Genomic DNA, 57,671 nt, shown 5'->3' with positions numbered 1-57,671 from the left:
AGCCAAACCGCCGTGCCGATGCCACTGCAACCGTTACCGCTAACAACCGCTATAACGCCTTCGTGCTGAAAAGCGGCGTGAAAATCTACGGGCACTTTGCCGGTACCGAAAACCTGCTTTCGCAGCGGGTACTTTCTAACACCGCCAATGCCAGTATACTAAGTGGCGATTTTAGCAGTAACGACTCTGAAACTTCCTTTACAAACCATAGCGAAAACGCCTACCACGTTGTGGTATCGGCAGGGGCGGTAACCACCGCAGAGCTGAACGGCTTTACCATACGCGGTGGTAATGCTAACGGTACTGCCACTACTACCATAAGCGTAAACAGCCAGTCGGTAAGTATTGGGTATGGTGGTGGTGTGTATTGTGTGTCTTCATCGCCCATACTTACTAACCTCAAAGTACTGCGAAACCAGGGTACTTACGGTGGTGGTTTTTTCTTTACATCATCACTGCCTGCACTTACGGCCTCCATCATCATGGGTAATAACGGCTCAAGCCGTGGCGGGGGTATTTATAACGACACCGCAACTGCAAATACATTTACTAACCTGGTAATAGCCGGTAACACCTCAGCTTCTTCAGGTGGTGGCGGTATTTATTGTAACAATGCACCTTTAACCCTATCGCATATAACGCTGAGTGCCAATGTTGCTACCTCAGCACCCGCCATGAGGTTAGTAGGTTCTAATACAACCATACGAAATTCTATCATCTACGGGCACAGCACGGCTACTGTCATAACCGGTTCTATATCTTCATCTACATCAACAGTAACGGTTAACAATTCAATTGTAAGCTGGACACCTACGGCAGGCGACGGAAATACGCAGTCTGACCCTAAGTTTACCACCGCACCGCTCAGCAATACTGCCCCTTTTACCGTGGCAGATTATACACTGCTGTCTACCAGCCCTGCGATTAATATTGGAAATAACACCTATACCACGTCGGGCATTACTACAGACCTGGCCGGTAACCCACGAACCTACAATACCACTACCGATGCGGGTGCCTACGAATACCAGGGCAACCCGTTTATTTCGTTTACGGCAGTGCCGTCGGCAGCGGGTATACTTTATGTAAAAAAGGGTGCTACCGGAAACGGTTCGTCATGGGCCAATGCACTGGGCGAAGCAGCCTACGCATTTAAGGCAGCCAAAGAACTGAGTGCAGGCAGCGTGCAGCAAATATGGGTGGCCGGGGGCACCTACTACCCCATGTTCCGTGCTACAGACATGGCCGGTTCTAATGACCCCAGCAACCCGGACCACGCCTTTGTACTGATAAATAACGTAAAGGTATACGGCGGTTTTGCCGGTACCGAAACTACATTGGCACAAAGGGATTTAACCCTTACGGCAAATAAAAGTACCCTCAGCGGATTTTTTACAAACAACGGCGGCACAGGCAGGGCCTATCACGTGGTGGTGGGCGCCGGTGCAGTGGGCACAGCCTGCCTTAACGGCTTTACCATAACCGGGGGCAACGGCAATACCGGTGTAAGTGTTACCATAAACTCGCAAAGCGTTAACCGCTCTAACGGTGGCGGTATCTGCCTGGTATCGGCAGCGCCCGAAATGGACAAGCTGGAAGTGATAAGTAATAACAGCGCCAATGATGGTGGTGGTATTTATATATCGGGCGTTACCGCTAAAATAACCAACAGTACCCTGAACAGTAACAGGGGTAGTGATGGCGGTGCAGTATTTTGCTCCAGTGCCACCGTAACGTTTGAAAATGTAATAGTACAGGGCAACCAGGCCACCAGCGGTGCGGGTTTTTGTGCCAATACTGCTACCATGAACATTACCAATGCACTTATTACGGGTAACTATGCATCTAATAACGGCGGTGGTATAAGCACAAACAGTAGCAGCACCGGCAGTAATATAACCGTTACGAACGCCACCTTTAGCGGAAACAGGGATATATACGGTGCGGCATTGTTTTACAGCCCTTCCGGTAATGTTATGGCCATCCGCAACAGTATATTCTGGAACAACAGCAGTACTTTTGCGGGCAGCAGCGGATATTCCATTACCTACTGCACGTCAGATTATCCGGGCAGTACAAACAGTAATGGCGACCCGCTTTTTGTAGATGCGCCAAGCTACCTCAGCGCACCGTTTGCAGGAGGAGATTATAACCTGCAAACCGGCAGCCCTGCCATAAATGTGGGTAACAATGCCTTGTACAACACAGGCAGCTCACCCGATATAAGCACCATAACTACAGACCTGGCCGGTAACCCGCGTGTATACAACACTACGGTAGACCGCGGGGCGTATGAGTTCCAGTACGATTGTGCTACCGTGCCTGCAGCCCCTGTGGCCTCGGCACAAAACCGCTACCAGGGCGATACCGTGGCACAGCTTGTAGCTACAGGCTCGTACCTGCAGTGGTATACACAGCCTACAGGCGGCACAGCGCTAAGCAACACTACCCCGGTTACCCCGCAAACCTATTATGTAAGCCAAACGGTAAATGGCTGCGAAAGCCCACGAACAGCTGTAGCGGTAACCGTATCCCCTTCGCCAAATGCACCTGCCGCAGGCACGGTACTGTATGTGGTAAAAGGCGCTGCGGGCAACGGTTCGTCATGGGGTAATGCACTGGGTGAAGTAGCCGATGCGCTTAAAAATGCAAAAACGGCAAACGATGCCGTACCGGGCACCATACAACAAATATGGGTAGCAGCAGGTACCTACAACCCGCTGTACACACCCGACACTTTCGCAGGCCCGGCTAACAATATAAACAACACCTTTTTACTGCTTAAAGACGTGGCGGTGTACGGCAGCTTTGCCGGTACCGAAACCACCCTTGCACAAAGGGTGTTGCCTACAGATGGTAACTACACCAGTATACTGAGTGGCGACTTTAACAATAACGACGTATTAAATACCGATGGGCAGCTTACAAGCGGTTTTGCCGAAAACGCCGGGCACGTAGTTGTAGGGTATGGCAGCAGCAGTAACCCGTTAACCGCTACTACCGTACTGGATGGTTTTATAGTACAGGGCGGTACAGGGTATGATAACAACAGTAACTTTAACCCCGGTTACGGTGGGGGTATCTACAACCGCTATGCATCGCCACAGCTAACGAATATACAGCTAAGGAGAAACACGTCAACTAGCGGCGGCGGCGGTATATACAACTTCTTTTCTTCGCCTTATATAACCAATGTACTGATACAGGCTAACAGGGCGTATAATACAAATTCAATGGGTATAGTCTACGGTGGCGGTATTTACAACACTAACGGATCTTCACCTTACATTACCAATTCTACCTTCCGTAAAAACATTGCTTACTGTAGTTACAGTTACAGTACAACAGTGGGCCAGGCATTCGGAGGCGGTATGTATTCTGATACCCAATGTGCCCCTTCCCTTATAGACGTAACCTTTGAGCAAAATACCGCACAAGGCGTAGGTATAGCGTACGACGAAGGGACCGGGCAGCCCAGCTACTTTGGCAGCGGCGGCGGCGGTGGTCTGTACCAGGGCGGCTCTTATACTCCCGCCGTAATAGAAAATGTAACCTTTACACAAAATACGGCGGCTGGCCAAACTACAACAGCCACAACAACATCATATGGAGGTGGTGCTTATTTTAACTTTACACTACCCGCCCCTGCTGCAAGTGCACTTACTTTTACAGGAAACACCGCAGCTAATGGTGGCGGTTTGTATATAACAGGACACTATCCGGCTACGATAAAAGAAGCAACAATTAACGGAAACATTGCCACATCAAGCGGTGGTGGGCTTTACGTTAACAGTGGCTCTCATACGTTCGAAAATATGGTAATCGAAAACAATACCGCCTCGGCATATGGTGGCGGTATATACAGCCAGTCAGGTTTCTTTAAAAACATCATCATAAAAAACAACACGGCAGGCAGCGCAGGTTCTACTGCCGTACGTGGTGGTGGGGGTATTTATAATACTACTAACACTTCATATACCAATGTTGTACTTACGGGTAATACCGCAGTGGCATCGGCTAATGCACGGGGCGGGGCTATTATAAATACAGGTTCGGCAGTGTTTACCAATGTTACCATAACAGGCAATACTGCTACCGGCAGTGCTTCGCAGGGTGGTGCGGTGTACAACACCGGGACTGCCCCGCTATTCAGGAACAGCATCATTTACGGTAATACCGCACTTACCGGGCCAAGCGTGTATAAGCAGGTGGGTACACCACAGTATGCTTACAGCCTTATAGAAGGCAGCGCGGCAGGTTGGGATAGCTTTGGAACAGACAATGGTAATAATATAGATACCGACCCGCAGTTTACAGATGTAGCCAATGGCGACTACACCCTTACAGGCACCAGCCCTGCCATAAATGCGGGCAGCAACACCTATTTTGATGCAGGCCAAACGCCAAACCTTTCGGGCATTACTACCGATGTGGCAGGAAACGAACGTATACAGGACACTACTGTAGACATGGGTGCTTACGAAAACACCGCTGCCCCATGCGAAACCCCGTTACCTGTAGCCGAAAGCCAGCTGTACTGTAACGGCGATACCGTAGCCACCCTTGAGGCTACCGGCGAAAACATTAAATGGTACGCTTCGCAGGCAGCTACTACGCCGCTAAGCAGCAGTACCGCATTGGGTACGGGCATTTACTATGTAACCCAAACCCTGAACGGCTGCGAAAGCGATAAGCTGGGCGTAACCGTAACCACTACCCCCGGCCCTGCTGCCGATGCACAAACATTTTGCGCAGGCGCCACCGTAAGCATGCTTACCGCACAGGGCACCGACCTGAAATGGTACAGCGATGCCGATGCGCAAAACCTGCTTTCGGGCAGTGCGGTGCTTGCATCGGGCACATACTATGTTACCGATAGTGTTGATGGCTGCCAAAGCCTTACCACACCGGTACAGGTTACCATAAACCCGGTAGTGTCTCCTGCCGTAACCATTACGGCCAGCCCACAGGGTACTATAGCCCTGGGTGACAGCGTTACCTTTACCGCTGTGGTACAAAACGGCGGCACTGCCCCGGTATATACCTGGAAAAAAAACGGTGCTACCGTAGGCGATAACAGCAGTACCTACACCAGCAACACCCTTGTAAACAACGATGTTATAACCGTAGAAGTCATAGGCAACGCTACCTGTACCACTACCGATGCTGTAGAAAGCAATGCCATAACCATGAATGTGGTTATAGTGCCTACGCCATCGGCTGCGGGGATATTGTATGTAAGCCAAAACGGCACAGGTAACGGCAGCAGCTGGGACAGCCCATTGGCACAACTGGCCGATGCACTAAAAACAGCAGCCACTAACACGGCTATACAACAAATATGGGTTTCTTCGGGTACGTACAAACCTATGTACAGGCCCGATGACCTTACTACAGGTACCGTGGGCGACCGTAACCGCACCTTCAGGCTGGTAAACAACGTTAAGGTATACGGCGGTTTTGCCGGAGGCGAAACCACCATAGACGAGCGCCCTTACCTGCCTGCGGCCAATACGGCGCTGGGTACCATACTGAGTGGCGACTTTAACAGCAACGACGTGCTAAATGCAAACGGTGTGGCTACATCGGGTAATGGCGAAAATGCTTTCCACGTAGTGCTTTCTGCCGATAGTGTGGGTACAGCCGTACTGGACGGCTTTACCATAACCGGCGGCAAAGGGGCATCATCATCAAGCCAAACCGTTGCGGTTGTACTGCCTAACGTTGCAGTATACTCACTATATGGCGGCGGTATTTACGTGGTTAAGTCTTCACCACAGTTATTGCACCTTCTTATAACGGGTAACCGTTCTACCCTGGGTGGCGGTATTTATATAACGGGGACATCGACGGCAACAGCAAATATGGCTTCGCCAAAAATTATAAATACAACTATAAAGTACAATACCGCATCTATAGAATCATTCTCTACCGGTGCACCGCTGGGCGGTGGTACCATGAATGCCAGCTACAGCAGCGCTACTTATACCAATGTACTGATAAGCAACAACACCTGCCTGGAATATGGCGGCGGCGGCGTGGGCACAGCAGGCGGGTATGCATACCCTTACTTTACTAATGCTACCATAACGGCCAATACGGGCTTATTCGGCGGAGGGGTGGCTAACCAGGAGAATAATGGCGGGTCTACAACATTCCCTAAGTTCAGGAACAGTATCATTTACGGCAACACTTCTACCGGAAGTGGCTTAGATGAAAACATACAGAACAGCAGTTACTATTACCCTGAATACTACTACTCTATCATAGAAAACAGTGGCAGTACCAACTGGAACAGCAACTACGGCTACAATATGGGTAATAACATAGGTACTAACCCATTGCTTTCGGCAACGGACTATACCTTACAGGCAGGCAGCCCTGCCCACGATGCCGGTAATAGTGCTTATTTTAACACCGGGCAAACGCCAAACCTTTCGGCTATAACTACAGACCTTGCAGGCAATGCCCGTATACAGGGTAGTGCTATAGACATTGGCGCTTACGAATATGTAGCCTGCACCCCTCCGGCAGCACCGGTAGCTTCGGCACAGGAGCACTGTGGGGGCGTAACCTTTGCAGAGCTTGAAGCCGACGGCGAAAACCTGCTATGGTACGAATACGAAGGTGCAACACCTTTTGCCGGTACAGACCAGGTATATTGGGACGCTACGTATTACGTAACCCAAACCGTAAACGGCTGCGAAAGCGGGTACACGCCCGTGGAAATTACCCTGAAAACCGGCCCAATAGTAATTACCGACAATAACCCCGTAGTTTGTGGCGGCTATACCATTCCTTCAACCGCTACAGGACAGGACATTATTATAAGCGGGTACTATACAGGCACCGGCGGTACGGGTGATTTACTTCCCGAAGGCAGCGTGATTACCTCATCTCAAACCATATATGCGTATGCAACAAACGAGTGCGGCGCTACCGAAGCTGCGGTTTACGTTACCGTACACCCTGATATTATAGTAGACGAGCCAGAAAACGTAAGCAGCTGCAACGGCTATGTATTGCCTGCACTGGTTAACGGTTTCTACATGGACCACAATCCCGGCGATGTAATCAGCCAAAACCAAACCATTTATATTTACAATAGCGGTTACTGCGGTTATGCCGAAAGCAGCTTTACTGTTACTATAGAAAGTACTACCCCGGCTCCTGTGGCATCGGCACAAACCCAGTGTTTTTATAGCACCGTGGCCGACCTGGATGCCGAAGGACAAAACATTCAGTGGTACCAGTACGAAGACGACACCATACCTATGTACGCCAGTAGCTATGTATGGGGAGGCATGTACTACGTAACCCAAACCATAGACGGCTGCGAAAGCCCGCGCACGGCAGTGGAAGTCACCATGACCGACTATCCGCAGCTTGATTCGGTAACCGATGTATATCCGTGCGGTGGCTACGAACTGCCATACCTGAGTGTAGGTAACTACTATACCGGGCCTGACGGTACCGGCGAAATGATAGCGGGTGGCACCTACATTACCACAGCACAATACATGTATGTATACGCTGTAAACGAATGTGGTGCATCAGAGCAATCATTCTACATATCCATACACCCTGTTACCGAAGTAGATTACCTTAACGACGTTACCGAATGTAATTACTATTACCTGCCGGAACTCACTAACGGTTATTACCAGGGGCATTATGAAGGCGACGCCATTTCGGAAACCGAAACCATTTACATATACAACAACGGCTACTGCGGCTATGCCGAAAGCAGCTTCACTGTTACCATAGAAAGCAGCACCCCTGCCCCAACGGCTTTACCACAAACGCATTGCAATGATGCAATGGTACAAAACCTTGTGGCTACGGGTACCGACCTTAACTGGTACGACACAGAAACTGCCGAGTACCCACTGTCTGTATATGAAGGGCTTTTTGCAGGTACGTATTATGTAACCCAAACCATAGACGGCTGCGAAAGCCCGCGCACTGCGGTAGAAGTCACCCTGACTGATTACCCGCAGCCCGACCCTGTAACCGATGTATACCCTTGCGGCGGCTATGAACTGCCGTACCTTAACGTGGGTAACTACTACACCGGACCTGAAGGCACAGGCGATATGATACCGGGTGGAACGTACATTACCACATCGCAAAGCCTGTATGTATATGCGGTAAACGATTGTGGGGCTTCAGAGCAATCCTTCTATATATCGGTGCACCCGTATACTGAGGTGGATCACCTGAGCGATGTTACCGATTGTAACTTCTACGTACTGCCTGAACTGGCTAATGGTTATTATATAAATTATTCTGAAGGCAATGTAATTACCGAAACGCAAACCATTTATATCCAAAATGATGGCTATTGTGGCACTGCCGAAAGTTTCTTTACTGTTACCATAGAAAGCAGCACACCGGCACCGGTGGCATATCCACAAACGGCCTGCTACTATACCACAGTGGCAGAGCTTGATGCCGAAGGCCAAAACCGCAAATGGTATTCTGATGAAACCGGCGGCGAACCTTTAGATCCTAACAGCTATGTATGGGGTGGCACATACTACGTGAGCCAAACTATTAACAGCTGCGAAAGCCCACGCACTGCGGTAGAAGTTACCATGAGCGACTTCCCGCAGCTCGATCCTGTAACCGATGTATATCCGTGCGGCGGCTATGAACTGCCATACCTTAGCGTGGGTAATTACTACACCGGCCTTAACGGAACGGGTGATATGGTAGCAGCCGGTACCTACATCACCACATCACAAAGCCTGTATGTATACGCCGTAAACGATTGTGGGGCTTCAGAGCAATCCTTCTACATATCGGTACACCCATACACCGAAGTAGATTATTTTTCAGATGTAATTACATGCAGTAGCTATACACTGCCTGCACTTAATAACGGGTACTACCTGAACGGGTACAACCCCGGCGATGTTATTACCGAAACACAAACCATTTACATTCAAAATGATGGCTATTGTGGCACCGCCGAAAGTTTCTTTACTGTAATTGTAGAGAGCACTACACCGGCACCGGATGCCTTCCCGCAGATATATTGTAACAGCGCAATTGTAGATAACTTACAGGCAATAGGCACCAACCTGCAATGGTACGATACGCCAACAGGAGGCACACCGCTTGCCGGTAGTGTGGCTGTTTCTACAGGCTACTACTACGTAAGCCAAACCATAGACGGCTGCGAAAGCGGGCGTACTGCTGTAGGGGTTACGGTAGAATACATCGGTTACCCATCGGTATTTATTACTGAGGAAAACGGGCAGTCGTATTCGTGCTATGAGGGTAACGTTACGTTTACCGCCTCTACAGAAAACCTGGGCAATTACCCTGTATTTACCTGGTATGTAGACGGGGTAGACCAGCAAACGGGCAACAGTGCCACGTTTACTACCTACCTTACAAACCTGCACACCATAAGCTGCTATGTAACCGGCGACCTTAGCGAGCCATGCTACAGCACAAACGGCGCATGGAGCGACGAATACCAGTTTTACGTAGTGCATAACGACCCGCAAATAAGCATGCCGTATGGCGAAAGCTTCTGCCCGGGCGGCAGCGTTACACTACAGTCTAATAACGTAGGCTACGGCGGCGGAATTTACTGGGTGCATGAAGGTAACTACATGGAACCTGCCGAAGGTACTGCCACTTACCAGGCTACCGCAGCCGGTGAGTACCACCTTGAAGGTTTTACGTACGAAGGCTGTTTTGTGCAGTCGGCCAGCGTATACGTTACCGAAACATATACTGAACAACCGGTAGCATCGGCACAAAACTTCTGCTACGGGGCTTTTGTAGGCGACCTTGTTGCCACAGGCACTAACCCGCAGTGGTACACTACCGAAACCGACGGTACTCCACTATCAGCGTGGGAGATGCTTTCACAGGGCACTTATTACGTAAGCCAAACGGTAGACGGCTGCGAAAGCGCGCGTACTGCTATAGCGGTTACCATATACACGCCGGTAACACCATCGGTATACATAGATGCGGTAAACTACTATGGAAACCTTTGCGCAGCCGATACGGTTACTTTCCAGGCGTATGTTACAGATGCAGGTGCATCTCCTGCGTACCAGTGGTATGTAAACGGCGAGTTACAAGCAGGCGAAACCACCAGCAGTTTCAGCTACTACACCGCACAATCTGTTACCGTGCGTTGTGCAATTACAATTACCGATACAGATGGATGCTATACTGATACCTTCGCGCAAAGCGACGAATACTATATAAATGTTATTAATGCTACCGCCGCCATAGTGGCAAATGGCCCCACATCATTCTGCCAGGGCGGTAGTGTAGTATTAGAGGGTTACGGTACGGGTTACCACGACAACGGTATCTGGTACCGCGATGGCGAGTATTTCGATTCATATTATGAAGAATACCACACCATTGAAGTAACCGAAACAGGTACTTATACGCTTGAAATCTATACCGAAGACGGCTGCTACGTAGTGGCAGATGCGGTATATGTAGAAAGCATCATAACCACTGCACCTGTAGCCACCGCGCAGGATTTTTGTAACGCCGCCTCTGTGGCAAACCTTACTGCCACCGGCGGCGACCTGCAATGGTATGCCACAGCAAGTGGCGGAAGCCCGCTGGCTGGTGCCGATGCCCTTGCATCGGGTATTTATTACGTAAGTCAAACGGTAAACGGCTGCGAAAGCGACCGCACAGCTGTGTACGTATTTATACACACAACCCCTGCACCTGAGGCTGCTGCTGCACAGACTTTCTGCGAAAACAGTACCGTAGCAAACCTCGCTGCCACCGGCGATAACCTGCAATGGTATGCCACCGCAAGCGGCGGAAGCCCATTGGCACCATCGGCAGTAATTACAAACGGCAACTACTTTGTATCACAAACCGTTAACGGCTGTGAGGGCGAAAGGGCTGCCGTGGCAGTAACCATAGCCACACCGCTGCTTGCCGAAGTTACGGTAGTAAGCTATGATGAATACACCGGGCCTGAAGGACAATTGCAGTCCTGCATAGGCAATACGCTTAATTTTGAAGCCTTTGTAACCAATGCAGGCGACAATGCCACACTGCAATGGCTGGTAAACGGTGCAGAACAGCCGGGCGAAAACAGTGCGGTATTCAGCTACACACCATCGGGTGCTGGTACGGTAAACGTACAGTGCCGCGTTACAGTGGGTAGTGATGTCCTGTGCCCGGTAACGCCGGTAGTAACCAGTATCGACTTTGAAATTGAAATACTAAGTGCTCCTTATGTAGCCATAATCCCGCTGGGTGATACTGCCTTCTGCGAAGGCGGAAGCGTAGCCCTGCAGGCAGACGGCATAGAAAACTACGAAGGTATTTGGCTGAAAGACGGCGAGTTTTATGACTATGCCCTGAGCGGCTATAACGAAACCATTACGGTAACGCAGTCGGGCACCTACACCCTTGAGGTTACAGGCTACAATGGCTGTAGCGCAGTATCGGGCCCGGTAGCGGTTACGGTAAGCTATCCGGTAACGCCATCGGTTACCTTAACCGTATCGCCTACAGGTACTGTTATGGCGGGGACATCGGTTACCTTTACAGCTACCCCTGTAAACGGCGGTACCGCACCGGTATATACCTTTAAGGTAAACGGCGCTACAATGCAAAGCGGGGCTTCGGCTACGTATACTACCACTACCCTTACCAATAACGCTGCTGTGTATGTACAAATGTTGAGCAATGCCGCATGCGTATCTGTAGCAGAAGTATACAGCAATACCATAGTAATGAGTGTTACGCCACAGCCTTCAACGGTAATTACGCCCGATGCGGCAGGTATACTTTATGTACGTAAAGGCCAAACCGGTAATGGCTCATCATGGGGCAATGCACTGGGCGAAGTAGCCGACGCACTTAAAGCTGCCAAACAGCTGAACGATGCCACGGCGGGTACGGTAACACAGGTTTGGGTTGCGGGCGGTACCTATCATCCGGCCTACCTGCCTACCACGCTGGAGGCCTCTACCCCGGCTGACCGTAACAAAGCATTCCTGCTGGTAAAAGACGTTAAGGTATACGGTGGTTTTGCCGGGTACGAAACGGCATTGGCACAGCGTAACCTTGCCCTTACGGCAAATGCATCTGTGCTTAGCGGCGACCTGGAGGGTAACGACCTTACCGCCAGCAATGCCGAAAACACCCACCACGTAGTACTGGCCATAGGTACATCGGCAAGCCCGTTTACCACAGCCACCGTACTGGACGGCTTTACCATAAGCGGCGGTAATGCCAATGCTTCGGGTACGCTAACCGTTAACGGCCAAAACATAAACAGGAGCTTTGGCGGTGGTATTTACAACCAAAACGCTTCGCCTGCCTATACTAACCTTATTATAAAAGGCAACAGGGCAAACCAAAGCGGCGGCGGTATGTACAGCGTATCAAACTCATCGGCAATAGTGACCAATACGGCCATTGTACAAAACACGGCAGTAAACGGCGGTGGTATGTACAACGTATCGGCCTCTAACACCATACTGACCAACGTAACCATAGCAGGCAATACGGCCACTACAAACGGCGGTGGTATTTACTCCATCAGCGCATCGGTAAAAGTGCGCAATACCGTAATACAGCAAAACACCTCGGGTGTGTATACCCTGGGCAGCGGTGCAGCCTCCACCCCTGAATATAGCTACAGCCACGTACAGGGCCTTACGGCTACCACAAACGGAAACATAAACGGCAGCGTAAGTGCACAGTTTGCCAACCCTGCTGCCGGTTTGTATACCCTTACTGCAACCAGCCCACTGGTTAATACGGGCAGCAACAGCTTCTACAACACGGGGCTTACGCCAAATCTTTCGGGTATTACTACCGATATTGCAGGCCTGAGCCGCTTTGTAAACGGCATAACCGATATAGGTGCTTACGAACTGTCATCAGAATGTGCCATAACCACCACGTGGGATGGTACAGCATGGAGTAACGGCGTGCCCGACAGCTACGACTATCAGGCGGTAATAGCCGGTAATTACAGCTCTGAGGGAGATATAAGGGCCTGTTCGCTTACGGTAACAAACGGTACGGTAACCGTACATTCAGGCCATACCTTTACCATAAAAGGTGTGGTAACCGTAGACAATGCCAATGCCACGCTTACCTTTGAAGACAATGCCGCACTGGTACAGGAAGACGATGTGGAAAACAGCGGCAGCATTACCCTGCACAAAAACAGCAACCCGCTGTACAGGCTGGATTATACCATGTGGTCATCGCCGGTAGCGGGCTGGTCGCTGTACAGCTTCTCACCTGCCACGGCAAGCAACCGTTTTTATGAATACGTACACGTAAACGGCCTTGATGCCTACTCGCCTGTAGTGTCGTCTACAGTGTTTGCTGAGGCTAAAGGCTTCCTTATCCGTATGCCGAATGTACTGGGCAATAACGTAACCGGCACTACAAATGACGGTATTACCACACCTGCCGAATACATAGCCGGTACCGATGACTATATCTTTAACGGTACCTTTACCGGTACACCGCACAATGGTACTGTGCAGTACCCGCTAAACATGCAGGGAGGCCGATACACCGCTGTGGGTAACCCATATCCGTCGCCTATAAACCTTTGGGATTTCTTCCTGGGTGATACCGATGCCGCAACAGCAGGTACACAGGCAAACAGTAATGCTATAGATATTACATCGGGTATATACCTGTGGAGGAAACGTAACAACACTTCAAGCTCATCGTATGCTACACTTAGCCTTGCCGGTTATGTGGCTAACCCTGCACCGGGCGGCGGCCAGGAAATGGCAGATTTCTTTACGGGTAGTGCTTCAGCCTTTACCATAGCACCGGGCCAGGGCTTTATTGTCCGTGCCAAAGAAGATGCCATCAACCCACAGCTTAGCTTCACAAACAGCATGCGCCGTGCCGCATCAGGAGCAGGCCAGGCGTTCTTTAAGTCGGCGGCCAGTACTGCGGCATCACGCCTGTGGCTAAATCTTACTGCCGAGAACAACACGGCAAGCCAGGCCATGGTGGGCTATTTTGAAAACGGTACCATGGGTCTTGACTATGGTTTTGATGCCAAAAAGCTTACCGACGGCAATACCGTATCATTCTACTCTATAGCCGAAAACACCCCGCTAACCATACAGGCAAGGCCGGGCTTTGAAGCTACCGATGTAGTACCGATGGGCTTTACGCTGCCTACAGCAGGTACATTTACCATAACACTGGACCACACCGACGGTATCTTTGCCCAGGGGCAAAAAATATACCTGAGGGATAACACCGAAGGCATCATCCACAACATGGAAAATGCATATACCTTTACCGCCGAAGCCGGTACGCACGAAGGCAGGTTTGATGTGATATACACTACACAGTCACTCAACACAGAAAACCCCGCAGCGGATGCCAACACGGTTATGGTATATACTGATGGCACTACTATAGGCATTAACAGCGGCAGCGCGATTATGAATGTGGTAACCATATACGACATACGCGGCCGCAGGCTGTTTCGTAAAGAAGCGGTAAACGATACCAAAGCCACAATAACTAACCTTACTGCCGAGCAGCAGGTACTTATTGTAGAGGTGGAAACCGTAAACGGAAAAGCGAGCAAACGCATAATATTCTAAGCCCTTAAAATGGCATACGCCATGCCGCTGAAGCCCCCTGTATGTGCAGGGGGCTTTTTGCGTATATAAGATACCCTATACAACCATAAGAAAATTCTATTCTATATTTTGATACCGAATGGTATATTTTATATACATTTGCTTCAAATAAAATACCAATCGTTATAATTTAAAATATCAGAAAAATGAAAACAACAGGAAATACCGTACTTATAAGCGGTGGTAGTGCAGGAATCGGCCTTGAGATAGCCAAACTTTTAGAAGCAAAAGGAAATAAGGTAATCATTACAGGCCGTAACCAACAACGCCTGGACAGCGCCTTGGCCCAACTCCAAAATGCTACAAGTATAGTAAACGACTTCAGCAAAGAAGCAGATGCAAAAGCATTGGCCGTAACGTTAGCCAAAGACTTCCCCGAACTGAACATTGTAATAAACAATGGTGCGCATGCCGTAATTCACGATATTGTGAACGATACTGATAACTATAGTGCAGTAGAAAGCCAGATGGCTACCAACTTCTTCTCAATAGTAAGGCTAAACGAACTGCTTATAGGCCAGCTTGCCAAAAATACTGATGCAGCTATTGTAAACGTAACATCAGTAGTAGCGTACATACCGGGCAGCCTGGTAGGGTATTCAGCCAGTAAAGCGGCGCTGCATTCGTATACACAATCGTATCGCCATGCATTGGCACAAAACAACATCCCCGTTAAGGTATTCGAATTGCTTCCTCCCCTTGTAGATACCGAATTTTCAGCAGCAATAGGCGGTGCCGCCGGAATACCGCCACGCCAGGTAGCCGAAGAGTTTGTAGCAGGCCTTGAAACCGATAATTACGAAATACGCGTGGGCAACACCCAACTGTTATATGACCTGTACCGCAAATCACCTGAAGAAGCTTTTGCAGCGCTAAACGCAAGGTAATTTTTTTAATCAAAAATATACCAATCGGTATTAATTAAATATGAAGCGGAAAATATTGCTGGTTACAGTTATCCTCGCCGCCATGATGGAGCTGATAGATACCTCCATAGTAAACGTGGCGCTGAACTACATGAGCGGTAACCTGGGCGCTACCATAGAAGATACTTCGTGGGTAATCACGTCCTACGCCATCGCCAATGTGATTATCATCCCCATAACCAGTTTCCTGGCATTGCAGCTCGGCAGGCGCAACTATTACATCGGTTCGGTAATTGCCTTTACCCTGTTTTCCTTCCTCTGTGGGCAGGCCACGAACATCTGGATGCTGGTATCGTTCCGCTTTTTGCAGGGGCTGGGTGGCGGTGCGCTGTTATCCGTTTCGCAGGCAATAGTGTTTGAGTTGTTCCCTAAGGAAAAACAAAACGTAGCCAGTGCGCTGTTTGGCATCGGGGTGTTTATTGGCCCTACCATAGGTCCAACTTTAGGAGGTTATATTACGGAGTTCTACTCGTGGCCGTGGATATTTTACATCAACGTGCCGCTGGGCATACTGGTAGCGGTAGTCTGCGGGCTGCTGCTCACCGAGCCGGAAATACAGCACAAAGCCGGTAAAATCGACTGGCTTGGGATAATGCTGCTCGCCATAGGCATCGGCGCACTGCAAATTGTACTGGAACGCGGCGAAATAGACGATTGGTTTGAAGCCAATTATATCATAGCGCTTTCAGTAGTAGCATTCTTTGGTTTGATACTGTTTGTGTGGTGGCAACTAAAAACGCCGCATCCGGTGGTAAACCTACGCGTGCTGAAAAGCCGTAACCTCAGCCTTGCCGCCATCCTCACCTTTATATCGGGCATAGGGCTGTTCAGTTCGGTATTCCTTACTCCCGTATTTGCACAGCAGCTTTTAGGCTTTACCCCTACCCAAACAGGATTGCTGCTGTTGCCCGGTGCTATTATAGCCATTTTCGGGCTTATACTATCGGCGCGGTTGCTGCAAAGGGGCATTTCCCCCATATGGATGATAGCTTCGGGCATGGTACTTTTTATAGGCTTCAGCGTACTGATGTCGCAGCTCAACCTCGATTCCAGCGCACAAAACATCACCGAAACACTGGTACTGCGTGGGCTTGGCCTGGCCATCATCACCGTACCGCTTACCACACTTGCGGTATCGGGCCTCAGCCCTTCAGAAATACCGCAGGGAGCCGCGTTGAATAATATGATGCGGCAACTCGGCGGGTCGTTCGGGTTGGCATTTGTAAATACCTACCTGCATACGCAAAAGGCGCAGCACCGCGTAGACCTCATATCTAACATACGCCCCGATAACCTGTTGCTGCGCGACCGCCTTTCTGGATATACCAACTACTTTATGTCGAAAGGTTATGCGGCATCGCACGCGTACCAACAGGCAGTAAAACTGGTGGATAACATTGTTACGAAACAGGCTGCTCAACTCAGTTTCAGGGATGCGTATTTTATGATCGGTGTGGTGTTTGTGGTATCGCTGCCGTTGCTGTTCTTTGCAGCTAAGCGAAAATGCAAGGCACAGGTAATACTCTCAGACCATTAATAAATGTCCTCTCCACTTTTGGCAAGTAACACAGAGATACGCAGAGGGAGCCCAGAGATTCTCAGAGTTGTTTAAGAAATAAATAAGATTGCGCTTAAAGCGCGAGGCCACAAAGCTGTAGCCTAATCAGTCTGCTTGGTGCTCTCACACCGGAGGTGTATCTTTATATTTTTCTTTGTGTGTCTCTGAGCTCCCTCCGCATATCCCTGTGTTACAAATCCATTTACAGCAAATCCATTTTTATAATCACCGGCGGCTCCTGTAGCTTTATCGGGATAATATCTACGAAAGCCTTAATGTACGGCTGCTCGTTGTGCTGTGCCAAAATGGCTTCGCTTTCCCAGATTTCATAGAACACAAAGGTGCTGTCATCTGCCTTGTCGCGGTGCAGGTCGTATTGCAGGCAGCCTGCTTCGGCACGGCTTTGGCGTACCATGCTTTGCAGTAGTGCTTGTACTTCGTTGTTGTGCTGCGGTTTACTTTTTACAATTGCGGTTAAATATACTTTCATAGCTTATGCGGTTACGGTTGAATCGGTAAAAATGGTGTGCAGGTGCTGGCGGTACAGTTCCATATCGCGGTCAATCTGCGGGTTCTTCTCCACATCATGGAAGTGGAAGCTTTGCAGCGGCTCCATGCCCGTAAAGGCATTCATACGGTGGAAGCCAAACATAACGCCCTCATCTACACTTTTCTCCAGGAAAAATTCGTCAGGTAGCGTAAAGGCCGTATCGGGTGCGTTCCAGCTGGTGGTTACCATATATTGCCTGCCGTGGAGCGTACCACCTGTGCCGTAGCCTACCTTTGGCGTAGCGGCATGGCGCCCGTCGCTGTTGTACATGCCTTTTTTATGGCCTGCGGTAAACACCTCGTCTATATATTTCTTCAGGCCAAACGGCACCTGGAACCACCACACGGGCGTATGGTACACCACCACATCGGCCCAAATGAATTTCTCCACTTCGGCAGCCGGGTTGTATCCTTCGTCTATATGGGTTACCTGCAACTCAAAGTTAGGGTTTTTCGTGAAAAAATCCTCAGTTACAGCGGCTACAGTTTTGTTGTACGCGCCACCCGAATGGGCAAAATTTTGCCCTGCATTTATTACAAATATATTCTTCATGATATTCTTAGGTTTAAATACAGGGCAAAGTTATTATGGGTCTATCTATTATAAAAATAATATAATTTATACCTTTGTATTATAATTTTAATAGTTTAATTATGGTAAACCTGGAATGGTACCGCACCTTTAAGGCCATATACACCACCGGCACGCTTACGGGCGCCGCCGAGGCATTGTTTATTTCGCAGCCCGGTGTAAGTGTGCACCTTGGTGCGCTGGAAAGTTATGTGGGTTATAAACTCTTTGAGCGTACAGGCCGTAAAATGATTCCTACCGAACGTGCCAAAGCCCTCTATAATGCCATATACGAACCGCTGGTTAAGCTGGAGGAAGCCGAAAAAACCTTCCAGAAAAGTACCGAGAAGCACAAGCCGACGATTACCGTGGGCATGTGTTTCGAGATGTTCCAGGCCACGCTGGAAAAGTACCTAAGCAAACTGCCGTTCAATGTGATTGCCTGCTTTGGGCAATACCCCGAAATGCTGGACAACCTTGATAAGGGTATAATCGACCTGATTGTAACCCCACAGAAAGGCGAGGCACAGGGTGTGGTACACGAGGCATTTTCACATGAAACCATAGTACTGGTAGGCGGTAGCCAGGTAAATACTACCGAGCTGCACGAACTGCTTTACCGTGGCGATAACGATAAGGCCGCTGCCGAACGTTGGCTTAAAAACCACAAATGGTACGGTACCACAAGCGATATGGAACACTTGTTCCGTTTTTGGGAACTGAACTTTGGGCATAGGCCCGACTTTAGGCCGAACTTTATAGTACCCAACCTCAACTCTATAGTACGCTGCCTTTCGGGTGATACGGGGCTGGCCGTAATGCCTGATTTCCTGTGCCACGAGGAAATAGATGAGGGTAAGATACAATTGGTCTGGGGCGGCGAAAAAAAACTGCAAAACACCCTGTATTTCGGGTGCCGCAAGAACACGCTGTACCATGACGAAATCGCACAGCTGAAAGATATTTTAAGGAATGTAATGCCGGTGGTGGAATTGGTGTAAGCCTCTCCCCGGCCCTCACCAAAGGAGAGGGAGTAGCTTAACTCAACCGATAAACATCAATCGTGCGGATTTTCAATTATTGAACCCCAGAGGGGTGACATGTTTATAGCAATATAGCACACAAGAGTGAGCAGAGCTCCAGCGGAGCGGCATATGTTTACGATTATATGCCGTTCCTCCGGAACTCCCGAATAGTTACCTAATTATTCCCTATAGATATACCGCTCCTCCGGAGCTCAGCTTCGTAAATATGTATTACTGAATAATGGCTGCTTATTAAAAACCAAAAACTCCCGAAGGAACCTAATCCTTCGGGAGTTTCATATATAACTCAAACTTACCCTATTATTTAATAAACTGGATGATAAACCCGCCTTTCGGGGCTATGGTGTACGCCCAGCCGTCAGCTACCGAATAGGTTTTGGTTTCAAAATCCATAAGCGGGTCTTGCCCCTCTTTAATAATCCTGAATTTGGTATAACCTTTTCCGTATTTGGCAAGGTCCAACGTTACCGGCATTGCGGTATTGGTACCGTTTATGCCCACTATATAAGACAACTGCCCTTTTTGGCGGTGCAGCACCAGTGCCGTACCCGGGTCGGCTATAATGCTTTCGGTTTTATCCCAGGTGGCAGGCATGTCTTTAAACAATTGCTTCACTTCAGCCGGAAGGCCGTCAAACATCTCTTTAGAATCGGCAAAATGGATAATGCCCGATGTATACGTCATGGCTGTGGCCAGCTCGTGCACACCCGTATTAAGGCGCGGGAATTTACGCATGGTCAGTGCAAACGGTGTATAGTCTGCAGGGCCTGCCACGTTACGTGTAAACGGAAGTACCGTGTTTTGCTGTGCCGCCAGCTCCGGGAAGCGCGGCTCATAGAAATAGCTTTCGGTACCCAGTATACCTTCGGCAGTCATGTAGTTTGGCCATGTCCTGTGCCAGCCGCGCGGCATGGTAGTACCGTGCAGGTTTACCAGCAGGTGCTCGTTGGCAGCATCTTCAAAAACGCCCTGTAGTGCCGCCATAACCTCCTGCCTGTCTGAACACCAAAAGTCGATTTTCACGCCTTTTATACCCATGGCAGCCAGTTCCTTAAACCTTTTTTTCCTCCTTACCGGATCGAAATATTCTGACGAATAGCCCCAAACCAACGGCTTAATACCTTTTGATGTGGCGTAATCAATGATTTTCCCTTCCTGGTTGGCTTTTTCCCAACCTGCATCAAACAGTGTGTATTCAAAACCAAACGAAGCGCCAAGGTCGGTAAACTGGTTGTAGGTACCAAAATCATGGTCATCGGGGTGCGACCACCACGACCACGACGCCTTGCCCGCCGTTATCCAAGACGTGTCGGCAATTTTAGATGCGGGGGCCAAATCAGTAATCAGTGTAGAAAGCAGTATATCACCGGCCTGGTCGCCTATAACAATTACCCTCCACGGCATAGCCCACGGAAGCTTCGATTCCGGGTATACGGGCTTATCGGCCAGTGGTAGCGTATATTTTTCATCCCTTTCGGCAAAGCCTATTTTATAAACGCCACCGTCTGAATTGGCCTGTAAATGGCAGCCAGGGTAAAACCCGTCGTTACCCGATTCGGCAATAAGCACCCAGTTTTGCTTGTTGTTTACATTAAAAAGTGCCGGCATGCACCACCCTACCGATTGGTTCCGGGCACCGGTAATAGCATCGCTGGGGGCTACGTTTACATAAAAGTCTTCGTAGCCGGGAGTGTAGTCGCCTGCCTTGTTATACGGCTGCAGCCAGCCTTTGGCACTTTTCTCTATAGCAAAACCGGTAACTTCCTCCTTTACCACACGGGTTTTCCCATCGGCATCGGCAAAACGGTAACGGAAAGCCACACCCTCATGGGCAGCCACAAGGTCTACAATCATCTGTGCACCGTTAGCGTTCTTAAAAGTAATGCTCCTGCGTTCCAGGATATGGTCGGTAGTTTTATTATTGGCCACCTTTAGTTCGTACTGCTCCCTGGTTTCCTCAACATCTGAAGCTACGGCTACTGTAAGCCCTTTCGAAAAATCCTGCCCGTCGCACACCAGCCCCATAGGTGCATTGGCTATTATGGTAGCTTTACCGCGGGTTACGGTGTAAGACAGTTTCCCTTCGGCATCCAGCGACAGCGCAATAGTATTGGAATCGTCATCAGACGTTACCTGCAACGCCGTGTTTTGCACTTTGCACCCGGTACATAAAAAGAGCACCCCGAGCGTAAGCAGGCCAAGGGAGTAATACGTAGGTTTATTTTTCATTTATTAATATGTTTGAAAGTGATTTTTATTCTATACTATTCTACACCAGTGCGAATGTACAAAATTTTTATCCTTTTGCACTATCATCATATTAAATTAGTTATTTTTTTGAAAATGTAATTTACAGAAGGTATTTTAACGATACGGTAAAGAGGTAAACTACTACTAAAAATTATACCCTACAGAGAGGCCAACGGTAAACTCAGGTTTCCAGTGCAGCTGGCTGGCGAACTGCACCATAGGGGCAGCCCTGAAAATAAGCCCGCCGTTTTCCCAATAGCGGTAGCCCAGCCTTAGGAAGGCTACGTTTTCCAGCCGGTTAAAATGTACTGCCGGATTTCGGGTAGTATCGGTAACTTCCTTGCCGATACAGGGCGTGATGCCGATACTGGCCTCTATATTATTTGTACGCCCGTACATGGCGATAAGCTCCACCGGGAAGTTATAGCTGGATATGGAATCGGAAACCCTGTCGCCAAAGCCTATTCCTGCCCTGCCCACTAAACGTACTGTGGCAAGGTCAGGCTTTTTAACGGACGAATACAATACCTGTTCATAATTGACACTAATAACCCCGTAACTATTCCCGAAAAGCTCCGCGATAACAGCGTTTTTATACTCATGTGGCGTGTCTTGCGCATTGGCAAAAACAACATTAAATAAGAGGAAAAGTATATACTTTTTCATGGTTGGTTGTTGTCAGGCTTATTGGTTTAACTAGCCCAATATAAACAATACCCTTCGGTTTTCACCGAAACTTATACCGTGCTTATACTATAATGCAGTACATGTTACAGCGGGCAGTACTGCACTGCAAAAGTACCGTTAATGTAGTGCTCAGTATCATCAAAGCCTACCGCACGTATTTTACCCTTAACCGTAGTTTCAGTTATTTCAGTGATTTCCACCTTTTCTTCGGAAGCACCTTCAAAACTGCCATCGTCGTTACGGAACTGTATCGAAACCTGGGTACTGTCATAATTGCCTACCCCGGCCGGTAGCGCTATCCACAACGGTGTACCTGAAGATTCAAAACATGCTACATTTGCAGTGTCCAAGTAAATGTAATAACTGGGCACGCCACTCAGGGTAATGGGCCTGGCATAGCCTCCGCCAACGGTAAAGCTTTCGCCATACACTACACCCGACACAGGGCTGTTAGAATAATCGGTGTTGTCTGTTGAAGCGGAATCTTCGCTACTGCACGATGCAAATACTAATGCGCCTGTAAAAAGGCTGAAAAAGAGTTTTTTCATGTTGATTGTTGGTATGGTTAAACAATGTTACTAATATATAACTATTTGGCAAACTTTAACATAGCGCATTACTATGATGGCGCGGATTTGCAATCCGTGCCTTATTTTGGCTCCAACTACAGGCAAGCACGGATTGCACCCGAGGGCTTGCCCGAACTGACGAAGTAAATCCGCGCTATTGAGTCACAACGTGCAGTTTGTCAGAATGGCCCCACCCAACACAAAGTAACATTTTGTTAATCCGCACTTTAACTTAAAATAACACCTCCGGGGTTATATTTGGGAAAACTGTTTTAGTTATGAAACTTTTCCGATTCAATATTATCACTTTCCTCAGGGAGCGCCTGTTCCTTAGGACGATGCAGTCGTTTTTCATTCACTAAAAACAAGGATTTTTAACTGGATGAGCAAAAGACATATTGAACCCGAATTGCACAAGGGGCAATTTGGCAATGATTTTATGTGGGGTGTGGCTACAGCTGCGTTCCAGATTGAGGGTGCCCACGATGCAGATGACAAAGGGCTTTCCATCTGGGATGTTTTCACCTCTAAAAACGGACGTATAAAGGGCAACCACCACGCCCGTACCGCCTGTGATTTTTATAACTCCTACCACATAGATGTAGCCCTGATGAAGCAGATGGGGATACCTAACTTCAGGTTCTCGCTCAGCTGGCCCCGCATTATACCTTCGGGTACGGGCGAGGTTTCGCAAAGCGGGATCGACTACTACAACCGCCTTATAGACCACCTGCTGGAAAACGGCATAGCACCCTGGGTTACACTCTACCACTGGGACATGCCCCATGCGCTGGACGTACGCGGCGGGTGGACCAACCGCGAGAGTATCGACTGGTTTAAGGACTATGTGGAAGTATGCACCAAACACTTTGGCGACCGCGTAAAGAACTGGATGGTAATGAACGAACCCTCGGTATTTACCGGGGCGGGTTACTTCCTGGGCATACACGCACCGGGCCGCAGGGGGCTGGCAAGTTATCTCAAGGCCGTACACCACGTTACCCTGAGCACTGCCGAAGGGGCGCGTATAGTACGTGCCAATGTACCCGATGCGCATTTGGGCACTACATTTTCCTGTACGCAGATAGAACCGTATTCTGAACGGGAGAAGGATGTGGCTGCTGCCAAAAGGGTACACACCCTGCTGAACCGCGCTTTTGTAGAACCGATACTTGGCCTGGGCTACCCTGATGCGGCCGACCTGCCGGTTATACGTAAGATGGAGCCGTACATACAGCCCGGCGATATTGAAAAAATGGCATTCGATTTTGATTTTACCGGTATACAATGCTATACCCGCGAAATAGTAAAATCCTCTATATTTACTCCTTACGTAGGCGCTGCATTGGTAAAGGCAGAAAAACGCAAGGTGCTTACCACCGAAATGGGTTGGGAAGTGCACCCGCCGTCCATTTACCACATGATTAAGCATTTTGATGCCTATCCGCAGATAAAGAACATCATGGTAACCGAAAACGGTGCGGCTTTCCCGGACACGGTGCTGGAAGGTAGGGTATTCGACCTGCGCCGTAAGGAGTACCTGCAAAGCCACCTGCGACAACTCCTTAAAGCTAAAGAGGAAGGTGCCCGCGTAAACGGCTATTTTGTATGGAGCCTTACCGATAACTTTGAGTGGGCAGAGGGTTACCATGCACGTTTTGGCCTGATTTATGTAGATTTTGAAACGCAGCAGCGCATTGTTAAACACAGCGGCGAATGGTTTGCCGAATTTTTACAGCACGGATAGCATTATGGAAACACCTAAAAAACTAAGGATATTGTACGCCGTGCAGGGTACGGGCAACGGCCACCTGAGCCGCGCCATGGATGTAATTCCCTGCCTGCAAAAACACGGCGAGGTAGATATACTGGTAAGTGGCATACAGGCCGACCTGGAGCTGCCGTTTAAGGTGAAATACAAGTTTAACGGGCTGAGTTTTATCTTTGGCAAAAAAGGCGGTGTAGACCTGGTAAAGACATTGCTGAAGGCCAACCTGCCCAAGCTGATAAAGAACATACGCCGTGCACCCGTTGAGGAATACGACCTGGTAATTAACGACTTTGAGCCGGTTACGGCATGGGCGTGTTACTTCCGCCATAAAACATGCATATCGCTGAGCCACCAGTGTGCGGTGCTGGATACGCATTTCCCGCTGCCGGAAGAAGACGACCGTAAAGGCCGCCTGATACTGAAAAACTATGCCCCTGCCGACCACCACTACGGGTTCCACTTTTACCCGGTGGGCGATACTATTTTTACCCCTGTTATCCGCGGGCATGTACGCAAGCGAGAGGTTACCAATAAAGGGCACTACACGGTGTACCTGCCGTCTTATGACGACAAGACCCTGCTGAAACGGCTTTCGGCATTCCCTAATATAAAGTGGGATGTGTACAGCAAGCACTGTAAAAAGAAAAAAGTTGACGGTAACATTACCATACAGCCCATAGATAACGAAGGTTTTACAGCCAGCATGGCCGCCAGCTCGGGAGTATTGTGCGGCGCAGGCTTTGAAACCCCTGCCGAAACCTTATTCCTTGGTAAAAAGCTGCTGGTTATCCCAATGAAAAACCAGTACGAACAGCAGCTTAATGCCGCCGCCCTGAAAAAAATGGGCATACCGGTTATTAAAAGCCTTAGCCCAAAATATACGGATGTAATAAGCGACTGGCTGGTAAACGGCACCGTAATACCGGTACACTACCCCGACCAGACACAGGAAATTGTAGACCAGGTGATAGAGAAGTACGCGAGGTAATACAGGATTAAATTCAATCCTTTAACGCCACTTTCTCCACGTGCCGTCATTGCGAGGAACGAGGCAATCTCTTAAAGAATAGCTCCCTATGAGATTGCTTCGTCGTGCCTCCTCGCACACGAGGCTAAAAGCCGAACTGACGAAGTAATGACGGAAGTAATGACGGTGCGTGAAAAACGTTGTGGTTAAATAATAACAGACAACTACAACTTACTGATATAACTGCCAAACGGATCCTTAAACTGGTAGCCGTCGCTAAAGCGGTCTTTGTTCAGTTTTTTGTATTCGGCAAGGCCCCAAAGTATAAATTCCTTCAGGAACAATTGGTCTTCCTTGGCCGTATCGGGCTGGTATTTTTGTACCAGTTGCTTCAGCGGGATAATTTTGTCCAGTTCCTTTTGGTACGTCCTGTCGGTAGCGTCGTCGGTAATTTCCAGGCCGCCGCTTTCGTTAAAGAACCAGTCCACCACGTCCTGGTAAAATGCTTTTTCTTTATTCTTTTCCAGCTTTTCTATTTTCGGGAAGTACTCGCTAAACAGGGTTTTCACGGCACTGCTTATCAGTATCTCTGCCACAGCCGAGGCTCCCTCCTGCTCACCTTCATACACCAGTTCCACCTTACCGGTAATCGCCGGGATAATCCCCATAAAATCGCTAAGGCGTACAGTGGTTTTATCGTCGCCTGAGCGCAATGCACGGCGTTCGGCGGTGCTCAGCAGGTTCTCAAAAGCCGTGATGCTCATACGGGCACTCACCCCGCTTTTGTAATCTACAAACTCACTTTCGCGGGCTTCAAAACCTATCTGTTCAAGCAGGTCTTTAGCCAATGACGGTACATACACCATATCGCTCTGGCGGCCGTCCAGCCTCGCCTCATGTTCAGTAATGGTGCGCGCAATTTTAATATCCTCAGGGTAATGCGTAAGGATTTGTGACCCTATCCTGTCCTTCAGCGGCGTTACTATACTGCCACGGTTGGTATAATCTTCAGGATTTGCCGTGAAGATGAATTGCAAATCCAGCGGCAGGCGCACCTTAAACCCACGGATTTGTATATCGCCTTCTTGTAAGATGTTGAACAGCGACACCTGTATGCGCGCCTGTAGGTCGGGCAACTCGTTAATCACGAAAATACAACGATTGGCACGCGGAATCATACCGTAATGGATTACGCGGTCGTCTGCATACGACAACTTCAGGTTGGCCGCCTTTATCGGGTCGATGTCGCCTATCAGGTCAGCCACGGTAACATCAGGTGTCGCCAGTTTTTCGAAGAAGCGTTCGCTGCGGTGCAACCAGCTGATTGGGGTATCGTCGCCTTTGGCGGCAAGTACCTCAACGGCATAACGCGAAATCGGGTTAAACGGGTCGTCGTTAATTTCACTGCCTTCCACATACGGAATGTACTCGTCCAGCAAATTCACCATAAGGCGTGCCAGGCGTGTTTTGGCCTGTCCGCGAAGCCCCAGCAGGTTAATGTTATGCCTGCTTAGTATAGCCTGCTCCAATTGCGGGATTACGGTATGCTCGTAGCCGTATACCCCTTCAAAAACGGTTTGTTTCTTTGCTATTTTACTACGCAGGTTTTTACGCAGTTCGTCTTTTATACTGATGGGTTGGTAACCCGAGGCTTTTAGTTCGCCAAATGTTTTTATATCTGTTACAGTCATAAAGTTTTTAAAGTCTAAAGTTTATAAAGTCCGGGGTCTGATATCAGAGATCCGAAGTTGTTGGATTTCCTCGTAAATCTCAATCTACACTGTATTTAATTTATCAATCGGGATTTCTCCGTTCCGCTGCGCTTCAGTCGAAATGGAAGAAAACCCACGTCTATCATCTATTATCTTTCATCTAAAAGTCTAAATTATATTCCCATTAAAATCAAATGTGTACCGGTTGTTTTCCCAATCCACAGCTTGAATACAGTCTTCCTGTATTTCAAAATCGTTAGTACCATCTATCGTAGTCCATATATCCATACCCCCCTGATGCCAAAGTATTACCCCCTGTGAACTTACTCGGCTTATTTCAAGTTCCCCATGGACAATGCAGTCATCTTTATAAGGATAAATACCAAAACACGAAAATGCATCTGCTTTTACTGACCAGAACAATTCTAAATCAGGAAATGAAAACTTATACAACCACGATGCGCAAGAAATCCATAATGTACCGTTGTTTACAAATACAGTATTTTTATGTATTCCGGCAACTCCTCCATCAGCCGATACAAGGCAGTTACCTACATAGCTACTCTTGTATATCAGCCTGATGCCTACTTTTAAAGAAGGTCGATACCCTTCTTCCGTACTGTCATATACATTTTCATACAAACTTTCAGCATCAACCGATTCAGTTTCGTCATATAGTTCAACAGCGTAATTTCCGTAAGCAAATGTATAAGCCGGTTTTTTCATATTTTAAAATGTATCAAGATAAAGGCCATACACTGTCTATCATCTATTATCTTTCATCTAAAAGTCTAAAATTCCAAAAATCTAACAATCCAATAAATCTACTTCACCCTCTTCTTCCTGTTCGCTTCATAATCCTCAAAAATCATTTCACCCAGGCCTTTCAGCCCGGTGTAGAACGCCTTGCCCTGGTTGGCTTCGGTAAACTCCCGCACAAAACGTTGCAGGTAGCTGTCCTGCGCTATCATAAACGTGGTGATGGGAATGTGCAGCTTGCGCGCCTGCGATGCCATGGTGTAACATTTCTCCACAATGTAATCGTCCAGCCCGTAGCTGTTCATGTAATAGGTGCCGTCGCTTTCGCGGATGCAGCTCGGCTTACCGTCGGTAATCATAAAAATCTGCTTGTTGGTATTACGCTTACGCCGGAGTAAATCCATAGCCAGTTGCAGCCCCGCCACGGTATTGGTATGGTACGGGCCCACCTGCAGGTACGGCAAATCCTTAATCGCGATAGGCCAGGCATCGTTGCCAAACACCAGTATGTCCAGCGTATCCTTTGGGTAACGTGTAGTAATAAGTTCGGCTAAGGCCATAGCTACCTTTTTAGCAGGCGTAATACGGTCTTCACCGTAAAGGATCATACTGTGGCTGATGTCTATCATCAGCACCGTGCTCATCTGTGCCTTGTGGTGGCTGTCCTCTACGACCAAATCATCTTCCGTCAGCCGGAACGCATCCACGCCGTTGTTTACCTGTGCATTCTTAAGGCTTTCGGTAAGCGAAATCTTTTCCAGCGCATCGCCAAAACGGTATTCGCGGAACTCGCCTGTATGTTCATCGCCTGCCCCGCTGTATTTGGTACGGTGGTTGCCCGAGCCGTTACGCTTCAGGTTCCCGAAAATCTGCTTCAGTGCCTGCTGGCGGATGTTCTGTTCCAGCTTAGAGCTTAAGGTAACGCCATCGCCACTGCCGTCCGGGCGTATTTCCTCGCGGATGTAGCCTTTCTTCTTCAGGTCTTCAATAAAATCGTCAATGGTATATTCGGGTGTGGTAAGTTCGTATTCCTTATCCAGTTGGCGCAACCAGTCAATGGCCTCATCAAAATCACCCGAAGTGTGGGTAATCAGCTCCGTAAAAATCTCCAGCAGCTTATCAAAAACCGACTGTTCCGGGGCCTGGTAGGTACTAAACTTAAATCCCTTTCTTCTTCCTGTTTCCATACCCATAAAATTACTACATAAATAAACGCGCACGGCACGCAGGCCATGAGATTTTCGTTAAAGTTTTCGGACATTTAAATGATTCCCCAACCTAATACCAAAAACAGGGAACCACAGGATAAGTATAACACGGACGGTTGTTACATTTACAATGATAAAACAACACCATCATGTTTAAAAACGCCTTTGCTATACTACTAATATCACTGTTTTGTACAGCCAACGCACAACAAAACAAGCCACTCATAAAAAACGACGTAACCGAAACCCGCATCAGGGTTATTGTAGATAACGACTTTGGCGGCGACCCGGACGGGCTGTTCCAACTGGCGCACCAACTCTTGTCGCCCTCTGCCGAGGTAAGGGCGATTATCGGTTCTGCACTCTACAGCGACGGCTTTTACAAAACACCAGGTACCGCAGCCTATGCCTCCGAACAAGCCAGGCTTTTGCTTAACGCAATGGGGCTGGCCAATGCCGTACCTGTTTATAAAGGAGCCGAAGCAAAACTTGCCGACCTTAAAACTCCAAGCCCATCGGAAGGTGCCGAAGCCATAGTGCGCGAAGCCATGCGTATCGATACCAAACAGCCGTTGTATGTAGTGTGCGGCGCCAGCCTTACTACCATAGCCAGTGCTTACCTTATGGAACCGAAGATTGCCGAAAAGATAAAACTGGTTTGGATAGGCGGCCCGGAATACCCCGGCGTTGCGCTGCCACCACCCAACTACCAGCCTATTGAATACAACCTGGGTATCGACATAAAGGCCGGTCAGGTAGTTTTTAATACATCAAACATACCGGTGTGGCAGGTGCCGCGCGATGCCTACAGGCAGGCACTGGTATCGTACACCGAACTGCAATACAAAGTAGCAGACAAGGGCAAAACAGGGAAGTTTCTGATGGAAAAACTGGATGATTTACTGAAGCGTGCCAACAAAACCCTGGGCGAAGCGTATGTACTTGGCGACAGCCCGCTGGTACTGCTTACCGCATTGCAATCGGGTTGGGAAGCCGATCCTGCCTCAAGCCGCTATACCGTGGTGCAGGCACCTAAAATTACCGACCAGGGCCAATACCTTACCAACCACAACGGGCGTAACATAAGGGTATACACCCACATAGACGTGCGCCTGATGATGGAGGATTTTTACGCGAAGATTGCGCTTTTTGCGAAAGGTAAATAATGTTGGTAAATGTCTCGCAAAGCCGCTAAGTCTACACCAAAAACTATTGCAGGTTTGGGCAAAACTTAGTGGCTTACGGTTGTTTTGTATAAAGCATCAATTTAGGGTTTCAGCTTGGCGGCTCTGTGACTTTGCGTAAAAAAATATCCAGCTATTTGTCTTCGATAATTGATATTACAATCTTTAAAAATGTAAATTTGATATAATCAACTATCACCTTATTATGACACGCAAACAATTTTTAGCCCAGCTTTGGAAATGGTTCGTCCTACCGCTCACCCTTATTGGTTCCGGAATTTTTATTGCTTACGCATTCACTGAAATCTTCAACGGGATTAAAATAGCTGACGTACCGGAAACAATATATGATTTAGGAATTGGCTTCTTATTTCCTTTTTTTGGGATTATAATAGGTATTGCCCTTATAGCAGCACTTCTAAGAATTATTGCCAACAAAATTAATCTTGTACTTCCGGCCAATGTAAAACATAATGTTAGGATTGCCGGAAGTGTTATACTGTGGCTACTACCATTTATTACCGGCGCACTGATATACAAGGCATGGTCTTCAGGAAACAGGACTTTGGCATTGATATGGACAATAAGCATTGTAGTTACAAAAGTCAAAGAATATCAAAACAGTCGTAAAGAACAAGCCAAAGCCCATGTACACACCCCTACAACTCCCGAAACGTAAAAACCCGCTAAAACCCTTAGCCCGGATATTGCTGGTTGTTTTTATACTGATGAATATTATAGCGGCATTCCAGGCGTGGTCGTTTACCCATTTTGACGACACTGTGAGCCAACGCATAAATACCGATAGCCTTAACGCCGCGCAAAAAGCCGAAATGCTGTTGTTTGGCGCCTCACTGCCCCGCCCGGTTAATACTGCGATACCATCGCAGCCGTACGAAACCGTAACGCTGCAAAGCAATGTGCAGCTCAGCGCCTGGTACATAAAAACATCTAACCCAAAACCGAAAGGCACGGTACTGCTGTTCCACGGGTACCAGGGCACAAAATCTACCCTGATTAACGTATCAGACGAGTTCCTGGCTATGGGCTACAATACGTTGCTTACTGATTTTATGGGTTCGGGTGGCAGCGAGGGCGACCATACTACCATAGGCTTTGCCGAGGCCGAAAATGTAAAAAACTGTTACGATTACATTGCCGCAAAAGGCGAAAAGAACATTTACCTGTACGGCAGCAGTATGGGCGCGGTTTCCATTATGAAAGCGCTGAACGATTATAAGCTCACCCCGAAGGCTATTGTAATCGGCGCGCCGTTTGGCTCCATGTACAAAACCGTGTCGGCCCGTTTTGAGATTATGGGCATACCAAAGTTCCCCATGGCGGGATTGCTGGTGTTTTGGGGTGGGCTGGAAAATGGTTACTGGGCCTTTAGCCACAGCCCTGAGGAGTATGCCAAAAACATCACCTGCCCTACCCTGCTGCTTTGGGGCGAACAGGACAACCGCGTGAGTTACGAAGAAATAGAAACCATATACAAAAACCTGAAAGGCCCTAAGGAACTGGAAACCTTTATCCACTCTGGCCACGAGCAGTACGTAAACTCAGAGCGCGATGCCTGGGTGGCGGCCGTACAGCCTTTCCTTATGCTGCATCCGTAAAAACAATACCTTTACCTGAAAAACAACACCATGGCTTTCCGTTTAGAAACCCCGCGCCTTATCATCCGCCTGTTCCGTGAGGAAGACATACCGCTATTTGTGACCGTACACCAAAAGCCGGAGGTTAACGCCTACCTGCCCAAACGCAGCCCCGACGAACACACCCGGCTGCTGCACGAAACCATAAGCCGTGGCGATACCCCGCTGAACCGCTGGGTGATCGAAGAAAAAAGTACGGGCAACTTTATGGGCAGCTGCCTGCTTCGGGAATTTGACAACGGCATCCCCGAGGTGGTAGAGATAGGCTACAGTTTTGATTCGCCCTACTGGGGCAAAGGCTATGCCGCCGAAATGGCTTTGGCACTAAAGGGATATGCCTTTACCCTGCCGCAGGTAAAAAAGCTAGTAGCCGTAACCGAAGCCGAGAATATTGGATCCAAGGCGGTATTGCTTAAGATTGGGCTTTTAGCCAAAGGCACTGTAATCCGCTACCCCGAAACGCTGGAGCTGGATTATTTTGAGTATGAGAAAAACATCCGTCTATAAATAAAGGAAATCAAAGGAATAATAGCCCGCTTCGACAGGCTCAGCGTGACTATTATTCCTTTGATTTCATGTAAAATTTAGTCCAATATACAGTCTGGCTGAGCCTGTCGAAGCCGACTGTGTATTGGACTAAATTAAATCACTCCGCTACCGGGTTAATTACTTCTCCGTTTGTAGCGTTAATTTGGCTTCTTTAACCCCAGCAGATTTTGCGGTTAGTTCCACCGGTTTGCCGCTGCCATCGGGCTGTACTATGATTTGTGCATAACCGTTAAACAGCCTGCGCTTGTACGGTGCGGCCGGGGTTACCACCTGCACCATTCCCGGGTCGGCATTAATCACATCCCAGTCCTTAACCTTATGTACCGGCGTGGCAACAATATTTATGGTATTTACGCCCTGTTTCAGTACTTTGGCATCCAAAACAAACTTCTGCGCATCCTCTGCCGAAGCATTAACTTTAGTGCCGTTTACAAACACCACAGCGGCTACCCCTATCTTTTTATAGAAGAACGTTACGTTTACACCATCCACTTTCTCCAATGTAAATGACGCCCTGTAAGCATAGGCCGGGGCAAGGTTTTTATAGTCGCGGTTTTTGAAACCCTCTTTCCAGGCTGCTTCATCATACTGTGGCAATGTCGTAGGCAACACAGCCGAAGCCAGTACCTGCTCCTGCAATCCCGTTACAGGAACGAGTTGTATATCGTCGGTAAACTTATCGTTTTCAAGAGAGGTTGGGTCGCCATTGCCTACCCCTAAAATAACCCCGTTTTTAATCCCGAAGTTAATTTCGTTGCCGGCTACCGGTACGTGCAGGCCTTTTTTGTCTAACACTTCCACGGTTACTACGGCCACATCCGTCACTCCTTTAAGCGAGGCTTTATGCGGGGTAAGCTTTATTGCAGCAGGTTCGCCTGTTGTTTTTTGTACATCGCTCAGTACCTTTTTACCGTTTTTGTAGCCCACGGCTTCCAGCGTACCCGGCTGGTACGTAACCTTCCATTCCAGGTGGCCGTATTGTTCGGGTTTCTTTTTGCCAAGGCTTTTTTTGTTGAGGAACAGTTCCACCTCATCGCAGTTGGTATGCACCCAAACGTCTATTTCTTTACCCTCTTTACCCGGCCAGTTCCAGTGTGGTAAAAGGTGTACTACAGGCTCTGCGCCCCACCATGCTTTCAGGTAGTACACATTGTCTTTCGGGAAACCGCACACATCCATCATCCCGAAATACGAGGTAACCGACGGCCAACCATACGGCGTAGGCTCACCACGGTAATCAAACCCCGTCCAGATGAACATCCCGGCAAGGTACGGGCGTGTGGCGTAGAACTTCCATCCCTCCTCTATGCTGTAAAACGTAGGGCGCGGCTTACGGTCGTACGCGTTTTGGTAATGTTTGGCATCATCGGTAACGTATACGCCACGGGTAGCAAAGGTGGAACCCTCCTCGGTACCCATGCCCGGCTGGTTTTTAAACTGGTTGCGGTGCGCATCAATATCACCGTTGCCCAGATAATTGTACCCCATAATCTCTACCACAGACGAAATCCCACTCCTGAAACCGCTGCTGATGCCCACGGTTACCGGGCGTGTAGGGTCTATACTGTGGGCGTAATCCTGCATTACCTGCGTAATGCGTTCGCCGGTGATGTTGCCCTCTATGGCCCATTCCTCGTTCCCCACCGACCAGCAGAACACGCTCGGGTGGTTACGGTCGCGCTCTATCAGGCGTTTAAGGTTGCCCAAATGATACCCGTTTATGCCCATAAGGCGGGTTTCGTCTATGACCAGCATACCAAGCTTATCACAGGCTTCGAGCAACTCAGGCGTTGGCGGATGGTGCGAACAACGGTAAGCATTGCTGCCCATGGCCTTCAGTTGTTGTATGCGCCAATATTGCAATTCATCAGGAATGGCAGTACCCACCCCGGCATGGTCCTGGTGGTTGTTAGTACCTTTTAGTTTTATAGGTTTGCCATTAAGGAACAGGCCTTTTTCGGCATCAAATTTTATATCACGGATGCCAAAAACCGTTTCGTAACGGTCGATGGCTTTACCCTCCTGCACCACTTCGGTAACCAGCCTGTACAGGTTAGGATGCTCTATGTCCCAAAGTTCAGCGCCTTTTACAGCAATGCGCGATGTTGCCTCAGCCGTTTTGTAGAAACCCGGTGCGGTAATATTTTCATTGGCTGTAGCCACAACCTTCCCAGCAGGGCTGTATAGGGTATGGCGTAGTATAGCCTGCCCTTTGTAATCGCTTTGGTTCAGCAATGTAGCCAAAACAGTAACCTCAGCATCGGCGCCTTTAATTTGGGTCGTAACATACGTACCGTTTGTGGCAATGTTCAGCGAATTAGCCTTTTGCAGGTATACGTGGCGGTAAATTCCCGCGCCCTCGTACCACCAGCCTTCTTCCATAGAGGCATCTACGCGTACGGCTATGGTATTTTGTTCGCCGTATTTTACATACGAAGTAACGTCGTATTCAAAGCCGTTGTAACCGCTTTCTTCCGTACCAAGGAAATGCCCGTTAAACCACACTTTGCAATTACGGAACACCCCATCAAACTTCAGTGTGATGATGCGCCCCAAATCCCCTTTGGAAATGTTGACCTGCTTGCGGTACCAGCCCACACTACGCTCCGGGAAGCCTTTACCCGCCGCATGGAAACCGTGGCTAAAGCTGGCTTTTTCGCTAAAGGGCTGCTCCACCGCCCAGTCGTGCGGCAGGTTTAATTGTCGCCAGGCACGGTCATCAAACACGGTTGCAGCAGGCCCGTCGGCGCTGCCGGTTTTGGCAAGGTAAGAGAAATAGGCTTCGGCATGGCCAAAGTCTTTTGCGGTGTCATAAGGATGCCCGTAGGCAAAACGCCAGCCGGCATCGATATTTGTAGTTTCGCGGGAGGTGTTTTGGGCAAAGCCAAAAGCAGTGGCAATAAGCAGCAGGCAACAAAGGATGCTGTGAGTTTTCATAATTGGGTTTTGGTTAATGCTATATAACCCGCTAAGGTACGCCTTTACCCAAAAACCCATTGATACTATTTTGTAAAGAATCGATAAAATAGTATCAGCCTATTCGGCTTTGCGGTAGTTTTTCATTACAAAATCCAGCCCTGTTTCGGCTATATCACCCATGGTCTGGCAATTGCGGAATTTAGAATTATAGGTAAGCTTTTGCAGTGCCGAACGCAGTTCCACCACATGCTCTTTCGGGGCAATGTTATCCTTCTTCATAATCGCTACCAAATCAAGGTAACGCTCGTGGCTGTTCAGCAGGCGCTTGGCAATTACCGAACGCACCTCTTTACGGTACTGCTCTATGGAGTTGGGTTTCAGCTTGTCCATAACCAGCTTTACCATCCGGAAGTTTTCCTTAAAGTACTGCGGCAGGTAAATCTTCAGGTTGCCCTCGTAGCACTGCTGGTCAAAATCTATGGCGCGGATGCGGTACACCACATGGTCATAATCGTGCGTGGGTATCACCACGTAGTTATACGAACGCATATCGCCCAGCAGGCCTACCATACAACGCTCGTTAAACTTTACAAATTCCTTGGCCAACTGCGATTTTTCCAGTTCGGTACAGTTGTCCAGGTGCTGTTTTATAAACACATCGCCGGGAATACCCAGTATGTGCTCCTCTATCAGCGTGTCTTTATACACCAGGTAGTTAACGCGGTTTGGCGATATCAGGTCTTCCATTTCCAACCCGTAAACACGCGAAGCATCGGCTTTTTTTATGTAGAAGTTGGTATAGTTATCGTTCAGGATATTCCGCACCCGTATGCGGAAGGGCCTTGAATTACCAAAGGTGCAAAACTCTATGGAGTCGACCGTAAGGTACGGCAGGGTATCTTCATCGCCATCTGAATGCAGCAGGGTGTAAATCTTGTTCAGGCTGGCTTCTATTTCCCTTTGTTCAGACTCGGCATAAAACACGCTGAGCCACAGCGTATCGTTACCGTCTTTATCAAAAACGGAAATACCGCCCGAAAAACGCAGCAGGTCGTCATACAACAGTGGCGACTTAGTAGTGCGGTTGTACTTTTCCAAATAGCCCATAAGCTCGGGTATAATAGGGTACGCCGGCTTGCGGAATGCTATTTTTACGTCTTTTTTAGGCTCCTTTATCATGCTGAGGTTTTACGTACTATAAAGATAGGGCAAACGGCTTTCTTTTGTAAGCATGAAATAAAAAAATACGACAGGTATTAAAAACAAAAAAGCCCTCATGTTGAGGGCTTTTTGTATCATACGGCATCGTTATATTGCTACTACGGCAGCTATACGTTGCTCGGCGTCCTTCAGTCTTTGTTCCTGTTCCTCCAGGTTTTTTTCCACCTTGGTAAGGAACAGCGGGTTGTTGCTCTTTTTTACCCTCGAAAGGTATTTGTCTGAAAGGTTAGAAATGTGGTTGCTTTTCATCTGCCTGTAAAAATCGGCAAAGGTAAGCTCACCATCAATACGGTCTTTGCCCGCATTGCCTTCCAGCAGGTAACCGCTCATTGCGGTTTGCAGATCTATCGACTGCCTGCGCAGCCTGCTGTAACGGCTTAGTATATCCTCCTTCTTCTGGCGGAATACAAATTTTACAGCAACAGTAGCCAAAACATACATAAGCGCGGCGGCAATAACGGCCACCAAAGCGGTTAAATCATTTACAGGTAACATACAGCAGGAAATATTAGTTCTGCTAATCTACTTATAAACAATATATGACTATTTTTTTTTCGACAAAGCGCAGGGAAATAAGTTAAACTGCACGTAGTGAGTAAAAAACTGACTAAACCACGTTAAAAAAATAACCAAATAACAACTAACAGCAACAAAGAAATAGGGAAAAACCTATTTGTAGAGAAATTGCAAGCTATGATTTGAATGGGTAATTAACATTAACAGGGACGTACAATGAATTAACCCCAATGAGTAGCCTTGATAAACTCAACGATTATCTCATTTTTATCATAAATTAAGAACTCAACAGTGTCATTTAATTCTGAATACTCTTTAATAAATACCTTAGCAGCATCTAAACTACTAAAACACCAATAAGCATTACTATCAGAATTATCGCTATAGATTTCGCCTTCATGATTTAAAACATGACCTGTTGCACCATCAGCCACAATAACAGCAAAACCTCCATCTTCCAAAGCCGGAAACTTTTTCATAATTTAGTTCTAATCTATCCGTATTTTTTTAGTATTTAATAGTGTTATCATCCAGCAGCCTTCTTAATCTGAATACCTCCTCAATAAGTTCAGGTACGACGGTACGTGAAATAGCAATAAAGTCCTCGTCTTCTTCTCGAAGATTATCAACTTCTATATCATAATCACGATTGTCTTCAGTACCCCTCATAATAAAGCTACTGCCACTGGTATGATCCCTGCCTTCTCTATAAGATGTCCATGGGCCTTTAGTGGCTTTATTAGTTATTTCCAATATTTGTTGGATGTTCATATCCTTAGTTGGTTAGTGTTCATCTATCAAATATAAAACAAAAAAAGCCTCCCGTAACCGGGAGGCTTCCTGTATGTTTGCTTACGCTAAGTCTTAGTTAAGGGCAGCTACGTGCCTTGTAAGTTTAGACTTAAGGTTAGACGCTTTGTTAGCGTGTATGATGTTTTTCTTGGCAAGTTTATCAATCATAGAGATAACACCTGCAAGTTTCTCAGAAGCTTCAGATTTCACAGTAGCCAGACGTATAGCTTTTATAGCGTTACGTGTAGTTTTGTGTTGGTACCTGTTAAGCACCCTCTTCTTTTCATTGCTTCTTATCCTTTTTAAAGCTGACTTATGATTTGCCATTTCTTATTCTTTCTTAAAAATCCTTAATATTTTAATTGTAGTCCGTACGGGAATCGAACCCGTGTTACCAGAATGAAAATCTGGCGTCCTAACCCCTAGACGAACGGACCATTATTTCAACTACAACAGGTAAACCTGCTTTGTTTGTAGCCCGTGGGGGAATCGAACCCCCCTTACTAGAATGAAAATCTAGCGTCCTAACCGATAGACGAACGGGCCATTGAATTTGTTTGTTCTCTAATGCGGATGCAAAAGTACAACTTATTTTCACTTCTGCAAGAGGGGAACAAAAAAAATTCAAAAAAATTCTAATATGCTTTGGCAAAAAGCACCCTTCCGATGCTCGGCGCACCCGTAAGTACGCACACACCAGCCTCTTCCACCCTATCCAGCGGAATGCAGCGGATTGTAGCTTTTGTAAGCTCTTTTATTTTTTCTTCGGTTTCAGAAGTACCGTCCCAGTGTGCCGATACAAATCCGGTCTTGTTATCCAGTACATCTTTAAACTCATCCCATGAGTTTACTTCGGTAATATGGCTGTCCCTAAAAGCGAATGCCTTATCGAAAAGGTTCTTCTGTATCTTCTCAAGCGTTTCTTCAATATAGGTTACTATATCAGCGTTTATTACCGTTTCTTTGGTAAGTGTATCACGCCTTGCCACCTCAAAGGTACCGTTTGCCAGGTCGTTCGGGCCTATAGCCACACGAAGCGGCACACCTTTCAGTTCGTACTCAGCAAACTTAAAGCCCGGTTTGTGGGTATCCCTGTCGTCATACTTAACTGATATTCCCAGCTTACGCAGGCGCGCCATAAGCTGCTTCGCCTCTACACTAATTGCTTCAAGCTGCTCATCTCCTTTATATATAGGCACAATAACCACCTGTATCGGCGCCAGGTTTGGCGGCAGCACAAGGCCGTTATCATCACTATGCGTCATTATAAGCGCACCCATAAGGCGTGTACTTACACCCCATGAGGTAGCCCATACGTGTTCCTGCTTACCTTCCTTGCTGGTAAACTTCACATCAAATGCCTTGGCAAAGTTTTGCCCAAGGAAGTGCGACGTACCTGCCTGAAGCGCTTTACCATCCTGCATAAGTGCTTCTATACAATAGGTTTCTATTGCACCGGCAAAACGCTCATTAGGGGTTTTTACACCCTTAACAACCGGCACCGCCATAAAGTTCTCGGCAAAATCGGCATACACGTTCATCATTTGTTCTGCTTCGATTATGGCTTCTGCCTGGGTAGCGTGGGCGGTATGCCCTTCCTGCCACAGGAACTCAGACGTACGCAGGAACATACGCGTACGCATTTCCCAGCGCACCACGTTTGCCCACTGGTTTATAAGCAGCGGCAGGTCGCGGTAGCTTTGTATCCACCCGCGGTAGGTGTCCCATATAATGGTTTCAGACGTAGGCCTTACAATCAGTTCTTCGGTAAGTTTTGCATCGGGGTCTACCTCTATGGTTTTCCCGTCTTCGCCGGTTTTCAGCCTGTAGTGGGTTACCACGGCACATTCTTTGGCAAAACCGTCTACGTGGCTGGCCTCTTTACTAAAGTAAGACTTGGGGATAAACAGCGGGAAGTAGGCATTCTGGTGTCCGGTTTCCTTGAACATCCTATCAAGTTCCGCCTGCATTTTCTCCCAAATCGCGTATCCGTATGGTTTAATAACCATACACCCCCTAACCCCTGAATCTTCAGCCAGGTCAGCTTTCACAACCAGTTCGTTATACCATTTGGAATAATCGTCTGATCGCTTTGTTAAATTCTTACTCATCTCTTAATTTGGCACAAATATTGTTTAACTTTATAACATAAAATAGTTTAGCAAAACTAACTATTTTTGTATGTTCAACAATAAAAAAAATGCAGAGATGAAAAGTGAATACTTAAATATGCGCCGGATTTCCCTCTATACGTTAGTGGGCTTCCTGGGCTGGGCTGTATCTTCGTGCAGCTCGTACCAAAGCACGTCGAGCTATGACTCAGACGGTGTTTACGGCTCGGTTCCCCGCGATGCGAATAACCAACCCGTATATAAATACAACGACGGCAACGTAAACAACTACCAGAACGGGCAGGCTACAGGGCAAAACAGCAACGGATACCAGGCATACTTCCAGTCTCTGCAGGACGATTATGCACCGGTAGCGGATGCTGATAACTACACTACGTACGACACCATACAAAATAACAATGCACAGCAAAACTATGCTACCGGCTATAGCGGCTGGGGCGATAGCACCGACAACGTAAATGTAAACGTATATGGCGGTTACGGTTACGGCGGTTGGGGTGGCTACCCTTACTACGGTGGCTGGGGCTGGGGCGGTTACCCTTATTACGGCGGCTACTGGGGTGGCGGCTGGGGCCTTGGCTTCGGTTGGGGCTGGGGCGGTGGCTGGGGAGGCTACCCATACTACGGCTACGGCTGGGGCTGGAACTACCCTTACTACGGCGGATGGTATGGTGGCGGCTATTATGGCGGTAACCCGCGCTACCACTACGGTAACGGCTACTACAACGGCAGCCGTGGCGTAGGCTACTACAACGGCACACGCGGCAACTATTATGGCAATACCGGCAGGTATGCCAATAACAGCAGGCGCGGCACCTACAATGCCGGCGGCAGGGGTACGTATCAACTGGGCAACAGCCGCAGCGGTTACAACAACGGTTCGCGCAGTGGCTACTCTACAAACCAGGGAAGAAGCTATAATAACAGCACCAATTATAACAACGGCAACAGCCGCAGTTACTACAACAATTCATCAAGGAGCAACAGTAGCCCAAGCTACTCCCCTTCTACACCTTCACGCAGTTCATCACCTACGTATAGTGCACCATCACGCAGCAGTGGCGGAGGCAGCTTCGGTGGCGGATCACGCGGTGGAGGCGGCGGCTTCGGCGGCGGAGGTGGTTCCCGTGGCGGCGGCGGCGGCGGAGGCCGCAGGGGCTAATTGAACTAAAAATATACAGCCCTGTGTTTTTTGGAAAAGAAAAACATGGGGCTTTCTTTATACCATACACTCACTACCTTTCAGGCTATGAAAAAAATACTCTCTTCGGCAGCCATACTACTGGCAGCAGCAACTGCGCATGCCCAGCAAGACATGAATACCGCACAAGACCCGTTGCGCTACGCCCCGGACAACATTACCGGTACAGCGCGTTTCCGTGCTATGGCGGGTGCTTTTGGCGCAGTGGGCGGCGACCCTTCGGCTATAAACATTAACCCTGCAGGTTCGGCTATATTTAACTACAACACAGGCACCCTTACCCTAAGCAGCTATAACATGAACAACGGTGCCACCTATTTTGGCGACCGTACTGAAAAAAACGGCAACGGGTTTGACCTGAACCAGCTGGGGATGTTTTTTGTGTTTAATAACGGTAAGGAAGATGCTGTTATAAATAAGTTTACCGTAGGCATTAACTATGAGAACACACAAAGCTTTGAAAACACCATGACACTTGCAGGTGTAAACCCTACCGGCAGCATAGCCGACTACTTTCTGCGCTACGCAAATGGCATTGGCAATGAAGGAGGTATCAATTTGGGCTATCTTAACAACAGCACCATATACGACTACCCTAACATGAATTTTATAGACCAGCAGGCCTACCTGGGGTATAATGCTTATGCCTTTAACCCGGTAACCGATGCGTCTGATAATACACAATATGAAGCTAACCTACCGGCAAACAGCACGAACCACTATCAGGAAAGCTATATTTCTACCACCGGGTATAATGGTAAGGTGGCAATAAACTTTGCTGCCCAGCTAAAAAAGAGGCTGTATGTAGGCGCAAACATAAACCTGCATTTTACCGATTATATAAACCGCACCAGCTTCTACGAAGACACAAACAACGGTAGCGGCGAAGGCCTGCAAAGCCTGCAGTTTGATACCAAGCGCTATACCTATGGCGGTGGTGCTTCGCTTAACGTAGGTGCTATACTTAAAATAAGCGAACCGGTGCGTGTGGGCCTTGCGTATGAATCGCCTACGTGGCTAAGGCTGCAGGACGAAATTACACAGGTAATTAGCAGCACCGCCGGCGGGCAAACTTTTTATACCAATCCCGGTGTAACAATGGTAGGCGATGACTACGGTATACGTACCCCAAGTAAGTATACTGCCAGTGCGGCATTTATCTTTGCCAAACAGGGGCTTATAAGCGTAGACTACGGTATGCGCAATTATGGCAATACCCGCTACACTACTAACCGCTACAACGCCCTGAATACTGAACTAAGCAACAACCTGGACTGGGCAGGCGACCTGCGTATAGGTACCGAATGGCGTGTAAAAATGCTGAGCCTGAGGGGCGGATACCGCATGCAGCAAAGCCCGTACAAAAACGGCAATACCATAGGCGACCTTAATAGCGTTTCGGGAGGGCTTGGTTATAGCTTTGGCAGTTCAAGGCTGGACCTTGCCTATACATGGCAACAGCAAAAGAACAACATATCATTGTTTACTCCCGGCCTTACCGATGCCGCGCAGGTAAAAACCACCAGTAATAACATAACGCTGTCGTACACCTTAGACCTGTAATTTTTCATCTTGCTTTTATATAACGCAAAAAGCCATCCTCTATAAGGGATGGCTTTTTGATTTACAGTAAGGTGAGATTTAGAATTGCTCCCTTCCTGCAAAATGGAAGTTACCTTCTATAGCAGCATTTTCGTCACTGTCTGAACCGTGAACGGCATTTTCGCCCATAGAGGTAGCATATTTTTTACGGATAGTACCTTCGGCTGCATCAGCAGGGTTAGTAGCCCCGATAAGCTTACGGAAGTCTTCCACTGCATTGTCTTTTTCAAGGATAGCCGCCACGATAGGACCGCGCGACATAAAGCTTACAAGCTCACCGTAAAAAGGCCTTTCGCTGTGTACGGCATAAAAAGCCTGCGCATCAGCCACAGTAAGTTGGGTAAGTTTAAGGGATACAATCCTGAAGCCGGCTTCAGTAATCATAGATAGTATACCGCCGATGTGCCCTTTTTCTACTGCATCGGGCTTAATCATGGTGAAGGTCCTGTTTGTTGCCATAATTTGTTTTAGATTTTCGGCAAAATTAGTATTTCCGTTGGATATTCTTCAACAACGAAACCGTTTTTTACCAAAATTTAGAGAATTTTATTTATTGGGCTTTTTGTGTGGATTTTTATAGGTGTTGAATACTGAGGTTATATATATTGTATCATCGATTACCTTATAGATAATCATATAAGGAAACCCGGCAACTACAGATTCCCTAAATCCATAATTCTTTAAAGGAAAAAGATAAGGATTATAAATTATGTAATCCATTGTGTCTGAAACAGCATCAAAGAATTTAGCGCCCAATTCTTTTTGTCTGCTTTCATACCAATGCATTCCGTCACTAATATTTAGTTTAGCAAATTCTGAAACGAATATTTTAAATGCCATTCTCCTTTCGAATTTTGGCTTTAAAGTCATCCCAACTTTCTAAAGTTGATGGATCATTCATATATTTAGCATGTTCTTCCTGCACCATCTTTATCTGTTCAGGTGTAAGTATGGTGTCCTCAGTATGCTCCAGCAAATTCCTTATCTGCATCAAAACAGATGGGTCGGTTACTTTATCTATTTCTTCTTTAAGGCGGGCTTTTTCAGCTGCAATGTCCATGGCAAAACGTTTCCTGTAAATATACAGAAAATTACAAAACAATGATGTTAAACTCCTGCTCCAGTGGTTTTAGCTGTGCAAAAAGTTCGGCAATAAGTCTGCCGTCATAATCTAAATAAAACTCGCTGAAGTTGTTGCGGCGCTCCTGAAGGCTGCGGTTCGGGAACAGTTCGTTTTGCAATGCAGCTATACGTTCCAGTTGGTCACGGTGGTTGCGCTTTTCGGCTTTTACCAAACGTTTTTCAAGGTTTTCAAGCCCTTTCAGTTGTTTCAGCTCCTGTGCTTTTACGGCGCCGGTAAAGGTACTGTCGGTTTTGGCAGCTATGGACTGTAATTGAGCAAACTGGTTTTGCAGTGTTTCTTTAAGGCCGGAGAAATTCAGGCAGAATTGCGAAAACTCCTGTACCTTTTTATTCAATAAGGTTTGTTGCTTGCTGAAAACATCAGCCCAGGTAAGCCCGAGCTTATCCAGTTTTTCGGCCTGTTTCTGTGTGGAAAGCAGCACCGAGTTACGCATCAGCAGCATGGGGAAGGTAACGTTTTGCGAATCGAAAAACGACTTCAGTTCCAGCCAGTAGGCCAGTTCGCCACCACCGCCTATGTAGGCAAGGTTAGGCAAAATTACTTCCTGGTACAGCGGACGCATAATCACGTTCGGGCTGAACTTTTCAGGGTGGTTTTCCAGTTCGGCAAGTATTTCGCTTTCACTGAATTTCAGGCGCGTATTGTTGATGTAGTAGGTGCCGTCTTGCAAGATAATCCGTTCGCGCAGGTTGTCTTCTATATAAAACAGGTTGATGTCGCGCGGGTTTACCTGTACGTTATAGTCTTTAAGCAATGCCGTAGTTTCGGCGACCTTGCCGTGGCTTGTTTGTTGTAGCAGTTCCTCTTTTGCGTAAGGAGCCAACAGTTTTTTCAGTTCGGGCTTATCACCGTCAATGATAACCAGGCCGTAGTCTTTAAACAATTCATTAGCCAGGTAAAATGTAGCCTCGGCCAGCGTTTCGTGTTTCAGGTAGGCATTTTCAAAAAGGGTGGTAAGCCATTTTGCATTATCGCCGGGCCCCAGTTCTTTGGCAAAAACCTCCAGTACTGCCGCAAGCCCATTGGTAGAAAGGCGGCCTACGGGGCCTGCACTTTCGCGGTTCCAGCGGATTTTTTTATCGCGGAAGGTAAAGTAATTTATCTCCTCAAAATCGTGGTCTTCCGTTGCCATCCAGTATACCGGTACAAAGTTATAAGCGGGGTAAGCCGCCTTAAGCTCTTTAGCCAGGTTGATGGCCGAAACTATTTTGTAAAGGAAATACAGTGGGCCGGTAAACAGGTTCAGCTGGTGGCCGGTGGTTACGGTGAAGGTAGTATCTTCTGCCAGTAAATTGATATTATGCAATGTCCCTGCCGATGCTGTAACGGTTTTGTACTGCTGTTGCAAAGCATTTACCAGTACATTACGGTTGTGCTGCGGAAAGTTTTGCTGCTTTTCGGCAACCTGTGTTTCAAAGTTTTGCAGGGTGGGGAAACGGTGGTACAGCGGTTTCAGGTTGTCCTTTTGGTTAAGGTAATCTACCATTAGGGGAGTAAAATAACCTGAATTTTGATAGCTGATACAGTCCGTGGGCATTGCGTTTATATTTTAAGCAAAGGTACGCAAAAATAAATTTATCGAAGCTTTTCTATAAATAGTGTAAATGTTTTCGACACGAATTTCACTAATTACCACGAACGGATGTTGTAATCAGCTGACTATTCATTGGCAACTAAAACGCCCTCCTCGTACTTTTCCTTGCGCAGGATGTCGTCTGTTTTCAGGTCTTTTACAAAAGTATTGCCGTGCTTAAGGCCGTTCTTTATTTTACGGATTTCCTTAGTACCCGCTTTTTCATCGGTATAGGTAAATCTGCCGCTGTAAGGACTGTCTTTACCAATGAGGTAATAGGTTTCATCCACTTTTTCGCCATTGGTGTAGTTACTTTCCACTTTCACTTTCTGGTCGTAATGGAAGTAACGCCACAGGCCGATTTGCACTTCTTTAAGGTAGCTACCACTAACCAGCAGGTTGTTTTTGGCATCGGTAACAGTATAGGTACCGTCTTTATAACAGCTATCAGTATTCAGCACAGGTAACAATATAGCCTTGAAATATTCAAAGTCTATATCCTCCGTTTTTACAAAGGTATATTCCTGTGCTTCCCTGTTTTTATTGGGCAAATAGTTGGTAATCGTTATCCTGAAGCTTTCAGGTTTAAAATCGTGCAGGGTATATTCTGTAAGTGGTTTACCTTTGTCGTCATACTCAATGGATTTGGTGAGTAGCCCATTGCTAAACGTGTTATTAGCTGTAATGCGCCCGTTTTTATACACTACTTCCTCGCCTTCGGGCAGGCCATTTTCGTTATAGGTGCAGGTGCGTATTATGCTGCCGGACATATCGGTGTCTATCCAGGTGCCGGTTTTCTTATCGTGTATGTAGCTGCCTTTGCTGAAATATTCGCCCGTAGGGTGTTCCAGCCATTGCCCCTCTTTAAGGTTAGATGCATACATGCCCTTTACCACCACACCACCTTGCGGGTTTACTACCTCATACAAGCCATTCAGCATGTTGTTGCTGTAGCTGGCCGTTTCCAGGAATTTATGGTAAATGCTTTCGTAGCATACGCTGTTGCTTTCGCACGGGAATTGCTTTTCTTCAAGATACGAGTATCGCACCGACTTACCACTAAGGCTACCCTCGGCATAGGTACGGGTAAGGTACAGTTCGCCTGCGTAAGATACTTCGGTGCCCTTGCGGTTGAAGTAGCGCGGGTAGTAGTAGCGCCAGGTACCGGTTTCCTTATCATCGGCAAAATCACCTTCGGTAATCAGGGTGTTATTGTGGTCGTAGTACTTCCAGTTGCCGCTGCGCTTGCCGGTGGCGTAGTTGCCTTCGGTAACCAATTTCAGGCCGGTGATGCCCCTTTTGGCATAACCTCCCATAGCGGAAGCCTCCATATCCCAATAGATTTTATAGCTTCCGTCCATTTGCCCGTTACGGTAGGTGCCGGTAATCACGCTGTCTTTTGTTGTTTCCTGGAACTCGCCTTCGGCCTTGCCCTTTTTGTAATTACGGTAGCTAATCGGTGTTTCTTTATCGGCTTCTACAAGGAAAATCTTCCAGGTGCCTTCCATTTCGTCTTTAACGTACTGGCCGTACAGTTTCAGCTTCAGGTCGCCCGACTCGCTATCATAGAAATACTCATTATACGCACCGCTTTTCAATCCGTTTACATAGTTTGTTGTAGCACTGAGCCTGTTGCGCTCAAATACCGAAAGCAGCCCGGTTTTCAGGCCGTTCTTCATCTGGTATTCCATCGATTTAAAGCCCAGGGTATCGTACTCCTCAAAGCGGCCCTCGGCAACATCGTTAAGGTAATGCCCGTTCAGTTTCAGCAGGCCATTTTCGTAATAAGTGCGCAGTATACCGGTAAGTTTACCGTCTTTCAGGGTGTATTCGGCGGCAAGCGTGTTGTCTTCGTAGTAGTCTTTTTTACTGCCGTTGGCAGGATCGTATGCACTGAGCTTTTTTATAAGCGTAACGGTATATGGCGCAGTGGCATCAGCAGTGGGAGTTTCGGCAAGCAGTATAAAATTTTTGCTGTATAGTGTGGCTATCTCCTTATCGTCTTCCTGTTTTTTGCTAACCGGCTTAAAGTTGAGTACCGGCATGGCCTTTTGTATCAGGGCAAAAGCATCTTTATTCGGCAGGGTGTAGGTTATTTTGGCAGGGGTGCCGTTGAAGCTGTACAGGTTTACGGCAGCCGTTTCGTTATTGTTGTAAGTAAAGTTCCAAGTGGTAACGGCATCGGCATCCGTCTGGCCTTTTTGTGTGCCAAAAAAGCTATAGTTTTTGGACTGTAAAACGGTGCCTGCCTGTTCGGTATCCGGCTTATTTACAAGCGAAACCAGTTCGCTCAGTGTAAGCTTTTGGGCATGTAAGGGGGCAATAAGGCATATAAAGAACAGCGTGGCAAATATTCGTATCATTAGTTTGTAAATTGGCAGGCGTAAATATACACCTTTTAAAGCTTTTTTAAGAAAACTTAATGCCGCCTTTCCTTACAAAATAATGGGGTTTTGCTGCAAAATGAGGATTTTTTAGGTTTATTGCTGCTTTTGTTTGAGCAGTAATTGCAGGTTATCATAAGTTTCCATAGCACCCTCATCAAGTTCGGGAAATTGCTTTTTAAAATTTAGAAAACACTCTTCCGCCTCTTTGCTACCACTTATTGCAGCAACAAATAACCTCGAAATAAGGGTTTCCACGTCTGCTGCAGCAACCACTTTACTGCCAGCCCGAAACTCCTTAAGGGTCTTGTCTATATCAGCTTTGGTATAGTGAATATTTTTGCCCGGAGTGTATTCTGTAGTGAATGTTTTATCAGTATAAGTAAGCTTTTTAGTACCCCAAAGTACTTGTACCAGGCTCCTCCCCTTACCTGTAGCCAGCTCAATGTACTGGTTAATGATAAGCTGGTCTTTTTCAAATTTTATTGTGTTATGAAACGGTTCGTCACTAATAGTAATTATCGAATCATTATCACATTTTCTTATCGCAAAATTATCAAAGTAGGTATTTCCTGTATTATCTTCCAGGTCCAAGGAGTAATCTGCACACAGCTTTAGTTTTAAGCCGTCACTGAAATTATATACAGCCCAGGAAGGAATGTCACCCTCTAAAAAACCTTCACTTTTGCACATACACTCCTGTGCTTGTGCCTGGATGAAAACTATAAGGAAGATATACCACAGTTTTTTCATACGTTACCTTAATTCCTTACATAATCACTCAGCATAGCACTCAGGTCTTTATACTGCTCGGCCACGGCACCGTCTAAGGTGGTAAAGGTATCAAAATCGTCAAAGTAAGTCTTGGCCTTAGTATTACCCGAAAGCGCCGCAATAAACAGCCTGCTTATCAGGTCTTCCACGTCGCCTTTGTATTTGGCACTGCCGCTTTCAAATTCCTGAAGGGTGGCCTTAATTTCAGCCTCGGTGTACTTGCGGATGCTGCGGTTTATTACGCGCTTTCGCACCAGCGACTTGTCCAGGTATTGTATGGTTTCGGTGCTCCATGTGGTGGTTACAAAACTGCGGTTTGGCCCCACGGGCAGCTGCATTTGCTCCCTGATAAAAATAACGTTGTTCTTAAACTCTACCGTACCGGTAAACAAGGCTTCCCAAAAACCGATAATATCGGGGCTGTCGCATTCCTGCAATATAAATTCAGAATACACAGCCTTCCCGTCCTCTTCGTTTTCATAGCCGCATAAAATAATCTGCATGCCGTTTTTAAAGGTAAATACCTTTTGCGGGGTATCGCCCTCGGCTATGCCTGCATCTGCACTTTCGGGACACTGGCAACTGTTTACCTGGGCAGATATGTATGATGTAAGCAGCATGAACGCTGCCGCTAAAAGATATTTTTTCATAATGGGTTTGTTGACTTGTTTGTAACAAATGTAAGGGAAAGTTTTATACAATTATGAGCGGCTTGCAAGCATTACTCCTTATTGATTTTAAAATCAACAACCGGCTCGTAGTACACTATTGTCCTTTGGCGAATGTAAGCCGGTTTTCCGTTTACACTCTTGGTTTGCTGCACCCAGTTGTTACGTTCGTCAAAAATGTATGAAAATTCGATGGTGTTTTTTTCACTGCTATCCTGCTGGATTACCTTAGTGAGTAAATCACCTTTGTAATAATATTCAATATAAGATTTGTTTAGTGCACTTTGTATCCTTTTAATTTTGCCATCGGGATAATAAGTTGTTGCACCATTCAACTCTCCGTTCATATAGGTTGCTGTTTTGTTCCCTTTACTGTCGTAGGTATACGTAGTGCAGTAAGGTTCTGTGGTATCTAAATTTATTACGCGACTGTAATTACATGTTTTAACCCGATTTCCCCTTTCGTCGTAGAAATATTCCTCAACCAGCTTTTCAACCCAATCCCCTTTAGTGTAGGTACGGCTAACGCCGGGAATGACGGTAACCTTACTGTCAGATAAGGTTTTCAATTGTGTTACCTTACCATTTTCATAAACATAATGTGTTTCAGTTGCCTTTCCCTCCTCGTCGAAGCGGCTTATTTTTATGCATTCGTTTTTGTCGTTGTATTCATAATAGCTGTACAAATAAAAATCAGCGTAATCGGTTAGCTTGGCTACCAGCTGCCCTTTGTAGTTGTAGCTACGCCTTTCTGTTGTTCCTGCTTCACCATCATCAAATTCTTTAATTTCTGTTATACGGTTTAAGGTATCGTACTTATAGGTAAAAACAGTCTCAAGGTCAGACAGGTAATCTTCCCACTTTTCTTTAACTTTCCTATATTTATTATCATATTCCTTATAGTAGTTTAAATTACCTGAAAAAGGATAGCTATACCATACATTACGTATTCGCTGTAACTCAAGTTCATTGCGTCCTAAAGAGGGTAGATAGGACTCTATTAATGACAAATCAACCGTTGTTATAACCTCTTTACTCATTTTAAGCGGATATATGGTTTCCCTGCACGACCGTATTTGCCCCACAATCGTATCTTTAATATGGATTTGCGCAAAGCAGGTGGCTGCGTAAAACAGGCTTATGATTAATAGTGATTTCTTCATACCCATAAGGATAACAATTTCAGGTAAAAGGTTGGTTTATACTCCCAAATATACCCAAAAATCCCGCCCGTTTGCCGTCTGCCAAATAAGGCGTACTTTTGCACCCTAAACCCCGCATGTTTTGAGCGCCAAAGTAGTAATGATAACCCCGCCGTTCACCCAGCTGAACACCCCGTACCCCGCCACGGCCTACCTGAAAGGTTTCCTGAATACCAAAGGTATAGCCACCGCGCAGGCCGACCTGGGCATAGAGGTAATACTACGGCTGTTCTCTAAAGAAGGGCTTACAAGGCTATTTGATTATATTGAAGGCACACCAAATCATACGAGTGAAACTCTTTTTGGGGTTAATGAGAAACAGTATACGAGTGAAGCTGCCCCCCTCTCCTTCGGAGAGGGGCCGGGGGTGAGAACAGAAAACGCTGAACGCATCCTTGCCCTTAAAAACGAGTACCTGAAAACCATAGACCCGGTTATCCTGTTTTTGCAGGGCAAAAATCCCACGCTGGCACACCTTATATGCAGCGAGGAATTCCTGCCCGAGGCTTCGCGTTTTGCACAGCTGGAGGAACTGGACTGGGCGTTTGGCTCCATGGGCACGCAGGACAAGGCCAAGCACCTTGCCACGCTGTACCTGGAGGATATAAGCGACCTGATTGTGGAGTGCGCCGACCCGCATTTTGGCTTCAGCCGCTATGCCGAAAGGCTTGGGCGTTCGGCCAACTCGTTTGACGAGCTTTACGAAAGCCTGCAACAGCCTTATACTTTTATAGACGAAATACTTGTCGACCTGCTTGATGAGCTGTTGTTTAATACCGACCCGAAACTGGTGGGCTTTTCGGTGCCGTTCCCCGGCAATTTATACGCGGCTTTCCGTTCGGCGCAATATATTAAAGAGCATTTCCCACACATGAAAACGGCTATGGGTGGCGGTTTCCCCAATACGGAACTGCGCTCCCTGAGCGACCCGCGTGTTATGGAGTTCTTCGACTACATAATGCTGGACGATGGCGAAGCGCCTGTAGAGTGCATCATAGAACAACTCGACGGCAAGCGCGACATCAGCCAGCTAAAACGTACGTTTGTGCTGCAAAACGGCGAGGTAAAGTACATAGACAATTCCGGTTGCAGGGATTACAAACAAAGCGAAGTGGGCACCCCGGATTACAGCGGGTTGCCTTTGGACAAATACATTTCGGTCATAGAAGTAGTAAATCCCATGCACCGCATGTGGAGCGACGGCCGCTGGAACAAGCTCACCATGGCGCACGGCTGCTACTGGGGTAAATGCACATTCTGTGATATTTCACTCGATTATATAAAGGTATACGAACCTGTAGCCGCCAAGCTACTGGTAGACCGTATGGAGGAACTCGTAGCCCAGACCGGGCAAAACGGTTTCCATTTTGTAGACGAAGCCGCACCACCGGCACTGATGCGTGAAGTAGCATTGGAGATTCTGCGCCGCAACCTTACCGTAAGTTGGTGGACAAACATCCGCTTTGAAAAAAGCTTTACTGCCGACCTGTGCCGACTGCTGAAACTTTCGGGCTGTATTGCCGTTTCGGGTGGGCTAGAAGTGGCTTCAGACAGGCTTTTGGAACTGATACAAAAAGGTGTTACCGTAGCCCAGGTAGCACGGGTGACGCGCAACTTTACCGAAGCGGGCATTATGGTACACGCCTACCTTATGTACGGCTTCCCGACGCAAACCGCCCAGGAAACCATTGATTCACTCGAAATGGTACGCCAGATGTTTGAACTCGGTATACTGCAAAGCGGGTTCTGGCACCAGTTTGCCATGACGGCGCACAGCCCTGTGGGTATAGAGCCCGATAAATTTGGCGTGGTGAAGGACAGTGACATTGTAGGCACCTTTGCCAATAACGATATTATGTTTACCGATAATACCGGTGCCAACCACGATAAATTCAGCTATGGGCTGAAGAAGTCACTCTTTAATTTTATGCACGGTATATGTTTCGACTATCCGTTACAGGACTGGTTCGAGTTTAAAGTGCCGCGTACCAAAGTAGCCCCGGATTACATATACAACGTGCTGGAAGAAGACGAAGGCTTTGGCACAAAACCTACTGCAAAAGTAGTGTGGACAGGAACCAAACCCGCTATAGCGTTTTTTACCAAAAGCAAAAAAGGCCGTACGTTCCCTATGGCCACGCTTACCTTCCATAGTAAGCGTGATAGTTTTTCTGTACAGGCGGCTGAAGAACAGGGGCAGTGGCTGCAAAGCGTACTTGATAAACTGTCTGTGACCGAAAAGCCAATGACCTTTGCTAAAGTAAAAGAAGACTACGAAGCCACGGGATTGGATGGATTCGAACCGTTTTGGTACAGCAAACCCGTAAACACCTTACGTGAATACGGGCTTCTTGTGTTGTAATATATCATCTTCAAAAAGGTGCAAAAATCCTTTGTGAAACTTTGCGGCTGCTTTGTGTGCCTTTCAAAAAATTATTAATGCGTCTTCCGCTTCGCCTTCAGCTCTTCAAATTTCTTTGTCTGCTCAGGGTTCAGCAGTTTTAATATTTTACCATCTATACGCTCGGTAATAGCAAACGCTTTTTCCTTTTTTTCGTCAACAGTAACATCCTCACCCAGCTCCTGTAGCGCTTCAACATTATCCCTTTCCGTTTCAAAAACCTGCCTTACGGCCGCCACCTGAAAATCGTCCAGTTTAAGCTCTTTGGTATAAAATTCCACACTGTTTTCCACAAAGTCATATTTCTTCGGGTCTTTTTTAGAGCCGGTGTTCCTGTACTGCCCCGGGGCTATACGGCGGTTTACTTGGCTGTAGCCTTCAGCAGCAAATACAAGGCAAATGATGGTAAGTATAAAGGTAATGCGTTTCATGTAAAATGTTATTTGGTAAACCAAACATACGAAAAAAGCCGGAGCGTTGTGCTTCGGCTTTCTTAAATTTTAATTCAGGTTTGCTGCCGGCACGCCGTACAGGTCAAACTCGGTAGCGTCTGTTATGGTGATGTTTACAAACTCGCCTGTTTTCAGGTAAATGCTTGTAGCATCAATCAGTACTTCGTTATCTACATCAGGACTGTCAAACTCGGTGCGGGCTACAAAGTGGCTTCCCTCTTTGCGGTCTATCACACAACGGAATGTTTGGCCTATCTTTTCCTGGTTCAGTTCCCACGAAATCTGGCTTTGTATCTCCATGATTTCGTTGGCACGCTGTTGCTTCACATCCTGCGGCACATCGTCTTCCAGCAGGTAAGCATGGGTGTTTTCCTCATGGCTGTAAGTAAAGCAGCCCAGGCGCTCAAAGCGCATTTCGGTAACCCAGTCTTTCAATATCTGGAAATCTTCTTCGGTTTCACCCGGGTAACCCACAATCAGTGTGGTACGTATAGCCATGCCCGGAACCGCTTGGCGGAACTCCCTAAGCAGCTTGGTTGTTTTCTCTTTCGTAGTACCGCGGCGCATCGATTTCAGTACGCTGTCTGAAATGTGTTGCAGCGGGATATCTATATAGTTGCAAATCTTCGGTTCGCGGTTCATCAGCTCCAGCACATCCATCGGGAACCCGCTCGGGAATGCGTAGTGCAGGCGAATCCACTCTATGCCTTCCACCTTTATAAGGTTTTCCAGCAGTTCGGCAAGGTTACGCTTTTTGTACAGGTCCAGGCCGTAGTAGGTAAGATCCTGCGCTATAAGTATCAGTTCCTTAACGCCATTTCGGGCAAGGCCTTCCGCTTCCTTAACCAGCTTTTCTATAGGCTGGCTTACGTGCTTGCCACGCATAAGCGGTATCGCACAGAAACTGCACGGGCGGTCGCAGCCCTCGGCTATTTTAAGGTAAGCGTAGTTTTTTGGTGTAGTGGTTATACGTTCGCCAAGCAGTTCGTGCTTATAGTCGGCGCCAAGTGCTTTCAGCAGCAATGGCAACTCGGTAGTGCCAAAATACTGGTCTACATCGGGTATTTCCTTTTGCAGGTCCGGCTTATAGCGCTCGCTAAGGCACCCGGTAACAAAAACCTTGTCTACAATACCCTGTTCTTTCTTGTCTACATAATTCAGTATCATGTTTACCGACTCCTCCTTGGCATTGTCTATAAAACCACAGGTATTTATAACAATAATGTTGCCTTCGTCGCGGCCGGTAGCTTCATGGGTAACGTCTTTACCGCTGGCGCGCAGCTGGCCCATAAGCACCTCGCTGTCGTACACATTCTTGGAACAGCCCAGGGTAATAACGTTTATCTTGTTCTTTTTTAACGACTTGGTTCTCATAATACTCAGAAAAATAGGGTGCAAAAGTACGCTTTTTATTGGTTTCCAAAGAAATAAGCGGCGTTAAAAATTTTAAATACATTTTGAACGGTTTTTCTGTACTTTATATCGATTATTGTGCAATGAAAAAATAGGGTTTTACCTATTTTTTGTAAGATTGTTTTTTTCTTTTTTTTGTACCTGTTTACGTAAACCAATCAGCCAGACATGCCGAAACAGGGGCTTTGTACCTGAAAGTAGGCTAATTTTTTAAAAACTAATCAAAATGAAAAAAATCTTATTAGTATTTTTAGGTATTACTTTATTATTTTCTTGTAGTAATGATTCAGAAGTGGTGTCAAGCGAAACTGTTACAGATAATTCTGTTTTCGCTAAGCCTACCGGCAACACTACAATTGACAACCTATACAATCAAATGTTACAATCTCCAGAATATTTGGCTGCACAGGCTGCAAAGACTGCATTTTATAAAAAAGTAAATTTTAGAGGTACTCAAAATCAAATAAATACTACTTCTAAACTTTTAAACTGGATTAACACAAATTTGGCGACAACAAAATTTTCTTCATTAGCTCAAGCAACAGCAGAATTAAATAATGTACATTTACTATCACAAGCCTCTTACAATGCTAATATACGTTTATACCAGTTAATTGGTCAGCAACCAAATCCAGGCCATCTTTGGGGACAGCTGACATCGCCGACTGTTCCTTCAGGAGATGATCCTTGTGAATGCTTTAATCAATTTTCAAGTAATACTACTTTATCTCAGCAATACTATTCTGAGGCATTAAATGATTGGTATTATAATGGTACCGGTTCTCTTCAAGAATGTGAAGATTGTTATGAGTTAATGATTTTACAGGACGGTGCAGTTCTTACTGATTGCTTAAATAATTGTGATGAGTAATTTTTAATCTTAATATAGAGTGAATACAAGTTTAAAATATATTCTCATGCTCACTTTGATTGCCTTAACGCAGGGGTTAAAGGCGCAAAGCAGTGAAGTCGATAAATCGCATACTTCTGATTGCACATCCCGTTATGAGAAAGCAAAGGAAATGTATGCAAAATTATACAATTCAAATGTTGCGATTACTTATAGGGAAGCAAGGGATAATTTTTTTAATAAGTTACCCAAAGGCCAGCGGATTGATGATGCTGATGCATTGACCTGTGAGGATAAAGTATTATTGTGGACAGAGAAAAACCTTGACAAAACCCAATTTACAAGTTATGATGAAGCAAAACTGCTGTGGGATAAAAAAAAGGTAGCATATGCCAAATTGGCTGAAGAGAATAAGCTGTTTCACCAATATATGAGAGAAATTGCCGGAAGTTGCGGTCAAGATAGTTTTAAACAACTCCTTTTGGAACTGGTAAAGACTTACGGTAAAGACTTTCATATGTAAACCATACCCGTATGAAAAACAGGTTGTATTCGCTACTGTTTATTATGGCCTTTTCACTGACTGCCCATTCCCAAAAAAGCTATATCACCCCGGAAGGTGTTATTGTGAATAAAGATTCGTTACAGGCACATGTAGAATACTTGTATTTTAAGCTGATACATTCACCTAGTTATGAGGTTGCTTGCAGGGAACAAAATACATACCTGCTAAACATCCATTTTATCCTGAACAGGGATGAGATAACGAAGGCTGAAAAAGTAGATTATAACGAATGGGCAAAGGCACACCTTAATAAAACAGAATTTAAGACTGTGGCTGAAGCAGAGCAAGGCTGGAATAAACTGTGCAAAGTACAGGGAATTTGCTGGAAAGAAAATGAGGAGTACTATACTACTTTGGTAAAATTACTGGGTACTAATGAAGGAATAGAGATATGGAAAAACGCCATAACTAAAATAGCCGTAAAATACCCCGATAAAGCCCAGCCGGATCCGATTTCCAATCTTTTTAACAGGCATTAATAATATCTCAAAATCAACAATATCATAGGCCATCCTTAACGGGGTGGCTTTTTTATTGTCCCGTTCGCACCCCGTTAGTGTCGGCTTTGCCCCTGCCCTGCCACACCGTTTTTGCGTAACTTTGGTAAACAAACAAAACAGCTATGCAAAAAATCACACCCTGCCTTTGGTTTACCGGAAGGGTAAACGAGGCACTCGACTTGTATATGTCGGTATTTAAGAATGCTAAAATCAAGGATATTTCGCATTACCCAGAAAACTCGCCCGTACTACCCGGCGAAATACTGGTGGCTACTTTCGAGATAGAAAACCAGGAATTTATGATATTGAACGGAAGCCCAAACTTCCCTCCTACCGAAGCCACATCTTTTGTAATAAATTGTGCAAACCAGCAGGAAGTAGATTACTACTGGGATGCGCTTACCGCTAACGGCGGTCAGGAAGGCCAATGCGGATGGCTGAAAGACCCTTTCGGTGTTTCATGGCAGGTGGTGCCTACCATAATCAACGAACTTATGACCAAAGACCCGGTTAAAGGCAACAAGGTTGTCCTCGCCCTTATGGACATGAAAAAGATAGACATTGCCACACTACAGCAAGCGTACGATTCTTAGCAGCACACACGCCTACGTATTTTTATAAACGCCGCACCCGCTGTTTGCTGTATCTGCTTCGCCCGAAGGGCTTACAGGATGCCGCTCCCATCGGGGCTAAGGGGATACACCGTTTGTTTACCGGTAAACGTTCCTTCTTCGCGCCTTGGTGAGA

At 47.0% G+C, this 57,671-nt stretch carries 42 protein-coding genes and 2 tRNA genes (1 of these 44 running past the window's edge); 17 read left to right on the top strand and 27 right to left on the bottom strand.

Annotation, left to right across the window (positions count from 1 at the left end):
• The 3 genes from ACZIX4_RS00220 to ACZIX4_RS00210 form a co-directional block, all read left to right on the top strand.
• Window positions 1-14,612: the 3' portion of an Ig-like domain-containing protein gene (locus tag ACZIX4_RS00220; RefSeq protein WP_463333604.1), read on the top strand. It extends 214 nt beyond the left edge of the window; the window shows 14,612 of its 14,826 coding nt (coding positions 215-14,826); its start codon lies beyond the left edge, outside the window; the stop codon is at window positions 14,610-14,612.
• Window positions 14,613-14,797: 185 nt separating this feature from the next.
• Entirely contained in the window at window positions 14,798-15,538 is a 741-nt protein-coding gene (locus tag ACZIX4_RS00215; protein ID WP_463333603.1) for an SDR family oxidoreductase, read from the top strand.
• Window positions 15,539-15,578: 40 nt separating this feature from the next.
• Window positions 15,579-17,114, top strand: a complete 1,536-nt coding sequence (locus ACZIX4_RS00210) for a DHA2 family efflux MFS transporter permease subunit (RefSeq protein WP_463333602.1) — start codon at window positions 15,579-15,581, stop codon at window positions 17,112-17,114.
• A gap of 223 nt (window positions 17,115-17,337) precedes the next feature.
• Here the strand turns inward: ACZIX4_RS00210 and ACZIX4_RS00205 are convergent, their stop codons facing one another.
• Both ACZIX4_RS00205 and ACZIX4_RS00200 read right to left on the bottom strand, forming a co-directional pair.
• Window positions 17,338-17,625, bottom strand: a complete 288-nt coding sequence (locus ACZIX4_RS00205; RefSeq protein WP_463333601.1) for a putative quinol monooxygenase — start codon at window positions 17,623-17,625, stop codon at window positions 17,338-17,340.
• Window positions 17,626-17,628: 3 nt separating this feature from the next.
• Window positions 17,629-18,237, bottom strand: a complete 609-nt coding sequence (locus ACZIX4_RS00200; protein WP_463333600.1) for an NAD(P)H-dependent oxidoreductase — start codon at window positions 18,235-18,237, stop codon at window positions 17,629-17,631.
• Window positions 18,238-18,338: 101 nt separating this feature from the next.
• Here ACZIX4_RS00200 and ACZIX4_RS00195 point away from each other — a divergent pair, with 101 nt between their 5' ends.
• Entirely contained in the window at window positions 18,339-19,256 is a 918-nt protein-coding gene (locus ACZIX4_RS00195; RefSeq protein WP_463333599.1) for a LysR family transcriptional regulator, read from the top strand.
• A gap of 345 nt (window positions 19,257-19,601) precedes the next feature.
• On the opposite strand, the gene ACZIX4_RS00190 is transcribed toward ACZIX4_RS00195, so the two are convergent.
• The 3 genes from ACZIX4_RS00190 to ACZIX4_RS00180 form a co-directional block, all read right to left on the bottom strand.
• The gene (locus tag ACZIX4_RS00190; protein ID WP_463333598.1) at window positions 19,602-21,530 is read right to left on the bottom strand and encodes a glycoside hydrolase family 97 protein; all 1,929 of its coding nucleotides are present in this window, start codon (window positions 21,528-21,530) and stop codon (window positions 19,602-19,604) included.
• A 165-nt stretch (window positions 21,531-21,695) separates the two neighbouring features.
• Window positions 21,696-22,217, bottom strand: coding sequence for a hypothetical protein (locus ACZIX4_RS00185; protein WP_463333597.1), 522 nt, complete (start codon window positions 22,215-22,217; stop codon window positions 21,696-21,698).
• A 104-nt stretch (window positions 22,218-22,321) separates the two neighbouring features.
• Window positions 22,322-22,786 (bottom strand): hypothetical protein, encoded by a 465-nt coding sequence (locus ACZIX4_RS00180; protein WP_463333596.1) that lies wholly within the window; start codon window positions 22,784-22,786, stop codon window positions 22,322-22,324.
• Window positions 22,787-23,189: 403 nt separating this feature from the next.
• Here ACZIX4_RS00180 and ACZIX4_RS00175 point away from each other — a divergent pair, with 403 nt between their 5' ends.
• Window positions 23,190-24,554, top strand: a complete 1,365-nt coding sequence (locus ACZIX4_RS00175; protein WP_463333595.1) for a GH1 family beta-glucosidase — start codon at window positions 23,190-23,192, stop codon at window positions 24,552-24,554.
• A gap of 4 nt (window positions 24,555-24,558) precedes the next feature.
• Window positions 24,559-25,566: a glycosyltransferase family protein gene (locus tag ACZIX4_RS00170; RefSeq protein ID WP_463333594.1), complete on the top strand. Its 1,008-nt coding sequence runs from the start codon at window positions 24,559-24,561 to the stop codon at window positions 25,564-25,566.
• Window positions 25,567-25,769: 203 nt separating this feature from the next.
• Here ACZIX4_RS00170 and ACZIX4_RS00165 read toward each other — a convergent pair whose 3' ends face one another.
• The 3 genes from ACZIX4_RS00165 to ACZIX4_RS00155 form a co-directional block, all read right to left on the bottom strand.
• Window positions 25,770-27,236: an AAA family ATPase gene (locus tag ACZIX4_RS00165; protein ID WP_463333593.1), complete on the bottom strand. Its 1,467-nt coding sequence runs from the start codon at window positions 27,234-27,236 to the stop codon at window positions 25,770-25,772.
• Between the two features lie 189 nt (window positions 27,237-27,425).
• Entirely contained in the window at window positions 27,426-27,983 is a 558-nt protein-coding gene (locus ACZIX4_RS00160) for a hypothetical protein (RefSeq protein ID WP_463333592.1), read from the bottom strand.
• Between the two features lie 98 nt (window positions 27,984-28,081).
• Window positions 28,082-29,203 (bottom strand): vWA domain-containing protein, encoded by a 1,122-nt coding sequence (locus ACZIX4_RS00155; RefSeq protein WP_463333591.1) that lies wholly within the window; start codon window positions 29,201-29,203, stop codon window positions 28,082-28,084.
• A gap of 170 nt (window positions 29,204-29,373) precedes the next feature.
• Between ACZIX4_RS00155 and ACZIX4_RS00150 the strand changes: the two genes are divergently transcribed.
• From ACZIX4_RS00150 to ACZIX4_RS00135, 4 genes are all read left to right on the top strand, one after another.
• On the top strand, window positions 29,374-30,390 hold the full coding sequence (locus ACZIX4_RS00150) for a nucleoside hydrolase (RefSeq protein WP_463333590.1): 1,017 nt from the start codon (window positions 29,374-29,376) through the stop codon (window positions 30,388-30,390).
• Between the two features lie 223 nt (window positions 30,391-30,613).
• Window positions 30,614-31,087 (top strand): hypothetical protein, encoded by a 474-nt coding sequence (locus ACZIX4_RS00145; protein ID WP_463333589.1) that lies wholly within the window; start codon window positions 30,614-30,616, stop codon window positions 31,085-31,087.
• A complete protein-coding gene (locus ACZIX4_RS00140; protein ID WP_463333588.1) occupies window positions 31,056-32,027 on the top strand; it encodes an alpha/beta hydrolase in 972 nt (323 codons plus the stop codon). The genes ACZIX4_RS00145 and ACZIX4_RS00140 overlap by 32 nt, the downstream gene beginning before the upstream one ends.
• 30 nt (window positions 32,028-32,057) lie before the next feature.
• Complete coding sequence (locus tag ACZIX4_RS00135) at window positions 32,058-32,573, top strand: GNAT family N-acetyltransferase (RefSeq protein WP_463333587.1); 516 nt, start codon at window positions 32,058-32,060, stop codon at window positions 32,571-32,573.
• Window positions 32,574-32,732: 159 nt separating this feature from the next.
• On the opposite strand, the gene galA is transcribed toward ACZIX4_RS00135, so the two are convergent.
• The 9 genes from galA to proS form a co-directional block, all read right to left on the bottom strand.
• On the bottom strand, window positions 32,733-35,552 hold the full coding sequence (gene galA / locus ACZIX4_RS00130) for a beta-galactosidase GalA (RefSeq protein ID WP_463333586.1): 2,820 nt from the start codon (window positions 35,550-35,552) through the stop codon (window positions 32,733-32,735).
• A gap of 99 nt (window positions 35,553-35,651) precedes the next feature.
• Window positions 35,652-36,713 carry a hypothetical protein gene (locus tag ACZIX4_RS00125; protein ID WP_463333585.1) on the bottom strand — a complete coding sequence of 354 codons (1,062 nt, stop codon included), beginning with the start codon at window positions 36,711-36,713 and terminating at the stop codon, window positions 35,652-35,654.
• Window positions 36,714-36,842: 129 nt separating this feature from the next.
• On the bottom strand, window positions 36,843-37,250 hold the full coding sequence (locus tag ACZIX4_RS00120) for a hypothetical protein (protein ID WP_463333584.1): 408 nt from the start codon (window positions 37,248-37,250) through the stop codon (window positions 36,843-36,845).
• A 242-nt stretch (window positions 37,251-37,492) separates the two neighbouring features.
• Window positions 37,493-37,750 (bottom strand): hypothetical protein, encoded by a 258-nt coding sequence (locus ACZIX4_RS00115; protein ID WP_463333583.1) that lies wholly within the window; start codon window positions 37,748-37,750, stop codon window positions 37,493-37,495.
• A gap of 28 nt (window positions 37,751-37,778) precedes the next feature.
• Entirely contained in the window at window positions 37,779-38,042 is a 264-nt protein-coding gene (locus ACZIX4_RS00110) for a hypothetical protein (protein WP_463333582.1), read from the bottom strand.
• Window positions 38,043-38,135: 93 nt separating this feature from the next.
• Window positions 38,136-38,390 carry a 30S ribosomal protein S20 gene (rpsT, locus tag ACZIX4_RS00105; RefSeq protein WP_411418166.1) on the bottom strand — a complete coding sequence of 85 codons (255 nt, stop codon included), beginning with the start codon at window positions 38,388-38,390 and terminating at the stop codon, window positions 38,136-38,138.
• Between the two features lie 38 nt (window positions 38,391-38,428).
• Window positions 38,429-38,500 (bottom strand) — tRNA-Glu (locus ACZIX4_RS00100).
• A 37-nt stretch (window positions 38,501-38,537) separates the two neighbouring features.
• A tRNA-Glu gene (locus ACZIX4_RS00095) sits at window positions 38,538-38,609 on the bottom strand.
• Between the two features lie 89 nt (window positions 38,610-38,698).
• Window positions 38,699-40,174, bottom strand: a complete 1,476-nt coding sequence (gene proS, locus ACZIX4_RS00090) for a proline--tRNA ligase (protein ID WP_463333581.1) — start codon at window positions 40,172-40,174, stop codon at window positions 38,699-38,701.
• Window positions 40,175-40,271: 97 nt separating this feature from the next.
• Between proS and ACZIX4_RS00085 the strand changes: the two genes are divergently transcribed.
• Window positions 40,272-41,357 (top strand): hypothetical protein, encoded by a 1,086-nt coding sequence (locus ACZIX4_RS00085; RefSeq protein ID WP_463333580.1) that lies wholly within the window; start codon window positions 40,272-40,274, stop codon window positions 41,355-41,357.
• 87 nt (window positions 41,358-41,444) lie between these two features.
• Window positions 41,445-42,959, top strand: a complete 1,515-nt coding sequence (locus tag ACZIX4_RS00080; RefSeq protein ID WP_463333579.1) for an OmpP1/FadL family transporter — start codon at window positions 41,445-41,447, stop codon at window positions 42,957-42,959.
• A 78-nt stretch (window positions 42,960-43,037) separates the two neighbouring features.
• Here ACZIX4_RS00080 and ACZIX4_RS00075 read toward each other — a convergent pair whose 3' ends face one another.
• From ACZIX4_RS00075 to ACZIX4_RS00040, 8 genes are all read right to left on the bottom strand, one after another.
• On the bottom strand, window positions 43,038-43,457 hold the full coding sequence (locus ACZIX4_RS00075) for a nucleoside-diphosphate kinase (protein WP_411408915.1): 420 nt from the start codon (window positions 43,455-43,457) through the stop codon (window positions 43,038-43,040).
• Window positions 43,458-43,544: 87 nt separating this feature from the next.
• Window positions 43,545-43,838 carry a type II toxin-antitoxin system RelE/ParE family toxin gene (locus tag ACZIX4_RS00070; RefSeq protein ID WP_463333578.1) on the bottom strand — a complete coding sequence of 98 codons (294 nt, stop codon included), beginning with the start codon at window positions 43,836-43,838 and terminating at the stop codon, window positions 43,545-43,547.
• On the bottom strand, window positions 43,828-44,058 hold the full coding sequence (locus ACZIX4_RS00065; protein WP_463333577.1) for a hypothetical protein: 231 nt from the start codon (window positions 44,056-44,058) through the stop codon (window positions 43,828-43,830). The genes ACZIX4_RS00070 and ACZIX4_RS00065 overlap by 11 nt, the downstream gene beginning before the upstream one ends.
• Before the next feature lie 31 nt (window positions 44,059-44,089).
• Window positions 44,090-45,679 (bottom strand): bacillithiol biosynthesis cysteine-adding enzyme BshC, encoded by a 1,590-nt coding sequence (bshC, locus tag ACZIX4_RS00060; RefSeq protein ID WP_463333576.1) that lies wholly within the window; start codon window positions 45,677-45,679, stop codon window positions 44,090-44,092.
• 122 nt (window positions 45,680-45,801) lie between these two features.
• Window positions 45,802-48,078 (bottom strand): toxin-antitoxin system YwqK family antitoxin, encoded by a 2,277-nt coding sequence (locus ACZIX4_RS00055; protein WP_463333575.1) that lies wholly within the window; start codon window positions 48,076-48,078, stop codon window positions 45,802-45,804.
• Window positions 48,079-48,195: 117 nt separating this feature from the next.
• Complete coding sequence (locus ACZIX4_RS00050; protein ID WP_463333574.1) at window positions 48,196-48,852, bottom strand: hypothetical protein; 657 nt, start codon at window positions 48,850-48,852, stop codon at window positions 48,196-48,198.
• An 8-nt stretch (window positions 48,853-48,860) separates the two neighbouring features.
• The gene (locus ACZIX4_RS00045) at window positions 48,861-49,523 is read right to left on the bottom strand and encodes a hypothetical protein (protein WP_463333573.1); all 663 of its coding nucleotides are present in this window, start codon (window positions 49,521-49,523) and stop codon (window positions 48,861-48,863) included.
• Between the two features lie 71 nt (window positions 49,524-49,594).
• Window positions 49,595-50,704, bottom strand: coding sequence for a hypothetical protein (locus ACZIX4_RS00040; protein ID WP_463333572.1), 1,110 nt, complete (start codon window positions 50,702-50,704; stop codon window positions 49,595-49,597).
• Window positions 50,705-50,825: 121 nt separating this feature from the next.
• Here ACZIX4_RS00040 and ACZIX4_RS00035 point away from each other — a divergent pair, with 121 nt between their 5' ends.
• Window positions 50,826-53,105, top strand: a complete 2,280-nt coding sequence (locus tag ACZIX4_RS00035; protein WP_463333571.1) for a B12-binding domain-containing radical SAM protein — start codon at window positions 50,826-50,828, stop codon at window positions 53,103-53,105.
• A gap of 74 nt (window positions 53,106-53,179) precedes the next feature.
• Here ACZIX4_RS00035 and ACZIX4_RS00030 read toward each other — a convergent pair whose 3' ends face one another.
• Both ACZIX4_RS00030 and rimO read right to left on the bottom strand, forming a co-directional pair.
• Entirely contained in the window at window positions 53,180-53,575 is a 396-nt protein-coding gene (locus tag ACZIX4_RS00030) for a hypothetical protein (protein ID WP_463333570.1), read from the bottom strand.
• A 69-nt stretch (window positions 53,576-53,644) separates the two neighbouring features.
• Complete coding sequence (gene rimO, locus ACZIX4_RS00025) at window positions 53,645-54,970, bottom strand: 30S ribosomal protein S12 methylthiotransferase RimO (RefSeq protein WP_463333569.1); 1,326 nt, start codon at window positions 54,968-54,970, stop codon at window positions 53,645-53,647.
• Between the two features lie 265 nt (window positions 54,971-55,235).
• On the opposite strand from rimO, the gene ACZIX4_RS00020 reads away from it, so the two are divergent.
• From ACZIX4_RS00020 to ACZIX4_RS00005, 4 genes are all read left to right on the top strand, one after another.
• Window positions 55,236-55,880: a hypothetical protein gene (locus ACZIX4_RS00020; protein WP_463333568.1), complete on the top strand. Its 645-nt coding sequence runs from the start codon at window positions 55,236-55,238 to the stop codon at window positions 55,878-55,880.
• Window positions 55,881-55,899: 19 nt separating this feature from the next.
• On the top strand, window positions 55,900-56,382 hold the full coding sequence (locus ACZIX4_RS00015) for a hypothetical protein (RefSeq protein ID WP_463333567.1): 483 nt from the start codon (window positions 55,900-55,902) through the stop codon (window positions 56,380-56,382).
• Window positions 56,383-56,393: 11 nt separating this feature from the next.
• The gene (locus ACZIX4_RS00010; RefSeq protein WP_463333566.1) at window positions 56,394-56,903 is read left to right on the top strand and encodes a hypothetical protein; all 510 of its coding nucleotides are present in this window, start codon (window positions 56,394-56,396) and stop codon (window positions 56,901-56,903) included.
• A gap of 143 nt (window positions 56,904-57,046) precedes the next feature.
• Window positions 57,047-57,517 (top strand): VOC family protein, encoded by a 471-nt coding sequence (locus ACZIX4_RS00005; RefSeq protein ID WP_463333565.1) that lies wholly within the window; start codon window positions 57,047-57,049, stop codon window positions 57,515-57,517.
• Window positions 57,518-57,671 lie beyond the last annotated feature (154 nt).

The organism is Flavobacterium niveum, from assembly GCF_055231775.1.
The sequence above is the reverse complement of the archived record's forward strand: the minus strand, read 5'-3'. Positions and strand labels throughout refer to the sequence as shown.

Excerpts from the sequence above, each read along its gene's own strand:
- ACZIX4_RS00215 (WP_463333603.1), top strand. The coding sequence starts at position 14,798 with ATGAAAACAACAGGAAATACCGTACTTATAAGCGGTGGTAGTGCAGGA.
- ACZIX4_RS00210 (WP_463333602.1), top strand. The coding sequence starts at position 15,579 with ATGAAGCGGAAAATATTGCTGGTTACAGTTATCCTCGCCGCCATGATG.
- ACZIX4_RS00205 (WP_463333601.1), bottom strand. The coding sequence starts at position 17,625 with ATGAAAGTATATTTAACCGCAATTGTAAAAAGTAAACCGCAGCACAAC.
- ACZIX4_RS00200 (WP_463333600.1), bottom strand. The coding sequence starts at position 18,237 with ATGAAGAATATATTTGTAATAAATGCAGGGCAAAATTTTGCCCATTCG.
- ACZIX4_RS00195 (WP_463333599.1), top strand. The coding sequence starts at position 18,339 with ATGGTAAACCTGGAATGGTACCGCACCTTTAAGGCCATATACACCACC.
- ACZIX4_RS00190 (WP_463333598.1), bottom strand. The coding sequence starts at position 21,530 with ATGAAAAATAAACCTACGTATTACTCCCTTGGCCTGCTTACGCTCGGG.
- ACZIX4_RS00185 (WP_463333597.1), bottom strand. The coding sequence starts at position 22,217 with ATGAAAAAGTATATACTTTTCCTCTTATTTAATGTTGTTTTTGCCAAT.
- ACZIX4_RS00180 (WP_463333596.1), bottom strand. The coding sequence starts at position 22,786 with ATGAAAAAACTCTTTTTCAGCCTTTTTACAGGCGCATTAGTATTTGCA.
- ACZIX4_RS00175 (WP_463333595.1), top strand. The coding sequence starts at position 23,190 with ATGAGCAAAAGACATATTGAACCCGAATTGCACAAGGGGCAATTTGGC.
- ACZIX4_RS00170 (WP_463333594.1), top strand. The coding sequence starts at position 24,559 with ATGGAAACACCTAAAAAACTAAGGATATTGTACGCCGTGCAGGGTACG.
- ACZIX4_RS00165 (WP_463333593.1), bottom strand. The coding sequence starts at position 27,236 with ATGACTGTAACAGATATAAAAACATTTGGCGAACTAAAAGCCTCGGGT.
- ACZIX4_RS00160 (WP_463333592.1), bottom strand. The coding sequence starts at position 27,983 with ATGAAAAAACCGGCTTATACATTTGCTTACGGAAATTACGCTGTTGAA.
- ACZIX4_RS00155 (WP_463333591.1), bottom strand. The coding sequence starts at position 29,203 with ATGGAAACAGGAAGAAGAAAGGGATTTAAGTTTAGTACCTACCAGGCC.
- ACZIX4_RS00150 (WP_463333590.1), top strand. The coding sequence starts at position 29,374 with ATGTTTAAAAACGCCTTTGCTATACTACTAATATCACTGTTTTGTACA.
- ACZIX4_RS00145 (WP_463333589.1), top strand. The coding sequence starts at position 30,614 with ATGACACGCAAACAATTTTTAGCCCAGCTTTGGAAATGGTTCGTCCTA.
- ACZIX4_RS00140 (WP_463333588.1), top strand. The coding sequence starts at position 31,056 with ATGTACACACCCCTACAACTCCCGAAACGTAAAAACCCGCTAAAACCC.
- ACZIX4_RS00135 (WP_463333587.1), top strand. The coding sequence starts at position 32,058 with ATGGCTTTCCGTTTAGAAACCCCGCGCCTTATCATCCGCCTGTTCCGT.
- galA (WP_463333586.1), bottom strand. The coding sequence starts at position 35,552 with ATGAAAACTCACAGCATCCTTTGTTGCCTGCTGCTTATTGCCACTGCT.
- ACZIX4_RS00125 (WP_463333585.1), bottom strand. The coding sequence starts at position 36,713 with ATGATAAAGGAGCCTAAAAAAGACGTAAAAATAGCATTCCGCAAGCCG.
- ACZIX4_RS00120 (WP_463333584.1), bottom strand. The coding sequence starts at position 37,250 with ATGTTACCTGTAAATGATTTAACCGCTTTGGTGGCCGTTATTGCCGCC.
- ACZIX4_RS00115 (WP_463333583.1), bottom strand. The coding sequence starts at position 37,750 with ATGAAAAAGTTTCCGGCTTTGGAAGATGGAGGTTTTGCTGTTATTGTG.
- ACZIX4_RS00110 (WP_463333582.1), bottom strand. The coding sequence starts at position 38,042 with ATGAACATCCAACAAATATTGGAAATAACTAATAAAGCCACTAAAGGC.
- rpsT (WP_411418166.1), bottom strand. The coding sequence starts at position 38,390 with ATGGCAAATCATAAGTCAGCTTTAAAAAGGATAAGAAGCAATGAAAAG.
- proS (WP_463333581.1), bottom strand. The coding sequence starts at position 40,174 with ATGAGTAAGAATTTAACAAAGCGATCAGACGATTATTCCAAATGGTAT.
- ACZIX4_RS00085 (WP_463333580.1), top strand. The coding sequence starts at position 40,272 with ATGAAAAGTGAATACTTAAATATGCGCCGGATTTCCCTCTATACGTTA.
- ACZIX4_RS00080 (WP_463333579.1), top strand. The coding sequence starts at position 41,445 with ATGAAAAAAATACTCTCTTCGGCAGCCATACTACTGGCAGCAGCAACT.
- ACZIX4_RS00075 (WP_411408915.1), bottom strand. The coding sequence starts at position 43,457 with ATGGCAACAAACAGGACCTTCACCATGATTAAGCCCGATGCAGTAGAA.
- ACZIX4_RS00070 (WP_463333578.1), bottom strand. The coding sequence starts at position 43,838 with ATGGCATTTAAAATATTCGTTTCAGAATTTGCTAAACTAAATATTAGT.
- ACZIX4_RS00065 (WP_463333577.1), bottom strand. The coding sequence starts at position 44,058 with ATGGACATTGCAGCTGAAAAAGCCCGCCTTAAAGAAGAAATAGATAAA.
- bshC (WP_463333576.1), bottom strand. The coding sequence starts at position 45,679 with ATGCCCACGGACTGTATCAGCTATCAAAATTCAGGTTATTTTACTCCC.
- ACZIX4_RS00055 (WP_463333575.1), bottom strand. The coding sequence starts at position 48,078 with ATGATACGAATATTTGCCACGCTGTTCTTTATATGCCTTATTGCCCCC.
- ACZIX4_RS00050 (WP_463333574.1), bottom strand. The coding sequence starts at position 48,852 with ATGAAAAAACTGTGGTATATCTTCCTTATAGTTTTCATCCAGGCACAA.
- ACZIX4_RS00045 (WP_463333573.1), bottom strand. The coding sequence starts at position 49,523 with ATGAAAAAATATCTTTTAGCGGCAGCGTTCATGCTGCTTACATCATAC.
- ACZIX4_RS00040 (WP_463333572.1), bottom strand. The coding sequence starts at position 50,704 with ATGAAGAAATCACTATTAATCATAAGCCTGTTTTACGCAGCCACCTGC.
- ACZIX4_RS00030 (WP_463333570.1), bottom strand. The coding sequence starts at position 53,575 with ATGAAACGCATTACCTTTATACTTACCATCATTTGCCTTGTATTTGCT.
- rimO (WP_463333569.1), bottom strand. The coding sequence starts at position 54,970 with ATGAGAACCAAGTCGTTAAAAAAGAACAAGATAAACGTTATTACCCTG.
- ACZIX4_RS00020 (WP_463333568.1), top strand. The coding sequence starts at position 55,236 with ATGAAAAAAATCTTATTAGTATTTTTAGGTATTACTTTATTATTTTCT.
- ACZIX4_RS00010 (WP_463333566.1), top strand. The coding sequence starts at position 56,394 with ATGAAAAACAGGTTGTATTCGCTACTGTTTATTATGGCCTTTTCACTG.
- ACZIX4_RS00005 (WP_463333565.1), top strand. The coding sequence starts at position 57,047 with ATGCAAAAAATCACACCCTGCCTTTGGTTTACCGGAAGGGTAAACGAG.